Here is a 56157-nt window from a genome sequence, read left to right as displayed (position 1 = left end):
ACCTCCAAGCCGCCGAACTTCGCTTTCCATTTGTAGATGCTGGCATCGCTGACGCCGTGTGGCGGCACAGTTCCGAGTCCGGTGTGCCCGCCTCGTGCTCCTTCAGATTGCCGATGATCTGCTCGTCTGTGAAACGGTTGCGCTTCATTCCCTGGTCAATGGGCCAGAGCTTACTTCAAGATGGATTATTTCGACGGAGCAAGGTCAAGGCTTCCGAAAATCGGGTACGATTTGCGGGTCGATGCTAGGGCGCGGAGCCGAAGAAGGCGAGGCGGGTGAAGAGGATGTAGTTCGATTCCGATACCATCAGCGCCACGAAGACAAGCACCAGCAGTGGCGGCAGCAGCACCGCGTAGATCAGAGCGAGGCGCTCCCAGGCCATATGCATGAACACGGCGATGATGAGACCGGCCTTCAGCATCATGAATATCAGGATCAGCGACCAGCGCAGAAATCCCTCCAGGCCGAAATAATCGACCAGGTATGATAAGGCGCTGAGGACGAACAGCAGGCCCCAGACCAGGAGATAGAGCTTGATCGGGTGCTGTTGTTGTTCCGCATGTGCCTCCGCGTGGGCCATGATATCTCTCCTCACCACAGATAGAAGAACGCGAAGATGAAGACCCAGACCAGATCGACGAAGTGCCAGTAGAGTCCGGTGATTTCGACGATCTCGTAGCGGCCCTTGCGGCTGGTGAAGAAACCGCGCCGCTCGGTTTCGAAGTCGCCACGCCAGACCTTGCGGGCGACGATCAGCAGGAAGATCACGCCGAAGGTGACGTGGGTTCCGTGAAAGCCGGTGATCATGAAGAAGGACGAGCCGAACTGCGCGGCGCCCCAAGGGTTGCCCCATGGCCGCACGCCTTCGGAGATCAGCTTCGACCACTCGAAGGCCTGCATGCCGACGAAGGTGGCGCCGAAGAAGGCGGTAACCAGCATCAGCGCGGCAGTTTTGCGCCGATCGCGGCGATAGCCATAATTGACCGCCATCGCCATGGTGCCGCTCGAGGAGATCAGCACGAACGTCATGATGGCGATCAGGATCAGCGGCATGTGCGTCCCGGCAATCTCGAGCGCGAAAACCTCGCTCGGGTTCGGCCAGGGAACGGTGGTCGACATCCGCGCTGCCATGTAGGCGAGCAGGAAACAGCCGAAGACGAAGGTGTCGCTCAGAAGAAAGATCCACATCATGGCCTTTCCCCAGGAGACGTTCTTGAAAGTTCGCTGATCCGAAGCCCAATCCGCCGCGAGTCCCGCCAGACCGGACGGGTGGTGGAAGGTTTCTGCTGCGGGGGGCTTCAACGGGGCGGACATTTTCGCGGCTCCTAGGTCAGCAATTGGCGGCAGAAGGCGACGACTTCGTTCGCCCAGCCGGAGAGCAGGGCAAAGAGAACCAGCCAGACCGCCAGCATGAAATGCCAGTAGATGGCGCAGAGCTCGATCGAGAGCCGCGTCCGGCGGTCGAAGCCCGTATCCCAGGCACGCATGGTGACGCGTCCGAGCGCAGCGAGCCCGCCGAGGATATGCAAGCCGTGCAGGCCAGTCAGCATGTAGAAGAAACTATTGGCGGGGTTGCTGGCAAGGAGATAGCCGGCATCGATCAGTGCCCGCCAGGCGAAGAGCTGTCCGACGAGAAAGGCAAGTCCCGCGGCCAGTGCGGCGAGGAGGCCGGTTCGCGCCGCCTCACGATGCTGCCACTCCGCCTCGAGCTTCGTCCAATGCAGGGCGGCGCTGGCGAGCGCCAGGATTGCGGTATTGACCCAGAGGAAGCCCGGCAAGGGCAGCGCGCCCCAGTCGGACGAGGCCATGCGCATGAAATAGGCGCTGAACGAGAGCGCGAACAAGGAACCGACGACGGCGAGGAAGACGCCTAGTCCGACCTTAGCCGCGGGCAGGGGAGCCGCGCGGCGGTGGTCGTGCGCGTGTCCGACTTCGAGCCAGGGTTTCGACGCCAGTCGCTGTTGAGCGAGCCACCAGACGATGACGGCGGCGATTGCCGCCATGAATATCAGCACGACGCTCATGGGCCGGCCTCATGGCTGGTGTGGCCCGGGGTCTGCTGGTTCTGCGGGATGAAATCCTCCGGCGCACCGGGGACGCTGTAATCATAGGCCCAGCGGTAGACGACCGGCAGTTCCTTGCCCCAGTTGCCGTGGGGTGGCGGTGTCACGGGCGTCTGCCATTCGAGCGTCGTCGCCCGCCAGGGATTGCCGCCCGCCTCCCGGCCGTAGCGCAGGCTCCAGACGAGGTTGAAGAGGAAGACGATCTGTGCGGCGCCGACGATCAGAGCCATGATGCTGATAAAGGCGTTGAGGTCGTGGATGGAAGGGGAAACGAAAGCCGCGTCGCCAAGTTCGTGGTAACGCCGCGGGACGCCGACGAGCCCGAGATAATGCATCGGGAAGAAAATCGCATAGGCGCCGACGAAGGTGATCCAGAAATGGATGTGGCCCAGCGTATCGTTGAGCATGCGTCCGGTGATCTTCGGGTACCAATGGTAGATCGCGCCGAAGATGACGAGGATCGGCGCTACGCCCATGACCATGTGAAAATGCGCGACGACGAACATCGTGTCCGAGAGCGGGACGTCGACAACGACGTTGCCGAGGAAGAGGCCGGTCAGTCCACCATTGACGAAGGTGACGATGAAAGCCAGCGCAAACAGCATCGGCAGGGTCAGGTGAATGTTGCCGCGCCAGAGCGTCAGCACCCAATTATAGACCTTGATGGCGGTCGGGACAGCAATGATCAGCGTCGTCGTGGCGAAGAAGAAGCCGAAGTAGGGGTTCATCCCGCTGACATACATGTGATGCGCCCAGACGATGAAGGAAAGGCCGCCAATGATGACGATCGCAAAGACCATCATGCGGTAACCGAAGATGTTCTTGCGCGCATGCGTGCTGATGAGATCGGAGACGATGCCGAAGGCGGGCAGTGCCACGATATAGACCTCGGGATGGCCGAAAAACCAGAAGAGGTGCTGGAACAGGATCGGACTGCCGCCGCCATACTGCAATTGTTCGCCCATTTCGACAATCGCCGGCATGAAGAAGCTGGTGCCGAGCAGCCGATCGAAGAGCATCATGACACAGGCGACGAATAGGGCAGGGAAGGCCAGCAGCGCCATCACCGTCGCCGTGAAGATGCCCCAGACGGTGAGCGGCATCCGCATCAGCGTCATGCCGCGGGTGCGGCCCTGAAGCACGGTGACCGCATAGTTGAGGCCGCCCATGGTGAAGCCGATGATGAAGATGATCAGCGAGGAGAGCATCAGGATGATGCCCCAGTCCCTGCCGCCCGGCGTGCCGGAAAGGACCGCCTGCGGCGGGTAGAGGGTCCAGCCGGCGCCGGTCGGCCCGCCGGGCACGAAGAAGCTCGCGACGAGAACGAGCACGGCGAGCAGGTAGATCCAGTAGCTCAGCATGTTGGCGTAGGGGAACACCATGTCGCGCGCGCCGACCATCAGCGGAATGAGATAGTTGCCGAAGCCGCCGAGAAAGAGCGCGGTCAGCAGGTAGATCACCATGATCATGCCGTGCATGGTGATGTACTGGTAATAGCTCTCGGCATCCACCAGTTCGAACGTGTCCGGAAAGCCGAGTTGCAGACGCATCAGCCAGGAGAGCACCAGCGCCACCAATCCGATGGCGATCGCGGTGGTCGCATATTGGATGGCGATGACCTTCGCATCCTGGCTGAAGACGTAACGCGTCCACCAGCTGTGCGGATGGTAAAGCTCAACATCCTCGACTTCGGGGGGCGGCAGCGCCTCGCCAATACCGGACCGGACGTCGACCATCTTATGTCCTCCCAGTTGCTACCTCACGGCGTCTCCGATTGCGCCGCTGCCGCGGCAACAGCCGTTGCCGCCGGCCCCGCATCGGGCGATGCCGTCAATTGCGAAAACGTCTGCTGCTCGGCAAGCCAGGCCTGATAGTCTTCCTCCGTGTCGACGACGACGGTGCCGCGCATCTGCGCATGACCGACGCCGCAAAGCTCGGCGCAGAGGATCTCGAAGGTGCCGGTCCGCGTGGGGGTAAACCAGAAATAGGTGATCATGCCCGGGACCATGTCCATCTTGGCGCGGAACTCCGGAACATAGAAGTCGTGCAGCACGTCGACGGAGCGGAGCAGCATCTTGACGGGCTTGCCGACGGGCAGATGCAACTCGCCGGTTTCGACGATAACGTCATCGAGGCTCGCGGCGTCGTTCCGATTGACCCCGAGCGGGTTTTCCGGCGTCACGTCGCGTGCGTCCGTTGTGCCCAGCTTCCCATCGGCCCCGGGCAGGCGGAAATTCCAGAGCCATTGCTGCCCCACCACTTCCACTTCGGCCGCCCCTTCCGGCACGGTGACGAACTGGTTCCAGACGAATAGCCCCGGCGCCAGCATTGCCGCGACGCCGAGCGTGGTGCCTGTCGCGAGCCAGCTCTCCAGCCTCCGGTTTTCCGGCTCGTAGTCCGCAGTACTGCCCGGTCGGTGGCGAAAGCGCAGAACGCAGTAGGCCATGAACAGCACAATGGCAACGAAGGCGATGCCGGTGATCCAGAAGGTGATGATGATGGTATTGTCGATGTAATTCCAGTTGGAGGCGATCGGAGTCCACCACCAAGGACTGAGCACATGGAACAAGACCGACCCGAGGGCCAAGAGTACCAGAATCACTACCACGGCCATTTCCTGTCCCTCCCCGCCACGATCGGCCGTGAGACGAATACTTAATCCGCAGCGTTCCGATCAGAATTATTGCACGAACGGAAAATACTGGCAAATCGCCCGTTAGAAGTGCGGTCCCTCCACCCGAGGGGTTGCGCTACTGCGAATGTTGCTTCAGGAAGGCGATCACGTTGGTAAGATCTTCCTCTTCCTTGAGGCCGGGGAACACCATCTTGGTTCCCTTGATCATGGCCCTGGGATCGCGAAGATAGTCCCGCAATGCCGCCTCATCCCAAACGAGGCCTTCTTCCCCCGCCTTCACCATGGCCGGAGAATAGCGGAACTTCGGATGCGTGCCCGCGGTCCTGCCGATGATGTTCTGCAGCGAAGGCCCGACCCTGTTCTGGTCCTTGTCCACGACGTGGCAAGCGGTGCATTTCTTGAAGACGGTGGCGCCAGCCTCGGCATCGCCCTCTTGCGCAAGGGCGGCGACCGGACAGAGCAGGAGTGCCGAAACAGACAGGGCAGCAATCGGATTTCGCATCGTACATCCTCATTTCGCCGGGCGCCGCGCCGAGGAAGAGTGTCGTCAATTCATGGCTTTGGCAGTATCTATTTCTCTCGGAGATTCAGCGCCGGGCATTCGATACTGGCGACACAAGAAAGCTAGTCTTCCTCGCGGAGAAGTCAATCGTCACTGCGAGCCGTCGCATGCCTCGTCGGGTCGTATTCGGCTCAGGGAAAGCGACGGGCCGCGACAGTGACCTTCTCGGCGCTGTTGAGGTCAGTGGCGGCGCGGATCAGACACGCCGTCCGTCGCGATCGAAGAAGTGCAGGCCGCGCGCCGGAAGCAGACCGGATAGTTCCGGACGCGGAGCGATGGCTGGTAAAGGCCTTGAAGCTCGAGCGGCCGAGCGAAAATGCAGGATGCGCTTGAGCTGTTGCCGCTACGGCGACCTTGAATTGCTGCATGTCTCCTTGCATCACGGTCGATTTAGGAGAGGTGCTTAGCCCGCGAGTGCCAAAAGCTTGCCGATCGCCTGACGATCGAGGCCGCCGATCCCTTCGCGGATATCGGCGTCGATCGCCTCGGCCACGGCGTTCTCGTCGCGTCGCCGCAGGGCTTCAATCGCCTCGCGATGGCGGTCGACGATGTAGAGTTCGGTGACGTGTTCCATGGCGATGCCGAGGATCGGTCCAAGTTGCAGCCAGAGGCTTTCAATCAGCGGCATGGCGACCTGGTCGGGGTTGGCCAAGTAAATTTGTCGGTGGAATTTTTGGTTGGCGATCAATGCCTCGGCCTTCGCGCCCGCCGATATCGCCGCCGCGATCGCCTCGTCCATCGCGACGATCCGATCGATCTGTCGATCGGAAAGATGGGCGACCGCCCGGCGCGCCGCATGGCATTCAATTGCGATGCGGAGCGAGACCAGTTCCTCGAAACGGGAGGGGGTGATTTTCGGCACGACGATGCGGCGGTTCTCCAGCAGTTGCAGGGCGCCGATCGAGGTCAGTCGACGCAGCGCCTCGCGTACCGGCGTCGGGCTGCTCTCCAATGCTTCGGCAAGCCCCCGAATTGTGATCGAGGTTCCCGGCCGGAAGGCGCCGACCATGATCGCCTGTCTGAGCCGCTCGAAGGCATAGTCGTGCGTGGTCATGCCTGCGGGCCGCGGGAGGTCTGGCAAGACGAGTGTTGTCAAGAGCTTCGATTTCCTTCGACGATCTGCGCGTGCGGCTGACGTCCGCGGCAAGCTTGACTCTAGATTCAAAATTATGTCAACTTTCTGAGAATGTGATCACAAAAGAAGATTTGCGATATGTCCTTCGATGATCCGAGCGCGTTCAAGGGCTGGCTGGAACAAAACGGACCGATCGAGAGCATCGAAGCGGCGATCTGCGATCGGAACGGCATCATGCGCGGCAAGCGCGTGCCAGTGGAACAGGCGTCGAAGGTGCTCGGCGGCGGCATCCGTATGCCGTTGTCGATCGTCGGCGTCGATGTCTGGGCGAGGACATCATCGGCAGCGAACTGGTATTCGCGACCGGCGATCGCGACGGCATTTGCGGCGTCACTGGGCGAGGGGCCCTGCCGGTCGAGGTCGGTCCGATCGTTGCCGAGATTTTCGATCCCGTGCTCCGCTCGCTGATCGCCTGCAAGCGCCAGGAGATCGCGGGTTTCGCCGAGCAGGTCACGGATTACGAGTTCAGCGCCTATCTGGAAATCGCGTAATGGCACCGAAACGGAAGTCCTACGCCGGCGACGGCTTCTATCCGACGAGCTATTACGCCGCCTCGCGCAACACCGTTCGTACGCCTGTTAAGCTCGAGGGGCGGATCGAAACCGACATCTGCGTGGTCGGCGCCGGCTATACCGGCCTGTCCACGGCCATTCATCTGGCCGAAAAGGGCTACAAGGTGACGGTGGTCGAGGGGGCGCAAGTCGGCTGGGGCGCGTCGGGGCGCAATGGCGGCCAGATCGTCAACGGCCTTAATGCCGGCCTTTCAACGATCGAGCGCCGCTATGGCGAGGATGCCGCCCGCTTCATCGGCGGTCTCGTGCAGGAGGGCGGACGGATCATCCGCCGCCTCGTCAAAACGTATCAGATCGACTGCGACCTGAAGTCCGGCAACATTTATGCCGCCTATACCGGCGCGCATATGAGGGAACTCGAGGCCAAGCAGGCGCTCTGGCGCAAATACGCTATGAACGATCATGAACTGCTCGACCGCGAGGCGCTCGCTCAGCTTGTCAATTCCGAGGCTTATTGCGGCGGCATGCTGGATACGACCGGCGGTCACATGCACCCGCTCAATCTGGTGCTCGGCGAGGCCCGCGCTCTCGAGAGCCTTGGCGGCACGATCTACGAGATGTCGCCGGTGACCCGTGTCGACCACGCGGCGGCACGGCCGATGGTCCATACGAAGGCAGGGGAAGTCTCCGCCCGCACCGTCGTTCTTTGCGGCAATGCCTACCTCGGCGACGTGGTGCCGGAGCTCGTCTCCCGCGTCATGCCGGTTTCGACGCAGATGCTGGCTACCGCGCCACTCGGGGAAGAACTGGCCCATTCGCTGATCCCGAGCGACATGTGCGTGGAGGATGTGCGTTACATCCTTGATTATTTTCGGCTTTCCGCCGACAAGCGCATGATTTTCGGCGGCGGCACCGTCTATGGAGGCACCGATCCGGCCGATGTGGTGGCGAAACTGAAGCCAAATCTCGAAAAGGTTTTCCCGCGCTTGAAGGGTGTTAAGATCGACTTTGCCTGGAGCGGCAACTTCGCGCTCTCCTTCACGCGCGTGCCGCAGATGGGGCGGATCGGCGCCAACACCTATTTCGCCCATGGCTATAGCGGGCACGGCGTCACCGGCTCCCATCTTTTCGGCCGCACTCTTGCGGAGGCGATCGATGGCGACACCGCCCGTTTCGATGTCTTCGAGAAGCTTCCCTGGTATCCTTTCCCGGGCGGGCGGGTGTTCCGGGCGCAATATTCCACGATCGGCTCCTGGTGGTATTCCTTCCGGGATGCCATCGGCTGGTAGTGCCGCCGTCGCGGACTAACCCGTCGCCCGTCTTTGCGCATGGAAACGGATTTTTTACGTCCTCCGTAATCGACAGAAAATATTCTCTATAAATTTAATCGAGAATATTGAAGAACTCCGATATCGGCTAATGCCCCGAAACAGCGGAGACGACGAAATGAACCCGATGAAGGCGATGATCCGATCCCGCTACCCGGCCCATGCCGCGCCGGCCTGGCGCCGGCCGGTCCATGTCATACCCCAGTCCCTTGCCGTCCTGGCAGCTTTCGCCTTCGTTTGCGCTGTCGTCATCGGCTTGATCTGACCACCTGCGGGCAGCTCTTTTTTCAAGTCGCCACGGGCTCAATGACCTTGAGTCCCGTCTGCGGTTTCCTCCTCGATCGTTCCTCTTGCGGCGCGGGTCGCTTGGGGCGTAGCCTGCAAGTGCGTCTTCTTGGATCGGATCCAGGAGAGGCGCTCTTCGTGCGTCCCGCAGACACGCCCGCACTGAAGCGGCTGCGCTCGCCGTAGGCAAGAATGGTTCGACGGGATGGAGGAGCGAATGCTCGACAAACGAAAGTTCTACATCAACGGCGAATGGATCGACCCGATCACGCAAAACGATCTCTACGTGCTCAATCCGGCGACCGAAAAGCCGCTTGCGGTGATTTCTCTCGGCACCGCGGAGGATATCGACCGTGCCGTTGCAGCCGCGAAGAACGCTTTTACAACCTACAGCCGAACGAGTGTGAAGGAGCGGCTGGCGCTGCTCGAAGCGCTGCTCGCCATCTACCAACGCCGCTACGACGAGATGGCCGAAACGATTACCGCCGAGCTCGGCGCCCCGAAGACGATGAGCCGTGAGCAGCAGGTCGACGTCGGCGTGGGCCATCTGCAGGGCTATATCGACGCGCTCAGGTCCCTTAACATGCGGGAGAAGCTGCCGAATGGCGACACGCTCATGCGCGAGCCGATCGGCGTCTGCGGGCTTATCACGCCCTGGAACTGGCCGATCAACCAGATCGCACTCAAGGTGGTGCCGGCGTTGGCAACCGGTTGCACCTGCGTCCTGAAGCCGAGCGAATTCACTCCGCTCAACGCCATGCTCTATGCGGAGATGATCGACGAGGCGGGATTTCCGCCGGGTGTCTTCAACCTCGTAAACGGCGATGGCATTCATGCCGGCGCGGCGCTTTCGAGGCACAAGGACGTCGATATGGTGTCCTTCACCGGTTCGACGCGGGCCGGCATCGCCGTCAGCAAGGATGCCGCCGATACGGTGAAGCGGGTCACGCTGGAACTCGGCGGCAAATCGCCGAACATCGTCTTCGCCGATGCCGATATCGAGGAACGGGTGAGGGCGAGCATTCTCGAATGCTTCAACAATTCCGGCCAGTCCTGCGATGCGCCGACCCGCATGCTCGTCGAGCGCAGCGTCTATGACAGGGTCGTCGACATCGCCCGGCGCGTCGGGGGGGAAGCAAAGGTTGGGGATCCGACCAGGGAAGGATCGCATATCGGCCCGCTTGTCAGCCATATCCAGTACGAGCGGGTGCAGGCGCTGATCGAGGCGGGCGTTGCCGAGGGCGCGATCCTGCTCGTCGGCGGGCCGGGCAAGCCAGAGGGCTTCGGGGCCGGCTACTTCGTCAAGCCGACCATTTTCATCGACGTCGACAATTCCATGCGGATTGCACGCGAGGAGGTGTTCGGGCCCGTGCTTTCGATCATCCCCTTCGATACGGAAGAAGAAGCGATCGCGATTGCCAACGACACCACCTACGGGCTCGCGGCCTATATCCAGACGGACGATCCGGACCGGGCTCAGCGGGTGGCTGCCCGTCTTCGCGCGGGAATGGTGCATATCAATGGCGGCCCGCACCGCTATGGCAGCCCCTTCGGCGGATACAAGCAATCCGGCAACGGCCGTGAAGGTGGCATTTTCGGCCTCGAGGACTTCCTTGAGGTGAAGACGGTGCATCTGCCGGACGCCGCTTGAGCCGGCTTACCGGGGGCAGGGTCGCCGCGCGTGAGCCACACGGTGACTCGATCCTGTTCCGGGGTTCCCTGCGCTCTCAGATACCCGGCAGGGCGAAGCCGGAGAGCCGTTCTTCGAGCTTCTGGATCGTCGGCACATCCGCATTGGCGAAGGCGAAGCGCAGGTAGCTTTCCTGGCCCTCGCCGAAAGAGTCGCCCGACAGGCAGAGGATGCCGGCAAGCTTGGCCAGTTTCTCGGCGACGAATTGCGAGTCGATGTCCGGGAAAGGATGACGGATATAGGCGAAATACGCGCCGATCGCCTTCAGGTTCCACTGCGGCAGACGGCCCATAACCGTTTCGAGCGCTCTTGCGCGGGCGGCGATCTCCGCGCGATTGCCAAGCCGCCAGTCGGTGAGAGCCGGAAGGGCCCTGGCGACGGCAGCCTGTGCCGCGCGCGGGGGGCAGATCTGCAAGTTGTCCATGACCTTCGTGACCTGGGCGATCAGCGCGGGCCCGGCCGTGATCGCGCCGAGTCTGTGGCCCGGAATGCAGAAGGACTTCGAGAAGCTGTAGAGGCCGATGAAACCCTCCTCCCAACCCTTCGCCTGGAGGAGGCTGTGCGGTGCCGCGGCGGCGTCGGGCAGGAAGTCGCGATAGGTCTCGTCGAGGATGAGCCAGGTGCCGGCCCCGCGGCATATTTCGTAGATGCGCCGGATCAGGTCCGGCGGATAGACGGCGCCGGTCGGATTATTGGGCGAGACGAGCGCCAGCGCGCGGACGCCCGGGCGAACAGCCGAGGCAATGGTCTCGATCTCCGGCAGGAAGCCGGCGCCCGCATCGCATGGCACTAGCTCGACATTGATGCCGAGCATCGCCAGGGTCGTCTCCTGGTTGAAATAATAGGGGTTGGTCATCACCACCGTATCGCCGGCGCCGGCAATCGCCATCGCGGCCGCGGTGAAGGCCTGATTGCAGCCGGAGGTGATGTGGATACTGGCGGCCGTGACCGGAGCGCCATAGAGCGTCGAAACGTGCTCGGCGTAGGCTTGGCGCAGCTCCGCCTCGCCTTCGATCGCGCCATAGCCCGCATAGGCCGGCGAGGCGGCGGCCTCGCCAAGCCATTTCAGCATCTCCGGATGGGCGGGATAGCCGGGCACCGCCTGGGAGAGGTCGATCAGGGGACCCTTTGCCCCGTCATAGGCTTTCGCCCAGGCGAGCACCGACGGGACCGGCGGAGGCGTGAGCCTTTCGACAAGCGGATTGAAATGCGGCATGGAACGTTTCCTGTTGCTGGCAGACCGGCGGTCTTCGCCGCTCTGTCTCTATTGTTGGACCTCGCGCTTTCGCGGGCGCGTTGCGCGCCGTGAAGGCGCAGGCTGAACTGCACCCGCCTCCGGCTCTTGGGACTCGCCCGGTTTCTGGATGCGCGAACGAATTATAGTTCGGGCGGACATCTGGAGTTCCGGCATGGGATCGCTCTCAAGCGCCGCGAACAGCCAGTCGATGAAGACCCGCACGATCGGGGCTGCCCGGACCTCGTTGCGACAGGCGACGAAGAAGGCATCATTGGCCGGAACGGTGAGGTCAAATGGCGCTATCAGCTCGCCGCGTGCAATCAGGCTGCCTGCAGTGATCGTATCGCCGAGCGCCACGCCCTGGCTGTGCAGGGCGCCTTCTGTCGAGAGCCGTGCGTCGCTCATGAAGTGCTGACGGCCGCGTTGAAGGTCGGCCGCGTCGGCGGCGGCGAGCCATGTGTTCCATTCGCGACCATCGTCGCCATGCAGCATCACATGATCGCGAAGATCGCGGATCGAGCGCAGCGGCCGCATGTTGAGGAGTGTCGGGCTCGCCACGGGGAAAAGCTCCAGCCGGCTCCAGAGCCGGGCCCAGCAGTCGCCCCAGTTGCCGTCGCCGTAAAGCAGGCAGACATCCACGTCGCGGGAGTGGAGGTTCGCCGCGTCGTTCGAAGCGATCAACGTCAGTTCCACATCGGGAAATTGCTCGGTGAAACGATGCAGCCGCGGGATCATCCAGAAGGAGAGGAGCGCCGGCACGCAGGTGATGCGGAGCTCACCACTGGTCGCCGGGCGCGTCATCGCCGCCGTGGCGGCGGCGATCTCGGCAAAGGCATGGGTGACGGCGGGGAGCAGGAGCGCGCCTTGCGGCGTAAGTCTCAGCCGCTTGCCGCCGCGTTCGAAGAGCGGCGTGTTGAAGGAGAGTTCGAGCGCACGGATCTGGTGACTGATCGCGCCGTGGGTGACGTTGAGCTCGCGCGCCGCGGCAGAAACCGAGCCGCGCCGCGCCGTCGCCTCGAAGGCGCGCAGCGGGTTCAGCGGGGGCAGGCGGCTCGACAAGAAGGAGGGCTCCGAACGGGAAATATGTGAGATTTTCTCACAGGAAATGCTATAACAATGTCAATTGATTTTCCAGCAGGTTTGTCACGTAATAGTCGGAACAACGGCAAAAGCCTGGGGAACATGACCGCGCCTCTTTCGAACGGCGAATCCGCGGAAATGCGTCGTGCCGCGCGCTCCGTCACGCCCCCGGCCGAAAGATACGGAGATGGCCACATGGTCTGGGATGAAAACAAGCTCGGCGAACTGAAGGCGAAGTATGGCGAGAGCCATGGCGGCGAGCTCTTCGATCCGACCTTCCGCAAGGTCGCCGACAAGATCTTCACCAAGAGCGGCACGCGGCTTGCGCCCTATTCCGGCATACCGACCTTTCTCAGTGCACCCTATATGCCGGTCGATGCCGAGCAACCCGATTTCGGCAACCTTCAGGTTGCGATCCTCGGGATTCCCATGGATCTCGGCGTCACCAACCGTCCGGGCTCCCGCTTCGGACCGCGGGCGCTGCGGGCGATCGAGCGGATCGGCCCCTACAACCATGTGCTCGGCTGCGCCCCGGTGCACGACCTCCGGGTGGCCGATATCGGCGACGTGCCCTTCCGCAGCCGCTATAGGCTGGAACTCAGCCATGAAGACATCGAAACGCGCCTCCACCAGATCGTCGATGCCGGTGTCGCGCCGCTCGCGATCGGCGGCGACCATTCGATCACCCATCCGATCCTGAAGGCCGTCGGCAGGCGACAGCCGGTCGGCATGATCCATGTCGACGCCCATTGCGATACCGGCGGCGCCTTTGACCTTACCAAATTCCACCACGGTGGCCCCTTCCGCAACGCGGTGCTCGACGGCGTGCTCGACCCGACCCGCGTTATCCAAATCGGCATCCGCGGCTCGGCCGAATATCTATGGGAGTTTTCCTACCAATCCGGCATGACGGTGATCCATGCCGAGGAAGTCAGCGGACTTGGTATTCCGGCGATCATCGAAAAGGCGAAAGACATCGTCGGCGACGGTCCGACCTATCTTTCCTTCGACATAGACAGCCTCGACCCGGCCTTCGCGCCGGGAACGGGGACGCCAGAGGTGGGCGGCCTCACGACCCGCGAGGTGCTGCAACTGATCCGCGGCCTCAAAGGCGTCGATATCGTCGGCGGCGACGTGGTCGAGGTGGCGCCGCAATATGACGCGACGACGAATACCGCCCAGGCCGGGGCCCAGGTACTCTTTGAAATCCTGAGCCTGATGGTGTTCAGCCCGTCGATTGTCGGCAGAGGCTGACTCTGACGCGGCGCGCCCGGCATTGCCGGGCGCATGATGTCGCCTCGGCGGCATCAGAAGAAGATAACAACGACAACAGGGAACGCGGCGACAGCCGCAGAAGCGAAGGAGACAGGCGATGAAGATCAATTCCATCAAGCGCCGCACGCTGCTGGGGGTGGGACTTGCCGGTGCAGCCGCACTGGCCATGCCGGCGGTGCTGAGAGCCCAGGACCGGTCGCTGAAGGTCGGCGTCTATGGCGGCTATTTCAAGGACTCGTTCGACAAGAACATCTTCCCGGATTTCACCAAGGCGACGGGCATTGCCATCGAGTCCGTCGCCGAGCCGACGGGGGAGGCCTGGCTGGTGCAACTCGAACAGGCCGCCCGCGCTGGACAGGCGCCGGCGGACGTTTCGATGATGTCGCAGGTCGCGATGCTGAAGGGGCAGGCGACCGAGCTTTGGACGCCGATCGACATGGCGAAGATCAAGAACGCGTCCAATCTGCTCGATCGCTTCATCAACAAATATCCGGACGGCCGCGTTGCCGGCGTCGGAGCGGTCTCGTGGTACATCACGCTCGTCACCAACACCAACGTCTACAAGGAGCCGCCGACCTCCTGGGAGGCCCTCTGGGATCCGGCCAATGCAGACAAATTGGGGCTCCTTGCGCTGGTCTCCAACTCCTTCCTGCTCGAGGTCACCGCCAAGACCTTCATGGGCGGCACCGATGCGCTCGACACGGAAGAGGGCATTCTGAAGGCCTTCGACAAGCTTGCCGAGGTGAAGCCGAATGTCAGGCTCTGGTACCGGGACGAGGCGCAATTTGAGCAGGCGCTCAAATCGGGCGAAATTCCGATGGGGCAATATTACCACGACGTCACCGGGCTGGCGGCCGCCGATGGCCATCCCGTCCGTTCCACCTTCCCCAAGGAGGGCGGCATCCAGGACTCCGGTTGTTGGGCGCTGTCGCGCGCGTCACAGAAGGTGGAGGAGGCGCATATCTTCATCGATTATATGTGCCAGCCCTCGATCCAGGCGACGCTGTCGCGGAAGGTCGGCACCGCGCCGACGATCAAGCGCGAGTCGACGGACCTGACGGACCAGGAATTCGCGGCCGTCTCGTCGGACATCGAGCCGATCGTCCCGCGCTACGACCTCTATCAGACGAAGTCGGATTGGCTGAACCAGAAGTGGACGGAGCTCATCGTCGGCTGACGCGCGACGTCCTTGCTACCCTCCCGCTCCGACTGCAGGAGCGGGAGCCGACGTCCCTTAAGTCGCCAGCGGTTTAGGGATAAGCTTGTGCAGCAGAACCTGAAAGAACAGCCGCAGCAATCACGGGTCCGAAAGGGCGCAGGGCTTACAGCGCCGCCGATGCGCTAGCGGAACGGGGAACATATGTCGGGACTTGTGCTTCAGAAAGTCGTCAAAGAATTCGGTACCTTTCGGGCCGTCAACGACGTCGACCTGACGGTGCCCCATGGCACCTTCGTCTGCATGCTGGGCCCGTCGGGCTGCGGCAAGACCACGCTGCTGCGGATGATCGCGGGCCTCGACCTGCCGACCTCGGGCGCCATCAGGCTCGACGGCGACGACATCACCCACGTGCCGACGCACAAGCGCAATCTCGGCATGGTATTTCAGTCGCTGGCGCTGTTCCCGCATCTGACCGTCGGCGAAAATATCGGCTATCCGCTGCGTATCCGCAAGGCTCCGAAGGAGGAGCAGACGCGGCGCGTCGACGAACTTCTGTCGATGATCCATCTTCCGGGCTATGCCGACCGGCCGGTTTCCAAGCTCTCTGGCGGCCAGCGCCAGCGCGTGGCGATTGCCCGGGCGCTGGCGATCTCGCCCAAGCTGTTCCTCCTCGACGAGCCGCTTTCCGCGCTAGACGCCAAGCTGCGCGAGGCGATGCAGGTGGAGCTTCGGCAATTGCAGCAGAAACTCGGCATCACCACGATCGTCGTCACTCACGACCAGCGCGAGGCGATGACCATGGCCGATACGGTCGTCGTCATGAATTGCGGTGAAATTCGCCAGGTGGCTTCGCCGATCGAGATCTATCGCCGCCCGGCCGACAGTTTCGTTGCCGATTTCATCGGCCAGACGAATCTCATCGAAGCGGAAGCGGACAGCCAGGGCCGCGCGACGGTGTTCGGCCAAACGATCGCGGGTCTGCAATTGCCTCCCGGTGCCCGCAAGGCGACGATTTCCATCCGCCCGGAAGACGTGCACCTGACCGCCCCCGGTGCCGGCGCGCTTTCCGGCACTGTCACCTTCGTTCGCGACCTCGGCGGCACCATCGAGACCTTCGTCGATGTTAGTGGCCGGCAGATCGTCGCGGTATCGACGCCGAGGGGCCGGCCGGAGGTCGCCATCGGTCAGCCGGTCGGCGTCGCGCTGACCCCGGATGTCTGCGTGGTGCTCGGCAAATGAGACGCGAACCGCCCAAGACCCTTGGCGACTACGCGCCGCTTCTCTTCCCGGCAGGGATGCTCACCATCTTCTTCGTCGTGCCCTTCGGCACGATGATCGCCGTCAGCTTCTTCCAGCGCCAGCAGGGCGGCTTTTACACGCCGGCCTTCGTGTTCGACAATTACGCCCGTTTCCTCTCGGCCTTTTTCGGCGGCGTGCTCGGCTTTTCCCTGATGCTGGCGATCACCGTGGCCGTCTGTTGCGTCGTGCTGGCGCTGCCCTTTACCTATCTCCTGACGCGGATGGCGCGCAGCGTGCAGGTCCTCTGGCTCGTCGCGCTTCTCTCGGTACTGTCGCTCTCCGAGGTCATCATCGGCTTTGCCTGGTCGACGCTCTTCTCGCGAACGGCTGGCATCACCAATGTCCTTGTCGCGCTCGGCATCATGAGCGAGGCCAGGGCATTGACGCCGAGCTTCGCCGCGGTGCTGACCGGGATGGTCTACCAGGCCTTTCCCTATACGGTGCTCGTGCTCTTCCCGGCGCTGATCCGCCTCGACCCAACCTTGGCGGAAGCTGCCCGCACGCTCGGTGCATCGCCGCTCAAGGCTTTCTTTACCGTCGTCGTGCCGGCACTTCGAAACACCATCACCGCGACGCTGATCATGGTCTTCATCTTTGCGCTCGGCTCCTACCTGCTTCCGCAGCTTCTCGGCCGTCCTCAGCACTGGACGCTCTCGGTGCTTATCACCGACCAGGCGATCTACCAGTCCAACATGCCGTTTGCCGCGGCTATGGCCGTGTTCCTGGTGCTGGTGACGCTCGGGCTCGTGGCGTTGACCGTTATCGCCGGCCGGAAGGGAGAGGCGGCATGACGGCCTTCTTCCGCAAATTCTACTTCTTCCTCACGGCGCTCTTCCTCGCGCTGCCCTTGATCGTCGTCGCCGGCGTATCGATCAATCAGAAGCAGACGCTCGCCTTTCCTCCGGAGGGCTTTTCGACCTCCTGGTACGGGGAAATTTTTCTGAACCCCGAGTGGCGCAATGCACTCGTCGCCTCGGTCACGCTCGCTCTGCTTTCGGCGGCGCTCGCCGTCGCGATCGCACTGCCGCTTGCCTGGTTCCTGTGGCGGCGGGTGGCACCATGGGCAAACATCTTTCAGTTGCTGGGCGTTGCGCCGTTCACCCTGCCGCCGGTGATCACGGCGCTCGGCATGCTCACATTCTGGGCGACCGCGGGTTTTTACGGCCAGCCCTGGACGGCGATCGTCAGCCACGCGATCTTTTTCGTCACTTTGCCCCTGGTGACGCTCTCGCTCGGCTTCACTTCCATCGATCGCTCATTGGTCGAGGCCGCGGCCACTATGGGGGCGGACGAGCGCACCGTTTTCCGCACGGTGGTGCTGCCGCTGGTCCTGCCCTATATCGTGTCGGGCTATGCTTTTGCCTTCGTGCTCTCGCTTAACGAATATATCGTTGCCTATATGACCGTCGGTTTTACGATGGAGACGCTGCCGATCAAGATCTTCAACGCGCTGCGCTACGGCTATACGCCGACGATGGCATCGGTGACCGTCCTATTCGTCGCGACGGCGGCGGTGATCTTCGGTCTCGTGGCCCGTTTCGGCGACCTGCCGAAGCTGCTCGGCGCCATGGCATCGGACGGAAAGTGATGAAGCTTGCGGGTCTTCAGATGAAGAGTGTCGGCGGCGACATTGCCGCCAATCTTGCGCGCATCGAGGGCGCGGCGGTAGAGGCCGCAGCCAAGGGTGCGACCTTGCTGGTGACGCCCGAACTCGGCATCACCGGTTATGGCGCCGGCGCGCTCATCGCAGAGCTTGCGCAGCCGGCGGACGGGCCGATCGTTCACCAATTGCAAAGGATTTCCCGCTCCGCCGGCATCGCGATCATCGCCGGTTTCGCGGAGCGGGACGGCGCCGCCGTCTACAACAGCGCCGTCTGCGTCGACGGCGACGTGGAGCCGACAGTCTATCGGAAGTCGCATCTCTATGGCGACTATGAACGCACGCTCTTCACGCCGGCGGAGCCTTCGACCCAACTCTTCGAGCATGAGGCCGTCACCTGCGGCATGCTGATCTGCTACGATGTCGAGTTTCCGGAAAACGTCCGGCGGCTGGCGCTTGCGGGCGCCGAGGCCGTGCTCGTTCCGACGGCGCTGCCGGCGGGCTGGTCGGGCACCTTCATCACCGACCATATGATCCGGACCCGCGCTTTCGAGAACCAGGCCTTCGTCGCCTATGTCAACCATTGTGGCGCCGATGCGATGTTCTCCTTTGCCGGTCTGTCGTGCATCGCCTCGCCGGATGGGCAGATTCTCACGAAAGCCAATTCCGTTGATGAATGCCTGATCTACTCCGAGATCGATCCGCAGGCCTTTGCCATTTCACGGGCGGAGAATACCTATCTCCGGGACCTGAAACGCGCCTGATATGCTCCTCTTCTCTGTTCGAGATTGCGGCCGCATGGAACCAGGAAGGCCGGGAAGAGTTGCGGCTTTCCTTTTGCTCGTGCCCCTCTAGTTCTAACGGAAGTGCGGCACGCCGCCACCTTACAGCGCTGTGCGTTCTTCAGGGCGCCCATAGGCGCTGTAAACCTTTGAATCTACGCATCGTGCTTGCGAAAATCGGTCCGATTTTCGGGGCCGATGCGCTAGCCAGATGCGGAGGTGGAGAGAGCCATGACGAAGATTCTCGGCATATCGGGCAGCCTGCGGAAGGCGTCGTTCAACACGGCGCTCCTGAACGCCGCCCAGAGCCTTGCGCCCGAGGAGGTCGAATTCGAGGCTGCGACCTTGCACGGGATCCCGCTCTATGACGGCGACGTCGAGAGCGAAAGCGGCGTTCCGGCGGCGGCTGAGGACCTGAAACGAAAGATCATGTCTGCGGACGGGGTGATCCTCTTCACGCCGGAATACAACAATTCGATCCCCGGCGTGTTCAAGAACGCCATCGACTGGCTGAGCCGCCCTCCCGCCGACATTCGCAAAGTGTTCGGCGGACGACGGTTCGCGCTTGCCGGCGCTTCTCCGGGCAGTTTCGGCACGATCCTCAGTCAGAACGCTTGGCTCCCGGTTATGCGAACGCTCGGTGCCGATCTCTGGTCGGGCAAGCGCTTCATGCTGGCGAAGGCAGACACGCTCTTCGAGCAGGGCCGGTTGACCGACGACCAGACAAGCGAGCGTCTGCGGGGCTTCGTCCAGGCCTTTGCCGACTACGCCGTAGCGGCAAAGGCGAAGTGACCGGCAACGGCACCCCCGTCTTTGGCAGTGCCTGAAGGATTCAGACGACCAGAAAGTCGTTGAAGGCCAGGTTCCCGGGTGCGCCGGTCAGAGTGGCGAAATGGATCGCGCCGCCCGAGCCGCTGCCGTCGGCGTCGTAGAGGAGCCGGCCATTGGCAGTGTTGTAGACGATGTGATCATTGGCATCTTGCGCAGTCCCGGTCGCATTGGCGCGGAAGAAGGCGGAAGAAAGCGCGCCGGTGGTGGTCAGCGCCGAGAAGACGGCATTCTCCAGCCGGATCGTGTCGTCCGCATGCGAGAAATCGCCGATCACATCGACGTTGGAGGTATTAAACGCCGTGTTGAATAGGAAGGAATCAGAGCCTGCGCCTCCGAACAGCCTGTCATTACCTGTGCCGCCATAGAGCGTGTCGTTGCCAGCTCCACCGATGAGCGTGTCGTTGCCGGCTCCGCCATTCAGCACGTTGTTGCCGCCGTTTCCCGTCAGCCGATCCGCATGGTTCGAGCCGATAAGGTTCTCGATGGACACGAGCGTGTCGGACCCGCGCCCGCCGCCGACATTCTGTGCGGTGGTAAGCGCGAGATTGACCGTTACGCCGCTCGTTGCATCCCAATAACCGGCGGTGTCCGCGCCGGTGCCGCCGTCGAGCCTGTCGTTGCCGACGCCACCCAGCAGCGTGTCGTTGCCGCTGCCACCGGCGAGCGTGTCGTTGCCGTTCCGGCCCTCGAGCCGGTTGGCGGCGCCGTTGCCGGTGAGCCGGTCGGCATGGTTCGAACCGATGAGGTTTTCGATGGAGACGAGCGTGTCGGAACCGCGCCCGCCGCCGACGCTCTGTGCCGTCGTAAGGCCGAGGTTGACGGTTACGCCGCTCGTTGCGTCCCAGTAGCCGGCGGTATCCGCGCCCGTGCTGCCGTCGAGCCTGTCATTGCCGACGCCGCCGAGCAGCGTGTCGTTGCCGGCGCCACCGAAAAGTGCGTCGTTGCCGTTCCGCCCCTCGATCCGGTTGGCAGCGCTGTTGCCGGTGAGCCGGTCGGCATAGCTCGAACCAATGAGGTTCTCGATAGAGACGAGCGTATCGGAACCGCGTCCGCCGCCGACGCTCTGTGCCGTCGTGAGGCCGAGATTGACGGTTACGCCGCTCGCCGCGTCCCAGTAACCGGCCGTGTCCACGCCGGTGCCGCCATCGAGCCTGTCATTGCCCGCACCGCCAAGCAGCGTATCATTGCCGCTGCCGCCAGCAAGCGTGTCGCTTCCGTTCCGCCCCTCGATCCGGTTGGCGGCGCCGTTGCCCGTGATCCGGTCATTGCCCGAGCCGCCAATCGCATGTTCGATCGTCGTCGTCGTATAGATGGCGATGTTGTTGCGTAGACCGCCGACGTCCGACCAGGTGCCCGGCCGCAGGTCGATCCGCTGAGCGACGCTGAAGCCCGACAGGTTCAAGCTGTCGGTGCCACCCGAGTCATAGATCGTCAGGGCTACGTCGCTGTTGGTGAAGTTCGCGAGGTTATAAAGGGAGGCCGTTCTGCCCGTGACATTGGAGCCGAAGCCATAGACGGTGTTGCCGGTTCGTGTGCTTGCCGCTCCATACAGGGTCTGAATGGCCAGTATGTCAGCCATTTGGGGCGTCAGAACCCAGGCGAAACTGCCCGTGCCGGCCTCGTCCTGGCTCATGTAGGACATGATGCTGGTCCTCCAGGAGTCATTCACGTAGTGATTGTCCGCCCCGTAGGTCGCGTTGCCATTGTAATTGCCACCGTGGCCGAGGCCGAGCGCGTGGCCGATCTCGTGGATGAAGGTCTGAAGGGTGTAGCCGGCAATGGCGCTGCTGCCCCCGAACCAGCCGGATTCCACATTGATGCTGCTGGACTGGATGAGGCCGCCCGAGACGCTGGAGACGGCATAGGCGCCGTCATCCCAATCATCCAATTTTATCTCCGCGCTTCCCGTCGTCTCGGTGAAGGTCAGCCCGGATACTTCGGCCCAGGTGGCAAAGGCGATCCGAGCCAAGGCGGCTCGATCGGCGGACAGCCCCTGGACGTTGAAGGTGATGTTGGTGTTGGCGGAGGCCCATTGGCGCGCCCCGCCGCCTGACCACTCCCAATAGCCGTCGGTCAGTTGGTCGGCGATCTGCGCCACGCTATAAGTGGGCAGGGCGGCGGCCTTGACGGCCGACAGGGTGTAGCTGCCGGTTGATGTCGAATAGCCACCCGCCGCCAGGTAATAGGTGCCGCTTATGCTTGCTGTGAACGTGAGGAGCGAATCGTAGTTTCCTGCGCCATCGTCGTTACCACCGAGTCGGCCGCCGTTAGCGGCATAGAGCGTCAGGTACGCATCGAGCCCGTTCGAACCATCCAGCGTAAACCGATAGGTCTGCCCCGCGGTCAGAGTGATCTTGTACCAGTCCTGGTCGCCACCGGTATTGACGTAGCCGGAAAGGCTGCCGCCTACCGATAGGGTCTGGGTGGTCCCCGTACCTCCGGCCACTGTGTCGCCGCCGCTTTGCTGTCCGTCGCTTCCCGCAGCCGTGCTCGGTTCAACGGCATCAAGGCACGCAAACGTTTTTGGCAATTGGTTCGAGGCGCAGAATTCACACATGCGGCTATGCTCGTTTCTCTTTCAACAGCTTCTTCTTCGTGGTCAATGCCCGGCGGTTATGGTGACGCTGCCCAACAGGAGCGGCTCGCCCTCACCCTCACCGGTGAGGCGGGCGCAATAGATCCCTGCCTGCGAGTAGGTGTGGGTGGCGGAAGTCTTGCGGCAGCCAGATCCCGGGCGACAGACCATGGCTTTCTCGCCATCACCGAAATCCAACCAGGCGCCGCCGAAATAGACTGCCCCGCCACCATGGGCGAAAAAGGTAACCTCGAGTGGCACCGGTCCGGACCGTGTCGAGGCGGTCAGCCTGCCGTCAGGCGCCTTCCGATCATCCGTCGCCATTGTCTCCGCTCCACACGCACCCTGCGCAGCCACTCCGAACGCCGGAATCACAAGGCTTCCGAGCCCGGCCAGAACGGTCAGCATGCATGCAGCCCCACTTCTCACCACAGTCACCTTTCAAGAAGCATCCTAAGTAATAACGGAAGGGTTAAGCATCCTCGCCCGTGTCTGTCGTATGTTGAACACGGCGTTAACAGGGCCAAGCCGCTTGATCAACCTTGCGTTCCATTCGGCACACTTTGGCACACGCATTACACGCAAATCCATTGGGTGACCAGCCGGCCGGGTGGTCTAAGACAACTGTTCAGGTCCGGTCGTGAGGGCGCGGGTCAGGCACTAGCCCGTCCGGCAAGGATCGTCCTGTAGTGAGGCAGGCGGTATGTGATCGTTGTGAGGAGCCCACAGGCTAGCCGCCATTTTCCGCAAGCCAGCGGCGGATGGCCTCGATATCGTCGTCGCCGATCCCGTGATGCGTGTCTATATCCAGCGCTTTGAGGTTTGCGCCGGACTCGGCGAAGGTACGCTTCAAGGCAGGCGCATGCTTGCCGTAGGGGTCGTCCTTGCCGGTGAGCATCAGGATATTCGTCCCGGAGAGATCGGGTATCGGCGGCACTTCGAGCGCGGCCATCGCCCGCATAAGCACCGCGTTGCGGATCACGCCAGGATGAAGAAGCATCACTGCCGCCAGCAGGTTGGCCCCATTGGAATAGCCGATGAAGACCATTTTGCCGAGGTCGAGCCCGTAGCCGTCGCGCGCCCCTTCGAGAAAGGCGACGAAGGCCTCGGCTTCCGAGCGGATATCCTGCTGGTCGAAGGTCGTCATCGAGAGGCGCCGGAACCAGCGGGGAAAGCCTTCCTCGGTGCTGCGGCCGCGCACGCCGAGAAGTGTGGCCTGCGGATCGATCTGGTGGCCGAAGGGAAGCATGTCCGTCTCGTTGCCGCCACTGCCGTGGAGCAGCACGAAGGTGCGGTCGTTCGTCTCCTGCGGATGATAAAAGCGATGGACGAAGGGCAGGTCGCGTCGCGTCAGGCGCGGTTCACCCGGCAGCGCGAATTGCGGCAGCCGTACGAGCGTTGCGGCGGGATCGCTGCCGAGATGCGGCGGCAGGAAGAGCTCGGTACCGAGCGCATCCGGCGGCTCGTCGATGGCAAAGCCGGGTCCGTCGGTCGCAAGCTCGTAGAGGGAGCCTCCCGGTTCGCGCACATAAAGGGAAAAGAAATACTTCCGGTCATGCGCGTTGGTCGCGCCGGCATGTTCCTGTTCGAGATCGGCCCTGACGGCAAGCACCGTCGTCTCGTCCGGCGCGCGGAAGGCGATATGGTCGATCGTGCCTGTGCCGGGCGCGGCGGCCCAGAATCCTGTTGCGTCGCGCACATCGATGACGTCGCTCGAGGGCGAGGTAAGGCGGCGGATCGTATCCGTCGAGGATAGCTCGCGGTAGCCGAAATGGCTCTGCAGGAAGTGCGCGGTTTCTTTCGGCTTTTCGGTGAGGACGGTCGCGCCGCGCAGACGCCTGATCGAATCCGTTTCGGGAATGTCGCGGCTCGCCCAGGGCGCAGGCTCAACCAGCGCTTCCGTTCCAACCAGTTTCACGATGATGCCGTCCGGATCCTTGAGCCGCAGCACGGGTTCGCCGAATTCCTGCGCCGGCCCGGCTGTCTCGATGTTGAACTCTAGGGCACGGGTCAGCCAGAAGCCGATGCTTGCCGGCGGAACGGCGAAGGCGATCTCGCTCGGCTGCCCATGGCCGACACGCCCCGGCGAGCCGTCCTCCCAAATCAGGAAAGTGACGAGCGATCCGGGTGAGCCCGAGGCGTCACCATAGAAGAGGTGCAATTGGTTGGGATCCTCGAAGCCGCCGGTTCGCTTGACGAGACGGAGGCCGAGAAAGCCCAGGTAGAAATCGACATTCGCCTGAACACGGCGACTGATGAGGGTAATATGATGAATGCCGCTGGTCACGATCTCTGCCCCCTCTGGCGAATGCCATATGATGGACGAATTCCGCTTTAATCCCGCTTCCCGGCAAGGAATGCCTGGAACGCCTCCTGGTACTTCGGGTGCCAACGCGAAAGGGGAGGGCGGTTTTCGACGATGTCGCCGGCGGCCCAGAGGATACGTTGCTCGTCAGTCGGCCGCGGGACCTCGTTGTCGGGGCAGAGAATGTAGAAATCGCCGCGGGCCAGGCCCTCGAGCATGAAATCGACCGTCTGCTCCGGCGTCCAGGCGCCCGCCGGCTTCTCCGTGCGGCCATGGGCGGTTAGCGCTGTATAGACGAAGCCGGGGATCAGGAGATGCGCATTGACTTTGCAGCCCTCCGTGTTGCGGAGCTCGTGCTGAAGGGCTTCGGTAAAGACCTTTACCCCCGCCTTCGCGACATTATAGGCGGGATCGCCGGGCGGCGTGGTGATACCCTGTTTCGAGCCGGTATTGATGATCAGGGCCGGTTCTCCGTGGGCGATCATGGCGGGCGCGAAAATACGCGAGCCGTTGATCACGCCCCAGAGATTGACGGACATCACAGCTTCCCAGTTCTCCAGCGGGCCGAACATCGAACTGCCGGGCTGGATCCCAGCATTGTTCATCAGGACATGGACATGGCCGAAGCGCTCCCGCGTGGCGCGCGCCAAGGCGACGATCTCGTCCGGCCGTGACACATCGGTGGCGATGGCCGCCACATCCCCGGCGCCGCCCGGGGCAAGCTTCGCTACGGATGCCTCAGCCGCCTGCAGACGATCGCCGGCGAGATCGGCCATGACAACCTTCATGCCAATGCTTGCGAAGTGCTTGGCAGCAGCAAGCCCAATGCCGGAGGCGGCGCCGGTGACGACAGCAACGTTGTTTTTGGCGATGGCGGAATAGGACAACATGGTTCACAATCCTGCTTGCGACGGGCGATCGACGAGAGATAGGGCCTGGCGACGCACGAGTCCATGATGCGGCACCGTGCGCTTCACGCCAATCCTGTCGTGCGAGCCATTTTTCGCAAGGTGCCAAGCCGCCGTGAGCATCCGATGGCAACTGAAGACAAGTTCAGCAAGGGAACGCCATGCGAGATCTGTCCCCTGCGCCCGCTCGAGATCTTTCGTCCGTTCAAGCACGAGGAGCTTGCCTTCGTAGCGAACTTCAAGATCGGCGAACGATCGGTCGAAAGCGGGGGAACCATCCTGTCGGAGGGAGAGCGGAGCGAGCATCTCTTCACGGTGCTATCCGGCTGGGGATTTCGCTACAAGGTGCTCAAAGACGGGCGGCGACAGATCCTGAACTACGTCATGCCCGGAGACATGGTCGGATTGCAGGGCACCCTCATGGGTGAGATGCAGCACTCGATCGAGGCGCTTTCGCCCGTCACCCTCTGCGTGTTCAAGAGGACTGGACTGGAGCAGCTCTACAGGCAGCACCCCGATCTTGCCTATGACATCACCTGGATCGCCGCACGCGAGGAACGCATCCTGGACGAAAACCTGTTGAGCATCGGTCGGCGCTCCGCACTCGAGAGGGCCGCCTATCTTCTCGCCTTTCTCTATCAGCGCGCGGCCACGCTGCAGGTCTTTAGAGGCGGCCGCAACGCCATTCCGATTTCGCAACAGCATGTCGCCGATACGCTCGGCCTTTCGATCGTACATACCAACAAGACCCTGCGGAAGCTCGCCGGACGCGATTTCATCCGTTGGGCGGACAGGGGCTGCGAAGTCCGGGATATCCGGGGCCTACTTCGCCTGGCCGGTTGGGAAGGGTTCAGCGAACCGAAACGGCCGCTCATCTGAAGGCGCGGTATGTCTTTTTTAAATGCCAAGTGCCGGTACTATATCCTATAGGTACTGGTTGGCTTCCAGAACGGCATGGGAACGTATATGACGGGCGATGAAAATGCGGCGACGATCCAGTCGGTTCTTGTCCTGGAGGACAATTTTCTAATTGTCATGGACATGGAGGAAATGCTCGCTGCATTGGGCGTCACCGAGGTCTACACCGCCACCACAGCGGATAGAGCGATGGAAATCGCAACCGAGCACCCGATTGATTTCGCCATCCTCGATATCAGGCTCGGTGACGAGACGAGTTTCACCGTTGCGGAAGCGCTCATAGCGCGGGGCATCAAAGTCGGCTTTACCAGCGGCTGCGGCGAGATATTGCCCTTGCCCAACCATCTGCGCGATGTACCCCGGATCGAAAAGCCCTTCACCGAGGGGTCGCTCAGCAGCCTCATTGCTGCTGCTCTCCGATCGCGCTCGCCCTGACCGCCGATTGCCCTAGAGCGCGTCGCGATCAAATGTATTCGGGCGGCGCGTTTTAGGTCCTTGTTTTGTGCATGTCGTTGGCCCAAACCGCTGCACACTTCTGGGCGACATGCATTAGCGCGGCTTCGCGCGCGAAATGAACCAGGGGTTGGCGAAGTCGCTGTCGTTCGGCTGGTTGCGTTTGCCATAGGCCAGTGGCTGGCCTGCCACGGTCAGCGTTTCACCGCCCGCGGCTCTCAGGATAGCGTCGCCTGCGGCGGTGTCCCACTCCATGGTGCGGCTGAAGCGCGGATAGAGGTCGGCGTGCCCCTCGGCCAGCAGGCAGAATTTCAGCGACGAGCCGATCGCCTCGCACTCGGTGATGCCCTGCTCGGCGAGATAGGCAACAGTTTCGGCACTGCCGTGCCGTCGGCTCGCAACGGCGACCGCCCGGTCCGGTATGTGCCGGCAGCCGATCCGGCCCCAGCCGCCGGCGATTCGGCCGTCCTCGACCATCGCCTTTCTCGCCTGTCCGTCGCTTGCCGCATAGATGACACCAAGCGCCGGCGCATAGACGACGCCGGCGACCGGCTCAGCGTTTTCGATGAGGCCGATATTCACCGTGAAATGGATATCGCGATCGACGAATTCCTTCGTGCCGTCCAGTGGGTCGACGAGAAAGAAGCGCCGCCCGGCTATGTCGGGGACATTTCCCGCAGCGACGGATTCTTCGGCAATCACCGGGATGTCGGGGAAGGCGGCGGCGAGGTCGGCAAGGATGATGCGCTCGGCGCGATGGTCGGCGTCGGTCACGGGTGAGGTATCTGCCTTGTAGGTCACGGCAGGGCCGGCATCGTAGACTTCCAGGATCGCCTGTCCGGCGGCGATCGCCGATCTTTCCAATATCTCGAGCATTCTCTTACCGTTCCTGCTTGCCCTGCCGTCTCGCGTTAGAAAGACGGCGGCTGTCCTTCAGCGCCGCGCGCCTTGCCAGACGCGCGAAGGTCGCCATAACACTTTGAACTGCTGCATGTCTTTGTCCTTAAGCGAGGTCGATCTAAGGAGACATGCAGTGAATGAGCAAAGCGGCTTCTTCACGGTGACCGGCCACGCATCCGGCGCGGCATTTTTCCGCGCTTCTATCTTTCAGACGCGTGAAGTTCGTGTAAAGATCGGCAATAGAGGACCATCGCTTGCCCGCGTCCTCGGAGGCTCACGCCATTTTCGCGGGCAAGATGATGAATTCGCAAGCGAATGCTGCATCTTTTTTGATTTTTGGCTGGCTAAGAGGGCGCCGAATTGATTTTTCGCGGAAGAATCCGCAATTCGCGCAATTTTTAGCTTTCATTTTTGATCGAAAGAGGTATGAAATCGCCGCAGAGCATGCTCATGAGTGATAACTAATAACAAGAGGCCGGACCTATGGGATCTGGTCCAGGGGAAGATTGATGGAGTACTTCGTCCAGCAGCTCGTCAATGGGCTGACGCTTGGGTCTATTTATGGTATGATCGCCATCGGTTATACCATGGTCTACGGCATCATCGGCATGATTAACTTCGCCCATGGCGATATATTCATGCTTGGCGGCTTCGCTGCGCTGATTATTTTCCTGCTGCTTACCTCTTTCTTCGCAGGTATTCCGGTTGTGCTTGCGCTTCTGCTGATGATGATCGTCGGTATGCTTACGGCGGCGCTTTGGAACTGGACCATTGAGCGGGTTGCCTATCGCCCGTTGCGCGGGTCCTTCCGGCTGGCGCCGCTGATCACGGCGATCGGCATGTCGATCGTCCTGTCGAATTTCATCCAGGTGACGCAGGGCCCGCGCAACAAGCCGATTCCGCCGCTCGTCTCCTCGGTTTACGAGGTGTTCGGCATCACGGTATCGCTGAAGCAGATCATTATCGTCGTCATCACTGCGGTTCTTCTGTCGGTATTCTGGTACATCGTCAACCGCACGCCGCTCGGTCGCGCGCAGCGCGCCACGGAGCAGGACCGGAAGATGGCGGCGCTGCTTGGCGTCGACGTCGACCGAACCATTTCCGTGACGTTCATCATGGGTGCGGCGCTCGCCGCGGTCGCCGGTACGATGTACCTCATGTATTACGGCGTCGTCGTCTTCACGGATGGCTTTGTGCCGGGCGTCAAGGCCTTCACGGCCGCCGTTCTCGGTGGCATCGGTTCGCTGCCGGGCGCCGTTCTGGGCGGGCTGCTGATCGGCCTGATCGAGGCGCTGTGGTCGGCCTATTTCACCATCGACTACAAGGATGTCGCGACCTTCTCGATCCTCGCGATCGTCCTGATTTTCAAGCCGTCCGGCATTCTCGGACGACCGGAAGTCGAGAAGGTATAATTCAATGGCAAATATTGCTTCTACGACTGCAAGCGCCGGCACTGAGGTGACGGCGCGGGCCCTGCGCGAGGCCGTTTTCGCGGGGCTTATCACGCTCGGACTGTTCTTCCTCTTCGTCGGTCTCGAAACCGACCAGAACATCCGTAACGAGCTCGTTCTCAGGCAGCGCTGGGGACTGCTGGCCGCGTTCGTCGCCGTCGCCACGGTCGGCCGCTTCCTGATCGTTGCCTATGTCCAGCCCTGGTTTGCTCAGCGGAAGGCCGCGAAGGTGGCGGCACCTGCGATTGCGAAGGGCGAAAGCTTCTTCAGTCGCAATTTCACCAATATCGCGATCGTCGCTCTGGTGCTTTATCCGCCGGTCATCGTCGCTCTCGTCGGCGTCCAGGGTTCGCTGAAGTGGGTGGATAACTTCGGCATCCAGATCCTGATCTATGTGATGCTCGCCTGGGGCCTCAACATCGTCGTCGGCCTCGCCGGCCTTCTCGACCTCGGCTATGTCGCCTTCTATGCAGTCGGCGCCTATTCCTATGCGCTGCTCTCCAGTTATTTCGGCCTGTCCTTCTGGGTGCTGCTGCCGGTCGCCGGCATTCTCGCGGCCCTGTGGGGCGTGATCCTCGGATTCCCGGTTCTGCGCCTCAGGGGCGACTACCTGGCGATCGTGACGCTGGCTTTCGGTGAAATCATCCGTCTCGTGCTGATCAACTGGACCGAGGTCACCAAGGGCACGTTCGGCGTTTCCGGCATTGCCAAGGCAACGCTGTTCGGCATCAAGTTCGATGCGTCCAAGGATGGCTTTGCGGCCCTGTTCGACCTGCCGATGTCTTCGGCCTACTACAAGATCTTCCTGTTCTATCTGATCCTCGCGCTGGCGCTGCTGACCGCGTACGTCACCATTCGACTGCGCCGGATGCCGATCGGCCGGGCCTGGGAAGCGCTTCGCGAGGATGAGATCGCCTGTCGGTCGCTCGGCATCAATACGGTCACGACGAAGCTGACGGCTTTTGCGACGGGTGCCATGTTCGGCGGCTTTGCGGGGTCCTTCTTCGCTGTCCGCCAGGGCTTCGTCTCGCCCGAATCCTTCGTGTTCCTGGAATCGGCGGTTATCCTTGCCATCGTCGTTCTCGGTGGCATGGGCTCGCTGACCGGTATCGCGATCGCGGCCGTCGCGATGATCGGCGGCACGGAAATCCTGCGCGAACTCACTTTCCTCAAAGAAGTCTTCGGGCCGACCTTCACGCCTGAACTCTACCGCATGCTGATCTTTGGCCTGGCCATGGTCGTCGTCATGGTCTGGAAGCCGCGCGGCTTCGTCGGATCGCGCGAACCGACCGCATTCCTCCATGAGCGAAAGGCCGTCTCCGGCAGCTTCACCAAGGAAGGGCACGGCTGATGGCCCTCGAGACAACGACAATGACAACAGACCCCATTCTCAAGGTCGAGCACCTGTCGATGCGTTTCGGCGGTCTCATGGCTATCAACGACTTCTCTTTCGAGGCCGCGCGGGGCGAGATCACCGCCCTGATCGGCCCGAACGGGGCAGGCAAGACGACGGTGTTCAACTGCATCACCGGCTTCTACAAGCCGACCATGGGCATGATCACCATGAGGCAGAGGTCCGGCAGCGAGTTCCTGCTGGAGCGCCTGCCGGATTTCGAAATCGCCAAGCGCGCCAAGGTGGCACGTACCTTCCAGAACATCCGGATGTTCTCGGGCCTGACGGTTCTCGAGAATCTGCTGGTGGCGCAGCACAACAAGCTGATGCAGGCTTCCGGTTTCACCATCCTTGGCCTCTTGGGCTTCCCGGCCTATCGGCAAGCCTCCAAGGAGTCGATCGAGTTTGCCAAGCATTGGCTCGAGATGGCATCGCTCATCGACCGCGCCGACGATCCGGCGGGCGATCTGCCTTATGGTGCGCAGCGGCGGCTCGAAATCGCCCGCGCCATGTGCACAGGGCCGGAATTGCTGTGCCTCGACGAACCGGCCGCCGGTCTTAACCCGCGCGAGTCGCTCGCCCTCAACGGCCTGCTGCAGACCATTCGCGGCGAAACAGGGACGTCCATCCTGCTGATCGAGCACGACATGTCGGTGGTGATGGAGATTTCTGACCACGTGGTGGTGCTGGAATACGGGCAGAAGATTTCCGACGGCAATCCGGATTACGTGAAGAACGATCCGAAGGTCATCGCAGCCTATCTGGGCGTCGAGGACGAAGAGGTTGAAGAGGTGATCGAAGAAATCGAAGCCGAGCAGGGAGGCATGACGCAATGACTGCTCCGCTCTTGAATGTAAGAGGTGTCGAAACCTATTACGGCAACATCCGGGCGCTCTCCGGCGTCGACGTTGAGGTCCACCGCGGGGAAATCGTCTCGCTGATCGGTGCCAACGGCGCCGGAAAGTCGACGCTGATGATGACGATCTGCGGCAGCCCGCAGGCGCGCACCGGCTCCGTCGTCTTCGAGGGACAGGACATCACGCGCATGCCGACGCACGAGATCGCCCGTCTTCGGATCTCCCAGTCTCCGGAAGGGCGTCGGATCTTTCCGCGCATGACAGTTCTGGAAAACCTCCAGATGGGCGCGAGCCTCGACAATCTGAAGCACTTCAAGGAAGACGTGGAGAAGGTCTTCGCGCTCTTCCCGCGCCTCAAGGAGCGGCAAGTGCAGCGCGGCGGGACGCTATCCGGCGGCGAGCAACAGATGCTGTCGATCGGCCGGGCGCTGATGGCGCGGCCGAAGCTGCTGCTGCTCGACGAGCCGTCGCTCGGCCTTGCGCCGCTGATCGTCAAGGGCATTTTCGACGCGATCAAAAAGCTCAACAAGCAGGAGGGGCTGACCGTCTTCCTGGTGGAGCAGAATGCATTCGGTGCCCTCAAGCTTTCCGATCGCGCCTATGTGCTGGTCAACGGCAGGGTGACGATGAGCGGGTCGGGCAAGGAACTGCTCGCCAACCCGGAAGTTCGCGCCGCCTATCTCGAAGGCGGCCGCCATTGATGCGCCGCGCCTGGAGTTAACAAGATGCAGGGAATTCTCTACGAAGAAGCGTCGGTCTGGCAGTTTCTGTTCATCACCTGTGCCATCGGCGGCTGGACAGCCTGGAGGACGGGCAAGAGCGTCGCCGAGAACTGGCAGTCCTTTCAGCGGCTGCTGACCTATGTGGCGCTGCTCGGTTTCGCAATCCGCTTCGTGCATCACGCACTTTTCGGAGGAACGATGTTCAGCTTGCAATACTATATCGTAGACACGGTCGTGCTTTTGTTGTTTGCTACCGCTGGTTTCCGGTATTACCTGACCAAGCAAATGGCAAACAACTATTATTGGCTTTACGAAAAAGCCTCGCCTTTCTCCTGGAAGGCCAAATAAGGGAACAGCATGTGCCGGTCCAAACGGCCGGTGCGAAGGATCACCGGCGCAAGAATAGTGGGCATTGCGCTGGCTTTGAAATGAGACCCGCTCGACAATTTGGGAGTAACAAGATGAAAAAGTCTCTTCTGTCGGCTGTGGCGCTGACCGCGATGGTCGCCTTCAGCGGCACCGCGTGGGCCGATATTCTTGTCGGCGTCGCTGGTCCGCTGACCGGCCCGAATGCGGCCTTCGGCGCCCAGCTCCAGAAAGGTGCGGAGCAGGCTGCTGCCGACATCAATGCGGCAGGCGGCATCAACGGGGAACAGGTCAAGATCGTGCTCGGCGACGATGTTTCCGACGCCAAGCAGGGTGTTTCGGTTGCCAACAAGTTCGTCGCCGACGGCGTGCAGTTCGTGATCGGCCACTTCAACTCGGGTGTTTCCATCCCGGCGTCGGACATCTACGCTGAAAACGGCATTCTGCAGATCACCCCGGCTTCGACCAACCCGCAGTTCACCGAGCGGGGTCTTTGGAACACGTTCCGCACCTGCGGCCGTGATGACCAGCAGGGCGCGGTTGCCGGCGCTTATATCGCCTCCAACTTCAAGGACGCAAAGATTGCCGTCGTTCACGACAAGACGCCTTATGGGCAGGGTCTTGCCGACGAAACCAGGAAGGCAATGAGCGAAGCCGGCGTCAACGAGACGCTCTATGAGGGCATCAACACCGGCGACAAGGACTTCTCTGCACTGATCGCAAAGATGAAGGAAGCTGGTGTATCGGTCGTCTATTACGGCGGCCTGCACACGGAAGCGGGCCTAATCATGCGCCAGATGAAGGATCAGGGCCTGCAGGCAACCTTCATGTCGGGTGACGGCATCGTGTCCAACGAACTGGCCTCGATCGCCGGCGATGCGGTTGACGGCACGCTGATGACCTTCGCTCCGGATCCGCGCAAGAACCCGGCCGCACAGGAACTCGTCGAGAAGTTCCGCGCTGCCGGCTTCGAGCCCGAAGCCTACACGCTCTACTCCTATGCGGCGCTTCAGGTGATCGCAGAGGGTGCCAAGGCGGCCGGCGGCAACGACCCGCAGGCCGTTGCCGAAGCCATCAAGGCCAACGGCCCGTTCCAGACCGCGATCGGCGAACTCAGCTTCGACGAGAAGGGCGACATCACGCGCCCGGACTACGTCATGTACACCTGGAAAAAGGGTGACGACGGCAAGTACAGCTACTTCCAGAACGAGTAGTCCTCGTCTGGAATAGTCAAGTGAAGGGCCCGGCAACAAAGCCGGGCCTTTCTGTTTTGGTACGCCCTCCGGGCCTTGCGGCAATATTGAGGTGCTTACCGCAAAATTTGCCGCGTCCGAGAAGGGCTGCGACGGGTATTCTCCGGCGCACGGCGGTTTCCTCAACGCTGATGAGATCACCGTGGATGGCGGGTCCGGACGGCTCGACATCCCAGAGCGTCAGTTCAGACCCGCTGCGGTCGCTGTAACTCTCTAATCCGCGCATCGGCTTTTCGAGAATCGGTTCGGATTTCTAGGGCTAACGCAACAACGATGTGCGGAGCGCCGCGATTTCCCGCTTGAGCCGGGTCATCTCGGCCGGCTCCATTCCTGTCGCCTCGACAATTCCGTTTGGAACGGCGCTTGCTTTTTCCCTGAGAGCGGAGCCGGTGTCGGTGAGGCGGACACGGACTTGCCGCTCGTCGGTCCTGTCGCGAACCCTGGAAATATAGCCCACTGCTTCCAGCCGCTTCAGCATGGGCGTGAGCGTGCTCGATTCAAGGAAAAGCTTTTCGCCAAGGCTGCCGACGGTCTGGTCGTCCTTTTCCCAAAGCACGACCATGACCAGGTACTGCGGATAGGTGAGCCCTAGCTCGTCAAGCAGCGGCTTGTAGACACGCGTGAAGGCGTGATTCGCGGAATAGATGGCGAAGCACAGAAAATCGTCGAGCTTCATCACTTCATCGGACGAGGGGGTATCTGCCTTTGCCATGGCTTTCTTCCAAATGTTGAGGCACCTAAAGTAAGTCGTCCGCGATATAATCGCAAGGTATTGACAACGCGATTCCCGTTGGAATAAATATCGTGCACGATCTAATAGAAAACGATTTGTCTGGGTGAGGGGATGGTGCGCGGCCTGAGTTCATTTATATCGCGCACGATTAAATCGCCTACATCAAGGAGCAGTTACATGACCTACGTTCAAACACGGACGATTACTGATGGCGTTTCCAGGCGTATTATCCTGGCCAGGGCGCTGGGTGCCGCGAGCGCGGCCGCAGCTCTCTCCGTGACCAATCCAGCAACGGCGGCGCACGCCGTAACTTCACCAGAAGGCCAAGGAGCAAAGACCATGGGCAGTCGCATTCTCACCCGTGACGGCGTCGAAATCTATTACAAGGACTGGGGCCCGCAGGACGGTCCAGTGGTGATCCTCAGCCACGGCTGGCCATTGTCGTCCGATAGTTGGGAGGCGCAGGCCTTCCACCTTGCCAGCAACGGCTTTCGCGTCGTCACCCATGATCGTCGCGGCCATGGCCGGTCCAGCCAGCCCTGGGACGGCAACGACATGGACCACTATGCCGACGATCTTGCCGAACTGATCAAGCAATTGGACCTGAATAATATATTCCTCGCCGGCTTTTCGACCGGTGGCGGCGAAATCGCCCGCTATATCGGCCGGCACGGCACGGGGCGTGTCGCCAAGGCGGGGCTGATCGCGGCCGTTCCGCCGCTGATGGTGAAGACCGAGAGCAATCCGGGTGGTCTGCCCAAGGAAGTGTTCGATGGCCTGCAGGCCGCCAGCCTTGCCGACCGTTCGCAGCTCTACAAGGACATTGCGTCGGGTCCGTTCTTCGGCTTCAACCGGGCCGGCGCAAAGCCCTCCCAGGGCATGATCGACAGTTTCTGGCTGCAGGGCATGACGGCCGGCCACAAGAACACCTATGATTCGATCGTCGCCTTCTCACAGACGGATTTCACCGAGGACCTGAAGAAGTTCGACGTGCCGACGCTCATCATCCATGGCGACGACGACCAGATCGTGCCGATCGACGCCGCAGGCCGCGCCTCAAAGAAGCTCATCCCGCATGCGGTGCTGAAGGTCTACTCGGGCGCTCCGCATGGCATCACCGACACGCATAAGGACGAACTCAACAAGGATCTTCTGGAATTCGCACGGTCTTGATCGTCGCCATGCACGGGGTCGAAGGAGGGCCCTGACGAGGGGCCCTCCTTTCGGCGAAAGCGGCGGCCGAACCGAGGCCGTATTGTGCTCTGCTTGAACTTGGTCGAGGCGCCGTTGTCGTGGATGGAGATTTTGCTTGGGAAACAGTCGCTTGACTTTGGTCACGCGGTTTCCGACGATGGCGGATCAAGGGATTGCGCGCGGGTCGCGCGCCGACAGGAGAACATCCGAGACATTGACCGAGGCGGCAAACATCGCTCCGCAAAGGGCGTGGGGAAAGGGACGGCTGGTCGCCAAATCACAAGGGGGACGCACGCGCATAGCCGAGCTCTACCAGGAAGGCTGCGCCAAGATCCGCCTGCCGAAGACCTTCGACGGCTCCATGGAAGCGGTGCTCATCAACTCGTCAGGTGGCGTCACGGGCGGCGACCGTCTGAACTGGGCCTTCGAGGCGGGCGAGGGGACGAGGCTCACTTTGACGACGCAGGCCTGCGAGAAGATCTACAAGGCAAGCGCCGGCACCGCAGCGATCGAGACGCGCCTATCGGCCGCGGCCGGCGCTCGTGTCGACTGGCTGCCGCAGGAAACGATCCTCTTCGATCGGGCCTCGCTGTCGCGCGCGCTCGAGATCGACCTGGCGAGCGATGCCGTGCTTCTCGCCGTCGAGGCGGTGCTGCTTGGGCGCAAGGCAATGGGCGAGGCGGTGCATGCCGGCCTCTTTCGCGATCGCTGGCGCGTAACGAGCGGCGGCAAGCTGATCCACGCGGAAGATCTGACGCTCGCCGATGAGATTGCCCGACTTGCCGCACGCCCCGCCGTTCTCTGCAGCGCGCCCGCGTTCGCGACGCTCCTCTATGTGGCGCCGGATTGCGAAGCGGTGCTTTCGACGCTGCGCGCAGCACTCGCAAGGGTGGCGGGAGCGGGCGTAAGCCACTACAGGGTCGGCGAGCGCGACAAGCTGGTTGCTCGCGTGGTTGCCGCCGATGGCTTCGAACTCAGAAAAATCCTTGTTCCGCTCATTTCGCACTTGCGTAAGGACGCATCTGTGCCGAAAGTCTGGACTCTCTGATCCTGCAATAAACCCGGATGGCGACGCATGAATCTCACTCCGCGCGAAAAAGACAAGCTGTTGATTTCAATGGCGGCAATGGTCGCACGCCGGCGTCTGGAGCGGGGCGTCAAGCTCAATCATCCGGAGGCGATCGCCCTCATTACCGACTTCGTCGTCGAGGGCGCGCGCGACGGCCGCTCCGTTGCCGAACTGATGGAAGCGGGTGCGCATGTGCTTACCCGTGACCAGGTGATGGAGGGCATTGCCGAGATGATCCACGACATCCAGATCGAAGCGACGTTCCCGGATGGGACGAAACTGGTCACGGTCCACGAACCTATCCGTTAATGCATGTCGCCCAAAAGTGTGCAGCGGTTTTGGGACAACGACATGCATAAAGACAAAGATCCAAAGCGCGTTGCACGAATACGATAAACGCGGTGCTTTAGCGGCGTTTGAGGGGAGAACGGCATGATACCAGGGGAAATCATCGCAGCCGCCGGCGATATCGAGCTCAATGCCGGTCTTGAGACCGTCACCCTCGAGGTCTCCAATTCCGGCGACCGGCCGGTGCAGGTCGGCAGTCACTATCATTTCGCGGAAACCAATCCGGGCCTGCTCTTCGACCGCAGGGCCGCGCATGGCATGCGCCTTGACATTCCGGCCGGTACGGCGGTGCGCTTCGAGCCGGGCCAGACCCGGCAGGTCACGCTGATCCCACTGTCCGGAAAGCGCGAAGTATTCGGCTTCCGTCAGCAGGTGATGGGCAAGCTTTGAAACGCGGCTGCGTTTTGCCGGGAGATAGATGTCGATGAGCGGCCGCGTCATCATGATCGTGGGCAATGGCGAGGTGCCGGAAGGCGCCGCTGCCGCGATCGATGCCGCCGACCTGGTGATCCGGTTCAACGATTGCCGCTCTACCGGCAAAGGTGGCAGCAAAACGGACATTGTCGCCGTCTGCAACACAGGTCGGCCGGCGCTCGCAATGCTCGGCGGCGGCCGCTGGAAGACGAGCGAACCGGTGCGGCAGGCGCGCGAGATCTGGAGCGTGCGCTCCGGCGCGAGGTTTGCCGCCATGCGGGCTCGTCTTGCCACGACGCACCCAGATCTCGACGACTTCTGCGATGACTATACGGCCGGCTTCGAGAGCTTCGCGCGTGCGACCGGGCGTAAACACCGCGTCATTCCCGCAGAGACGCAGGATCGGCTGGAGCGCGATCTTTCGCGCTTCGAACCCTCTCGTTACGTCGTTCCGTCGAGCGGCCTCGTTGCCATCGCCGACATTCTCTTGAACGGCGCCTCGAGCAGCGACCACTTCGTGCTTGCCGGCTTCGGCCATAGCGGCTGGGTGTGGCACCCCTTCGCGGCCGAGCGTCGCTATGTCGATGCGCTCGCTGCCGATGGCCGCCTTCACCGCCTCGATCAACCCATTTCGTCAGACCTGCCCCAAGGAGCCTGAACCATGTCCTACAAAATGTCGCGTGCGGCCTATGCCAACATGTTCGGTCCGACCGTGGGGGACAAGGTGCGGCTTGCCGATACGGAGCTCTTCATCGAGGTCGAGAAGGACTTCACCACCTATGGCGAAGAAGTGAAATTCGGCGGCGGCAAGGTCATTCGCGACGGTATGGGCCAAAGCCAGGTGACGCGCGCCGCCGGCGCCGTCGACACGGTCATCACCAACGCGCTCATCGTCGACCACTGGGGCATCGTGAAGGCCGATATCGGCCTCAAGGACGGGCGCATCGCCGCCATCGGCAAGGCCGGTAATCCGGATACCCAACCGGGCGTGAACATCATCGTCGGCCCGGGCACCGAGGCGATCGCCGGCGAGGGCAAGATCGTCACGGCAGGCGGTATGGACGCCCATATTCACTTCATCTGCCCGCAGCAGATCGAAGAGGCGTTGACGAGCGGGCTGACCTGCATGCTTGGCGGGGGCACGGGGCCGGCGCATGGAACGCTCGCCACCACCTGCACGCCGGGACCCTGGCACATCGCCCGGATGATCGAAGCGGCGGAGGCCTTTCCGATGAATCTCGCCTTTGCCGGCAAGGGCAATGCCTCGCAGCCGGGCGCGCTCGTGGAAATGGTGATGGGCGGCGCCTCGGCGCTCAAGCTGCACGAGGATTGGGGCACGACACCGGCGGCGATCGACTGCTGCCTCTCGGTCGCCGACGAATACGACGTGCAGGTGATGATTCACACCGACACGCTGAACGAGAGCGGCTTCGTCGAGGATTCGCTCGCGGCAATCAAGGGGCGGACGATCCACGCCTTCCACACGGAAGGGGCGGGCGGCGGCCATGCGCCGGACATCATCAAGATCTGCGGCCAACCGAATGTCATTCCCTCCTCGACCAACCCGACGCGGCCCTACACGCTCAACACGGTGGCGGAGCATCTGGACATGCTGATGGTCTGTCATCACCTGTCGCCCTCGATCCCCGAAGACATCGCCTTTGCCGAGAGCCGTATCCGCAAGGAGACGATCGCGGCGGAGGACATCCTTCACGATATCGGTGCCTTCTCCATCATCTCCTCCGACAGTCAGGCCATGGGGCGCGTCGGCGAGGTGGCGATCCGAACCTGGCAGACCGCCGACAAGATGAAGCGGCAGCGCGGGCGGTCGAAGGAAGAGACGGGCGACAACGACAATTTCCGCGTCAAGCGCTACATCGCCAAATACACGATTAACCCGGCGATCGCCCATGGGTTGAGCCACGAGATCGGTTCGCTCGAGGCCGGCAAGCGCGCCGATCTCGTTCTCTGGAATCCGGCCTTCTTCGGCGTGAAGCCGGATATGGTGCTGATTGGCGGCACGATCGCCGCGGCTCCGATGGGCGATCCGAACGCCTCCATCCCGACTCCGCAGCCGGTGCATTATCGACCGATGTTCGGCGCCTATGGCAAGAGCCTCACCAATTCCTCCGTCACCTTCGTCTCGCAGGCCTCGCTCGATGCCGGCCTTGCGGGCAAGCTCGGCGTCGCCAAGGAGCTCGTCGCGGTCCAGAACACCCGCGGGGGCATCGGCAAGGCGGCGATGATCCACAACAGCCTGACGCCCCATGTCGAGGTCGATCCCGAGACCTACGAGGTCCGTGCCGATGGGGAGTTGTTGACCTGCGAACCGGCAACGGTGCTGCCGATGGCGCAGCGCTATTTCCTGTTCTGAGTGCTGTGGGTTCCATCGATGCGACTGAAGCGTGCGGCCCAACCTTCAAAACGGTCTGTGAAACCCGCTGCCGATTACGCGCGAGCTTTCCCTCAGCTATTAAAACTGAGCGTTTCCCGGCGTGAGCCATGCGTCCTTCGCAAGGCTGCCATGCAGCCTTGAATCGGCGCTTTGATGCTGCACTGCAGCGCAAACTCCTGTAGGAAGGGCGCTCGCTTTCCGCCGGCCAGCGTTTCTCCTCCAAGACCTGACGCAGCCGGCAGCAATTCGAAGGAGATCATGATGCTCGGCAGAAAAGTTCCTGCAGTAACCTTCCGCACCCGCGTTCGCGACGAATCCGTCGGCGGCTCCAATCCATTCCGTTGGCAGGAGGTCGCCTCAGATGACTACTTCGCCGGAAAGCGTGTCGTCCTCTTCTCGCTGCCGGGCGCCTTCACGCCGACCTGCTCGACCTACCAGCTTCCGGATTTCGAGAAGCTCGCACCGGAGTTCCGTGCGCTCGGCATCGATGAGATCTATTGCATCTCGGTGAATGATGCCTTCGTAATGAATGCCTGGGGCAAGTCGCAGGGCCTCGAAAGCGTCAAGCTCATTCCGGACGGCTCGGGTGAATTCACGCGCAAGATGGGCATGCTGGTCGCCAAGGACAATCTCGGCTTCGGCATGCGCTCCTGGCGCTATGCCTCCGTCATCAACAATGGCATCGTCGAGCAATGGTTCGAGGAAGAAGGCTATTCCGACAATTGCGATAGCGATCCCTACGGCATCTCCTCGCCGCAAAATATCCTTGCGGCACTGAAGTCGCAGAAGATCGCCGCCTGATCGATTAACCCGGTCCGGAACAAGGCCCCGGCTGCCGCAAGCAGGTTCTTGAAAGTCCTTTGGATTTTCGCCTCCTCGCTGGCGCCGGGCCTTTTATTGTGAATTCTAAGAAATCAGCGCAGAATGCAGGCGGAAAACCGCGCACATTCTTCCGCATCCCGCGCTAGCGCGGGATGCGCTCACATGCATTCTTACAACCGCTCTGTCTGTTGTTTTTTGCCGCATGTGTGCGACGCCAGCTGTTTCCAGCTGACTGCAAAATGCTTAGAGTGCCAAGCCAAAACGGTGAGGGGCTCAATGGTTTACGTTATCGCACATCTGAAGGCGCATGCGGGAAAGGGCGATGAGGTCGCAGCCCTTGCAGCGCCATTGATCGAGGCCACGCGCCAGGAGGCGGGCTGCATCAGCTATGACCTCTATCGAAAGGCAGACAAAGCGGACACGCTCGTGTTCGTCGAAACCTGGGCGAGCCGCGCGGCGTTCGACGCGCATTTCGCCGAGCCGCATCTGAAGGCATTTCAGGCGGGGATGGCGGATCGTCTTGCCGAGGCTCGCATCGAGGTCGTTCATCCGGAAAAGGTCGAGGAAATCTGACGTGCCCTATCGCTCGACCGAAGTCCTTTCGTCCAGCGCCGTCGATCGGGCGCCGCTTCACCGCGTGACCCTGACGCATGACCAGAGGCACCTGCGTCGCAAGCTTCTGCACCTCGAAAACGACGACGTGGTGATGCTCGATCTGAAGGAGCCGGTGATGCTAGCGGACGGCGATCTCCTGGTGCTGGAAGGCGGCGGTTATATCGAGGTGAAGGCGGCGGAAGAAGACCTTTACGAAATACGGCCGCGCGACAGGCTGCACCTGATCGAGCTTGCCTGGCATCTCGGCAACCGGCACCTGCCGGCGGCGGTGGAGGAGGGGCGGATCCTGATTGCCCGCGATGCCGTCATCCGCGCGATGCTCGAGGGCCTCGGCGCGGCGGTGAGCGACGTGGTCGAGCCGTTCCAGCCCTTGCGGGGCGCCTACCATGGAACGGGCGGCCACCATCATCATGGGCACCACGGCGATCACCACCATTATGGCTGAACGCGCCGATACACAGGCGCTGATCCGCCTCGTCACCTGGCTTTCTCCTGCCTTTCCGGTCGGCTCCTTTTCCTATTCCGGAGGCTTGGAGCAGGCGGTTCATGACGGCCTGGTGACAGGCGCCGAAGACCTTGAGCTTTGGCTGGAGACGCTCATGCACCGGGGAGCAGCCTGGAACGACGCGCTGCTGCTGGCTGAGAGCTACAGGAGCCATGGGGATGCGAAGCGCTTGCGGGCGGTCGCCGAGCTGGCGGAGGCGCTCGCCGGTTCGCGCGAACGGCATCTGGAGACGATGCTTCTCGGTGGCGCTTTTCTCGCGGCTTCCGGCCATTGGCCGCATCCGGTACTCGAAACGCTGGGCCCCGAGGCCGCCTATCCAGTGGCCGTGGGTGCGGTTGCCGGGGCACACGGGACAGGCCTTGAACCGGCAATCGCCGCCTATCTTCACGCAAACGCCTCCAACGCCGTCTCGGTCGCCATACGCTGCGGCGTCACAGGCCAACGCGGCGGCGTCGGCGTACTGGCGGGACTGGAGCAGGCGATCGCGACTGTTTCGGCGCGCGCCGCACGCGGCTCGCTCGACGATCTGGGGTCGGCGACAATCATGGCCGATATCGTGTCCTTAAGACACGAAACCTTGCATTCGCGTCTGTTTCGTTCTTGATGCCTGTGCCACATGCACGGACACAAAGCCTTATGCGTGCCTCCTTTAAGATCGACCTCGATTTAAGGACAAAGATATGCAGCAACGCGAAGTGCTAGAGCGACGCTTGCGCGTCTGATGAGACGCGCGGCGCTGTGGGTGTTGGGAAAGGATATAAGACATGCCATCGAAGAACGGTCCTCTTCGCGTCGGGATCGGCGGTCCGGTCGGATCCGGCAAGACGGCGCTGACGGAAAAGCTCTGCAAAGCGATGCGCGAGAAATATTCCGTCGCCGTCGTCACCAATGACATCTACACCAGGGAAGACGCCGAGGCGCTGGTGCGCATGCAGGCGCTCTCCTCGGAGCGGATTGTCGGCGTCGAAACCGGCGGCTGCCCGCACACGGCAATCCGCGAGGACGCCTCGATCAATCTGCAGGCGATCGCCGAGCTCAACCGCCGCATTCCCGACCTCGACATTGTCTTCATCGAATCGGGCGGCGACAACCTCGCGGCCACCTTTTCGCCCGATCTGGCGGATTTGACGATCTACGTGATTTCCGTCTGCCAAGGCGAGGAAATCCCGCGAAAGGGCGGGCCGGGCATCACAAAGTCCGATCTGCTTGTGATCAACAAGAAGGACCTTGCCCCTTATGTCGGCGCAGATATCGACGTGATGGAGCGCGATGCGGCGCGGATGCGCGCGCAAAAGCCCTTCGTATTCTCAGATATGAGGCGCGGGGACGGCATCGAAAGGATCGTCGAATTCCTGACGGTGCACGGCGGCCTCTGAGCCGGCTGCGCGTCAGAACTCCTCGAGGGCCTGGCGGTCGCGAATTTCGATCACCCGTCCTTTCACGATCACGCCGGACTGGCGCAGCATCGAGAAGGCGCGCGAAAGCGCCTCCGGCGCTAGACCGAGCTTGCCGGCGAGCACGGTCTTCTGGAACGGCAGCCGGAAGGAGAAGGTCTCAGAGCCGTTCGGGCAATGGCTGAGGATATAGTTGGCAACCCGTTGCGGCGCCGTCAGCAGCCGATCATCCGCGAGGCAGTCCTCCGTCATCTTGCCATGATGGCAGACGATTTCGAGGAGCGCCTGGGCGACGTCCGTTTCTTCGGCGGCAAGCTGTCTGAGCCGGCGGCTCTCGAAGCGCGCTACGATCGATGGCTCCGCGGCCTGCGCATTTGCGGTCGCGCGATGGTTCAGGAACATAGCATTGACCCCGAACATATCGCCGCGCTGGAAGACGGCGACATCGGCCTCGCGGCCGTCCTTGCCGAGGCGGTAGAGCCGCACGAGACCGGAGAGGACGAAGTACACCTCGTCGATCCGCTCCTGTTCCCTAAACAGCACGTCGTGCTCCTCATATGTGGAGACTGTCGTGTCTTCGAGAATTGCCTCCCCCGTCGCCCGTGGCAGCCGCGAGAAAAAGCGAGAGTTGAGGAGAATGGCCCTGTCGTTTGAGGTCAACCGCAATGTCTTCATACAGCTCGTCCCGAAAAAGTCAGGGATGAGCCTAGCGGTCCGGGCGGCGCCGGAAATTGACCTTGATCAAACAAAATCGCGAAAGTGTCCGCACCTTCGCCCCTGCGCGTCTGAAAAGACGCGCGGCGCTGCAGCGGGACTATTCGGCCGCGAGCGCCGGATGGTTGATGACCCTGCGGTCGGACCTGCCCCGCCGTTCCGCCTCCAGCGCGTTGAGGCGCTCCTCCAGGCTTTCGATCGTGCTGCCCTGCTCGGCGGCGAGCTTGCTCAGGGCCTCGCGGTCAAGCGGCAGGACTTCCTCGTCCTTTTTGCCGACGAAGTGGCCGAAGATCCAAGCGAGCAGCCGCGACAGGTCGTCCATGATCAGGAAAAAGGAGGGGACGACGACGAGGCTCAAGACCGTCGACACGATGATGCCGCCGATCACCGCGATCGCCATCGGCGCACGGAAGGAACCGCCTTCGCCGACACCGAGCGCCGAAGGCAGCATGCCCGCGGACATGGCGATCGAGGTCATGACGATCGGGCGGGCTCGCTTGCGGCCGGCCTCGACCATCGACAGCGTCCGGTCCATGCCGTGGTGCATCATCTCGATGGCGAAATCGACGAGCAGGATCGCATTCTTGGTGACGATGCCCATCAGCATCAATATGCCGATGAGAACGGGCATTGACAGCGCGTTCTGCGTCAGGATCAGGCTCGCCGCCACGCCTCCAATTGCGAGCGGTAGCGAGAACAGGATCGTGAAGGGCTGGATCACGTCCTTGAACAAAAGGATGAGCACGACCAGCACCATCATCAGGCCAAGCAGCATGGCATTGCCGAAGCTTTGCTGCATCTCCGCCTGGACCTCCGCGTCGCCGCTTTCCAGGAACTGGACGGTGGAGGGGAGCTCTGCCTCGGCGGCGATCTGCTTGAAGCGGGCCGATGCCGTGTCGAGAGCGACGCCGATCGGCAGGTCCGCTCCGAGCGCAACCACCCGATAGCGGTCGTACCGCTTGATCGAGCTCGGGCCCTCCGAATAGTCGATATCCGCGACGCTCGACAGCGGAACCATGGCCCCGGAGGCGGTCTTAACCTTGAGATTTCGGATTGCCGCCAGGTCGCTGCGGAAATCGCGATCAAGCTGCACCCGGATCGGGATCAGACGCCCATCGAGCGCAATTTTCGTGAGCTGCGCGTCGACGTCGCCGATCGTGGCGACGCGGATCACCTCCGAAATCTGCGCCGTGGTGATGCCGAGACGGGACATCTGCTCGTCGCGCGGGCGGATTTGAAGTTCCGGTCTTGGCAGGGCGCCGTCGGGGCTCACATTGGCAAGGAGTGGATCGCTGCGGAGCTTCGCTTCGAGCACCGCGACCGCCTTGTCCAGATCCGCCTCGTTGTTGGATAGCAGGTTGAACGAGAGATCACGCTCGCCGCGGTCGTTCAGCTTGATGACACGGACATCCGGGATGGACTGCAGCCGCGCGAAGATTTCTTTCTCGATCTGCGACTGCGGTTTGGTGCGGCCTGCGGGCGGCAGCTTCGGCAGATATTCGCCGATCAGCGGCATGCCGCCGATCACGTCATTGACGATCCTGTTGACGAGCGAGTGGTCGAGCTTCTCAAGGAGCACGGTCACCGCCGCGCGCCGGAGCTCGAGATCGCCCTTCGGCGACGCGCCGCCGAGCACGAAGACGTTCTCGACGCCGTCGATATCCTTGATCCGGTTGTAGATCTCGGTGGTGGTCCGATCCGTATCCTCGAGCATCGCATCCGGCGGCAGCTCGATCGACAGGCTGACGCGCGAATTGTCCTCCGGCGGCAGGAAGCTGCCCGGCACGAAGAGGATGAGGGCGATCACCGAGCCGACCGAGAGGACAATTGCGGCAAGCAGCGTGGAATAGCGCGTGTACCATGCCTTCGTGGTGAATTGCACGAGACGCGTGTACTGGCGCATCATGAAGCCTTCGTCGCCGTGATGGCCGCCCACGTCCGTCGGCTGCATCAGATAGGCCGCCATCACCGGCGTGATCAGGCGCGCCACCATAAGCGAAAAGAAGACGGCCACGGCTACCGTCAGGCCGAACTGGATGAAGTATTGCCCAGGAATTCCCGGCATGAAGGAGACGGGCACGAAGACGGCGATGATCGTGAAAGTCGTGGCGATGACCGCAAGGCCGATCTCATCCGCGGCTTCGATCGCAGCGCGATAGGGCGACTTGCCCATCTTGATGTGCCGCTCGATGTTCTCGATCTCGACGATCGCATCATCGACCAGGATGCCGGTCGCGAGCGTCATGGCGAGGAAGCTCACGAGGTTCAGCGAGAAGCCCAGGAGTTCCATCACCCAGAAGGTAGGAATGGCCGAAAGCGGCAGCGCGACGGCGGCGATCAGCGTTGCCCGCCAATTGCGCAGGAACAGCATGACGACTATGACGGCGAGCAGCGCGCCTTCCATCAGCGTGTGGATGGCGGCCTCATAATTGCCGTAGGTGAAATAGACCGAATCATCGACCATTTCGATGGTGACGTCCGGATGTTTTGCCCGGATCCCGTCCAGCGTCTCGGCGACCGTCTCGGCCACTGTCACTTCGCTCGCGCCCTTAGCACGGAAGACGGCGAAGGTCACGCCGGGATGGCCATTGAAGCGCGAGAAGGATTTCGGCTCCTCGTAGGTGTCGGTCACGGTACCGAGTTCCGAGAGGCGCACGAAGCGGCCATTCGACAGGGAGATCATCGTGTCGGCGAGGCTTGCCACGTCGCGCGTGTCGCCGAGCGTGCGGATCGCTTGTTCGCTGCCGCCGACCTGGCCGCGGCCGGAGCCGAGATCGAGATTCATGCGGCGGAGCTGTTCGTTGACCTCGGCGGCGGAGATGCCGAAGGAATTCAGCCGGTCCTCGTCGAGTTCGACGCGGACTTCGCGGTCGGAGCCGCCATAGCGGTCGACGCGGCCGATGCCGCTCTTGCCCTGTATCTCGCGCTTGATCGTGTCGTCGACGAACCAGGAGAGCTCTTCGAGCGTCATGCCCGGTGAGGAAACGGAAAAGGTCTGGATCGCCTGGCCTTCGACGTCGACCTTCGACACGATCGGCTCGTCGATCGTCGTCGGAAGATCGCCGCGAATGCGGTCGATCGCGTCCTTGACGTCCTGAACCGCCTGGGTCGTCGGCACTTCCATGCGGAAGATCACGGCGATGGTGGACGTGCCGTCGGTGATGGTCGATTGAATATGGTCGACGCCCGAGATGCCGGCGACCGCGTCCTCGATCTCCTTGGTGACCTGGGTTTCGAGCTCGGCGGGCGCCGCGCCGCTCTGGGTCACCGCGACCGAGACGATCGGCACGTCTATATTCGGGAAACGGGTGATCGGCAGCGAATTGAAGGACTGCCAGCCGAGCACGACGAGCACGACAAAGGCCAGGATCGGCGCGACCGGATTACGGATGGACCAGGCGGAGAAGTTCATGGTCTCGATTCCCGTCAATTGGTTGTCGGTTGCGCCGGTTCGACCGGATTGATGCGATCGCCGTCGCGAACATAGGCGCCAGCCTTCGCCACCGCCTGTTCGCCCGCCTCAACGCCGGAAAGGATTTCGACGAACTGTCCGTCCTGGATGCCGGTCGTCACCGGAACCAGGTGCACGACGCCATCCTCGACCTTGCGGACGATCGATTTGCCATCCTCGGAGGTAATTGCCGTTTGCGGCAAGACCACCGCCTGTTTCTGCTCGACGGTGATGACAGCGCTCGCATACATGCCTGCACGCGCCTCAGTCATATCGGCGAGCGTGATGTGGACGGTGCCGAGACGCGTTTGAGGATCCACCGTCGGCGCGATCAGGCGGATCTTGCCGTCAACCGTCGTGCTGCTGCCGGCAAGCTTCACCGCTGCGGGCTGGCCGACGGCAAGCTTGAGGATGTCGGCCTCGGTAACATCGGCCTTCATCTCGATGGCGCCGTCGCGGATGATTGCGAAAAGCGGCTCGCCACTGCCGCTGGCAATCGCACCGATCTTGGCATTCTTGGCCGAGATCACACCGCTTACCGGTGCCTTCACTTCCGTGCGGGCAAGTCGCAGGTTCACATCCTCGACCTGCGCCTGAACGACCTTGATGTCGGCGGCCGCAACGCTCACCGACTGCTCGGCCGAGCGGACGCGGGCGCGCGCGGCTGCGGCGAGAGCCTTCAGCCGGTCGGCCTCCGCCGTCGATACGGTGCCGTTTGTCGAAAGCTGCTCGGCGCGTTCGGCGACGCGCGTCGCCTCTTCGGCATTGGCCGTCGTTTCGGCGAGTTGAGCACGATATTGCGCAACCGCGGCCTCCGCCTTGGCAAGATTGGCTTCGAGTTCGCTCTTCTGCAGGAGCAGAGCATCGTCGTTGAGCACGACGAGCGTGCTGCCTTTCTCGACCCGGTCGCCGACATCGACATTCAGCGAGCGGATGGAAAGCCCGTCCACCAACGGGGAAACATAGGTCTCCTCGACCGCCTCGATCGAACCGGTTGCGAGGACGCGATCACTGATCGCCCGCTCCGCGGCCTCGGTGACGACGATCGACGGCAATATTTGTTCCTGCTGCGGTTTTGCGGCTTCCTCGGCCGAGGCTGCAGAGAATGGGCTGAGTGCAATCGCTGCGAAGGCGCCGAGAAGAGGAAGAAATGTCTGAGTCATCGGCCTATTGTCCCAACCCGAAAAGAAATCATCCTCGCTCGTCAATCGCAGGGCAAAGCGCTTATCTGTTCCTCGCGCCTTTGCCGGCCATGCCGTCGGATGCCCGTGCGGCCGCGATATCGAATTCCTTCCGACCGATCAGCATCACGGCCGGTCATTCTGCCCGCGGTCTTTCAGACCACACAGGACACGGTGACACTCTGAACTGCCGCGTGGTTGTCCTCGGATCGGCTTCCACATCGACGAAGCATGTAATTGGGAGAAATTTCCCCCGGAGGGCAAGAAGAGAGAATAATCAGCTCCCCTGCGCCGGTCCTCCAACCAAACGTTGCGGTCTATGTAATCTTCGCAGCAAACGCTTACAAGGGCGGCGAAAAAGATGGTGCCTCAATATTTTCTAGCCGCAAGGCGCTCCAAACGCAATACCGGCACAACCTATGAGGCAAGTTTGACAGCCGAAGCGGGATAGCAGGTAAGCGCGGGGCGGCCGCCGCGCGCTTACCTCATTCGGTAGGAACGGTCACTTCAAGGCTTCGTCGGTGATCTCATGCGTCCAGGCGCCTTCCGGCTCCTTCGAGATGACCGGATCGGAGCCGCCTGCGAGCAGGGATTCGACCGTGCGCTTGTAGTCGGCCTCGTCAAGGGCGCCGTTCGAGCCCGCGGTCAACTTGGCAATTTCGCCCATCATGCGCTTCTGGTGCTCCTCCGTCTGGGCGCCGGTCGAGTCGTTCTCGAGCACGATTTCGGCCGCTTCATCCGGATTTTCCTCGGCATATTTCCACCCCTTCATCGAAGCGCGGACGAACTTCACCATTTTCTCCTTGAAAGCCGGATCCTTGAGCTTGTCCTCAAGCACGTAGAGGCCGTCTTCGAGCGTGGCGACACCCTGGTCCTCGTATTTGAAGGTAACGAGATCCTCCGGCTTGATGCCGGCGTCGATGACTTGCCAATACTCGTTATAAGTCATCGTCGAGATGCACGCCGCCTGTTTCTGAATGAGCGGATCGACGTTGAAACCCTGTTTGAGGACCGTCACGCCGTCCGGGCCGCCGTCGGTCGGTATGTTGAGATGCGCCATCCAGGAGAGGAAGGGATATTCATTGCCGAAGAACCAGACGCCGAGCGTCTTGCCCTTGAAGTCTTCCGGAGTTTCAACGCCGGACTCCTTGAGACAGGTCAGCATCATGCCGGACTTCTTGAAGGGCTGGGCGATATTGACGAGCGGCACGCCCTTTTCGCGCGTTGCGAGCGCGGAAGGCATCCAGTCTACGATGACGTCGGCGCCACCGCCGGCGATCACCTGCGCCGGTGCGATGTCCGGGCCACCCGGCTTGATCTCGACGTCGAGACCCTCTTCCTCGTAGAATCCCTTGTCCTTGGCGACGTAATAGCCCGCGAACTGGGCCTGAGTCACCCACTTCAGCTGCAGAGTGACCTCGTCGGCGGCATAGGCGTGGAAAGCGGCGAGCGAGACGACGCCGGCTGCCAGCAAAGATGCGAGTTTCTTCTTCATGTCAGTTCCCTGTTATCGTTGCTTCATTGTCAGAGCGGGATGCGTGTTTTCCGACCGCACCCCGCTCCAAACGTTAGAATGGATCACGTTTATGATTTTGGGTCGGCTTGACCCAAAATCATCGTGATCTAGCCCCGGCCACTGCGGATGGACGGATGCCAGAACGTGACGGCCCGCTCGACCAGCGCAACCGTCCCGTAAAAGGCGGAGCCAGCCACCGCCGCGACGGCGATTTCGGCCCAAACCATGTCGACGTTCATGCGGCCCACTTCCGTGGAGATCCGGAAGCCCATGCCGACAATGGGCGTCCCGAAGAACTCGGCCACGATGGCGCCGATCAGCGCCAGCGTGGAGTTGATCTTGAGCGCGTTGAAGATGAAGGGCCAGGCGGCCGGCAGCCGCAATTTGACCAGCGTCTGCCACCAGCTGGCCGCGTAGGTGCGCATCAGGTCGCGTTCCATATGGCTGGCGGCGGCAAGTCCCGAGACGGTGTTCACGAGCATCGGGAAGAAGGTCATGATCACGACGACCGCGACCTTCGACTGCCAGTCGAAGCCGAACCACATCACCATGATCGGTGCGACGCCGATGACGGGGAGGGCGGAAACGAAATTGCCGAGCGGCAGCAGGCCCTTCTGCAGGAAGGGCGAGCGGTCGATCAGGATTGCTACCAGAAAGCCGAGGCCGCAGCCGAGCGCATAACCAGTCAGCACGGACTTCAGGAAGGTCTGCCGGAAATCGGCCGCGAGCGTGGGAACGGAATTCACCAGCCTTTGCCAGATCATCGACGGGGCCGGCAGCAGTACCGACGGGATGCCGAAGCCACGGACAATGCCCTCCCAGAGGACGAGAATGGCGATGCCGAATAGCAACGGCACCGCAAAGCGCGCAAGGTTGCTGACCGTGCGGTTCTCGAAATGCTGGCGGACCAGCCATTCGTTTATTGCCCAGGCGATGAGCCAGAAGGCAATCGCGCCGGCGAGAGCGGTCACATTCATGGCTTGGCTCCCATGCGTTTCAGCACGGCCGTGTGCGCCAAGCCGACGATCATGACGAGGACGGCGGCAAGCGCTGCCGCCATGAACAGGGCCGCCCAGATCTGCACCGTCTGGCCATAATAGGAGCCGGCGAGCAGGCGGGCGCCCAGTCCGGCCACTGCTCCCGTCGGCAGCTCGCCGACGATGGCCCCGACGAGGGAGATGGCGACCGCGACCTTGAGCGAGGTGAAGAGGAAGGGCATCGAGGAGGGCCAGCGTAGCTTCCAGAAGGTCTGGGCCGGCGATGCATTATAGGTATGCATCAGGTCGAGCTGGATCGTTTCCGGGCTGCGTAACCCCTTGACCATGCCGACGACTACCGGGAAGAACGAGAGATAGGTGGAAATCAGCGCCTTCGGCAGTAAGCCGGCAATGCCGATCGCATTGAGGACGACGATGATCATCGGCGCGATCGCCAGGATCGGGATCGTCTGGCTGGCGATCACCCAGGGCATCAGCGAGCGATCCATTGCCCGGTTATGGACGATGCCGACTGCGAGAAGAATGCCGAGTGCCGCGCCGATCCCGAAGCCGAGAAGGGTCGCCGAGAGCGTGATCCAGGCGTGATATACGAGGCTGCGTTTCGACGTGATCGCCTTGTTGACGGTTGTGTCCCAGATCTCGGCGATCACCTGGTGCGGCGCCGGCAGAACCGGGCGCTCCTGTTCCATGGTGTTGTGGACGAGATCGGACAGGGCGATTTCCGTTCCGGCTCGCGCTGCCGTGTCGCGCTCGAAGGGCGCGTTGAGGAAGACGACGGCGACATACCAGACGGCGATCAAAAACAGGACGACGGTGGAGATGGGGAGGAGTTTGTCGCGGAAGAGGTTTTCTTGGCGCATCTCAGGCCTGCTCCTCTTTGATGAAGCGGGCGACGTGTTCGCGTAGACTGGAGTTTGAGCGAGCGGCATACGCGACGAAGCCCCTCTGCCTTGTGGGGAGGGGATGGGGAGGAGTCAAAACTCCTGGACAGCTATTCCTCATAGCTGTGCCCCGCCCTCAGGCCCTCGCGAACGCGATGGGCGATCTCCAGGAATTCCGGCGTTTCGCGGATGCCAAGCGGCCGTTCCTTCGGCAGGGTCGACTCGATAACGTCGGTGACGCGGCCGGGACGGGGGCTCATGACGACGATCTTCGTCGAGAGATAGACGGCCTCGGGGATCGAATGCGTCACGAAACAGATCGTCTTGTCGGTACGCTCCCAGAGTTTGAGCAACTGCTCGTTCAAGTGATCGCGGACGATCTCGTCGAGCGCGCCGAAGGGCTCGTCCATCAGGAGAAGATCGGCGTCGAAGGCGAGCGCCCGGGCGATCGAAGCGCGCTGCTGCATGCCGCCGGAGAGCTGCCAGGGGTATTTCTTGCCGAAACCCGCGAGGTTGACGAGTTCCAAAGTCCGTTCGATCCGCGCCTTCTGCTCTTGCCGGGAGTAGCCCATGATTTCGAGCGGCAGTGCGATGTTCTTCTCGATCGTTCGCCAGGGATAGAGCGCGGCCGCCTGGAAGACGTAGCCATAGGCGCGATGGCGGCGGGCTTCCTCCGGCGTCATGCCGTTGACAGTGATCGAGCCGGTGGTCGGCTTCTCAAGGTCGGCGATGACGCGCAGGAAGGTCGTCTTGCCGCAGCCGGAGGGACCGATGAAGGAAACGAAGTCGCCCTTGACGACGTCGAGGTTCACGCCGGTAAGGGCGTTGACCGGCCCGTCGCTCGTCTCAAACGTCAGCCCAAGGTTTCGGGCCGAGACGACGGAGGCGGGATTGGATGTCATGGGTGGATTCTCATTCTCATTTGGCTGTGCCAGACTGCTATCTGGGCCCGCAACATGCAATCGCGGATTCGCTGCAGCTGGCCCATGAGGCGATTTTTTCAGCGAATTCTGGAGAAGGTTCATGTCTCGATCATCCAATTCTGGCTGTCGCGTGGTGCGCCCGGGCAGTAGCTATGCCGGCAAACAGGGGCTCAGCTACTTTGAAGGCATCGCCGCCGAGACCGTCGGCTCCACCGGCATCTGCATGCATCTCCTGACCGTGCCGCCCGGCGGTCGCGCCAAGGCGCATCTCCATGAGAGCCACGAGACGGCGATCTACGTGCTTTCCGGCGAGGCGCATACCTGGTTCGGCGACAGGCTCGAGGAGCATGTGATCGTCAGGGCCGGCGAGATGTTTTACATCCCCGCCGGCGTCCCGCATCTGCCGGCGAACCTTTCCGACAGCCCGTGCACGGCGGTGATCGCCCGGACAGATCCGAAGGAGCAGGAGAGCGTCGTTCTCCTGCCGGAACTGGACGGGCTGGTGCCGGCCGAACCTTTCGCAACTGACCGATGACGGATGCGGCATCGCGTCAGACACCGCTTGCCGGGATGCCGGTTCGCTGCACGGCGCGCGGTGCCGTCACTTCCTTCCAGGTGGTGAGCGCCGTGCTGACGGCCGGGAAAGGATCGCGGCGGACGAATTCGCCATGGCCTTCCTCCGTTTTCACCGTGCCCTCCTCGATGGCGACGGCGCCGCGCGTTAACGTGAAGCGCGGCAGGCCGGTGACCGTCTTGCCCTCGAAAACATTGTAATCGATCGCCGATTGCTGGGTGTCCGCCGAGATTGTCTTTGAGCGCTTCGGATCCCAGACGACGAGGTCGGCATCGGCACCGACGAGGATCGCGCCCTTCTTCGGATAGATGTTGAGGATCTTGGCGATGTTGGTGGAGGTGACCGCGACGAATTCGTTCATGGTGATCCGGCCGGGCGCGACGCCGTAGGTCCATAGCATCGGCATGCGGTCTTCCAACCCGCCGGTGCCGTTCGGGATCTGGGTGAAGTCGCCGATGCCGAAGCGCTTCTGGGCGGTCGTGAAGGCGCAATGGTCGGTCGCGACCACCTGCAGCGAGCCGGAGGCAAGCCCCGCCCAGAGACTGTCCTGGTGCGCCTTGTTGCGGAAGGGCGGTGACATCACCCGGCGGGCGGCGTGGTCCCAGTCCTTGTTGAGGTATTCGGTCTCGTCGAGCGTCAGGTGCTGGATCAAGGGTTCGCCGAAGACGCGCATGCCCTTGGCCCGGGCGCGGCGGATCGCCTCGTGTGCCTGCTCGCAGGAGGTGTGGACGATATAGACGGGACAGCCGGCCATATCGGCGATCATGATTGCGCGGTTCGTGGCCTCGCCCTCGACCTCGGCCGGCCGTGAATAGGCATGCGCCTCGGGGCCGTTATTGCCTTCGGCGAGCAGCTTCGCCTGGAGTTGTGCCACCACGTCGCCGTTTTCGGCGTGGACGAGCGGCAGGGCGCCGAGACCGGCGCAGCGCTGGAACGAGGAGAACATCTCGTCGTCGTCCACCATCAGCGCGCCCTTATAGGCCATGAAGTGCTTGAAGGTGTTGATGCCCTTATCCTTGACGATGGTCTCCATCTCATTGAAGACCTGCTCGCCCCACCAGGTGATCGCCATGTGGAAGGAATAGTCGCAATTGGCGCGGGTCGACTTGTTGTCCCACATGGTGAGGGCTTCGAGCAGCGACTGGCCGGGCGAGGGGAGGGCGAAATCGACGACCATGGTCGTGCCGCCGGCTAGCGCCGCGCGCGTGCCGCTCTCGAAATCGTCGGAGGAATAGGTGCCCATGAAGGGCATTTCGAGATGGGTGTGCGGATCGATGCCGCCCGGCATCACGTAGCAGCCGGTCGCGTCCAGCGTTTCGGTGCCGGAGAGAGCGGGGCCGATCTCGACAATCTTGCCACCTTCCACCTTGATATCGGCCTTATAGCTCAGGTCGGCGGTGACGATGGTTCCACCCTTGATGACGGTGCTCATTGTTCTTCCCTCGCGATAGTGCATTCGGCGGCGGATAACCGCCTCCTGCATGTTTCCGCAAATCCTAGCCGATTTGAGGATAAAAACATGCAGAAAATTCAAAGTCCTACAGCGACTGCGCGTCTGATAAGACGCGCGGCGCTGTAGAAAAATGGCGGAACTGTCGTCCCGCCCGCAATCTCATTCGACCACTTCTGCCGTTTCGAGGACTGCATGGAAGAGGACGTCGGCTCCGGCCGTGGCCCATTCCTTGGAAATGTCCTCCGCCTCGTTGTGGCTCAACCCACCGACACAGGGGCACATGATCATCGTGGTCGGGGCTACCTTCGCCGCCCAGCAAGCATCGTGCCCGGCGCCCGAGATAAGATCCATGTGGCTGTAGCCAAGCTTCTCGGCGGCGCTGCGGACGGTCGTGACCAGCTTGGGATCGAAGGTTACGGGGTCGAAATGACCGACCGCCTCGATCGAACAGCCAACGCCCAGCGGCTCGCAAATCTTCGGCGCCTCGGCCTCGATGCGTGCGCGCATGCCGTCGAGCTTGGCCTGGTCCGGCGAGCGGATGTCGACGGTGAAGACGACCTTGCCCGGCAGCACGTTTCGGGAGTTCGGCGAAAAGAACATCTGGCCGACACCGCCGACGGCGCCGGGTTGGTTTTCCATGGCGACTTTCTGCACCATTTCCAGGATGCGCGCCATGGCGAGCCCGGCATTGACGCGCAGATTCATCGGCGTGGAGCCGGTATGGGCCTCCCGACCGGTCAGCGTGAATTCGAGCCACCACAGTCCCTGACAGTGGGTGACGACGCCGATCTGTTTGTCTTCGGCCTCGAGGATCGGGCCCTGCTCGATATGGTATTCGAAATAGGCGTGCATCTTGCGCGCGCCGACTTCCTCGTCGCCGACCCAGCCGATGCGTTTCAGTTCCTCGCCGAAGCTCTTTCCCTCCGGATCCTTGCGGGCATAGGCATAGTCGAGCGTGTGGACGCCCGCGAAGACGCCGGAAGCGAGCATGGCGGGGGCGAAACGAGCGCCTTCCTCATTGGTCCAGTTGGTGACGACGATCGGATGCTTCGTCCTGATGCCGAGGTCGTTCATCGTGCGCACGACCTCAAGGCCGCTCAAGACACCGAGCACGCCGTCGAACTTGCCGCCGGTCGGCTGCGTGTCGAGATGGGAGCCTATATGGACGGGCAGGGCATCTGGATCCGTGCCGGGGCGGGTCATGAACATGGTGCCCATCTTGTCGACGCCCATGGCGAGCCCCGCCTTCTCGCACCAGGACTGGAAAAGGCGGCGACCCTCGCCGTCCGCATCCGTCAAGGTCTGGCGATTGTTGCCGCCGGCAACGCCGGGCCCGATCTTCGCCATTTCCATCAACGAGTCCCACAGGCGGTCGGCATTGACGCGCCTATTCTCGCCAGGTG

The 56157-nt window shown here is 62.2% G+C and carries 55 protein-coding genes and 2 pseudogenes (2 of these 57 cut by a window edge); 32 read left to right on the top strand and 25 right to left on the bottom strand.

What is annotated here, in order from left to right:
* The 8 genes and pseudogenes from SJ05684_RS31170 to SJ05684_RS12440 form a co-directional block, all read right to left on the bottom strand.
* Positions 1-148, bottom strand: a pseudogene (locus SJ05684_RS31170) (transposase); its annotated part reaches 91 nt to the left of the window's first position; the annotation flags it as partial.
* Between the two features lie 96 nt (positions 149-244).
* On the bottom strand, positions 245-580 hold the full coding sequence (locus tag SJ05684_RS12470; protein ID WP_034856433.1) for a cytochrome C oxidase subunit IV family protein: 336 nt from the start codon (positions 578-580) through the stop codon (positions 245-247).
* Positions 581-591: 11 nt separating this feature from the next.
* The gene (locus SJ05684_RS12465) at positions 592-1314 is read right to left on the bottom strand and encodes a heme-copper oxidase subunit III family protein (protein WP_034856434.1); all 723 of its coding nucleotides are present in this window, start codon (positions 1312-1314) and stop codon (positions 592-594) included.
* 11 nt (positions 1315-1325) lie between these two features.
* On the bottom strand, positions 1326-2024 hold the full coding sequence (locus tag SJ05684_RS12460; protein WP_095694260.1) for a cytochrome c oxidase subunit 3: 699 nt from the start codon (positions 2022-2024) through the stop codon (positions 1326-1328).
* The gene (gene ctaD / locus SJ05684_RS12455) at positions 2021-3799 is read right to left on the bottom strand and encodes a cytochrome c oxidase subunit I (RefSeq protein WP_095694259.1); all 1779 of its coding nucleotides are present in this window, start codon (positions 3797-3799) and stop codon (positions 2021-2023) included. The genes SJ05684_RS12460 and ctaD overlap by 4 nt, the downstream gene beginning before the upstream one ends.
* Before the next feature lie 23 nt (positions 3800-3822).
* Positions 3823-4677, bottom strand: coding sequence for a cytochrome c oxidase subunit II (locus SJ05684_RS12450; RefSeq protein WP_034856441.1), 855 nt, complete (start codon positions 4675-4677; stop codon positions 3823-3825).
* 136 nt (positions 4678-4813) lie between these two features.
* Positions 4814-5200 (bottom strand): c-type cytochrome, encoded by a 387-nt coding sequence (locus SJ05684_RS12445; RefSeq protein WP_034856444.1) that lies wholly within the window; start codon positions 5198-5200, stop codon positions 4814-4816.
* A 463-nt stretch (positions 5201-5663) separates the two neighbouring features.
* Positions 5664-6356, bottom strand: a complete 693-nt coding sequence (locus SJ05684_RS12440) for a GntR family transcriptional regulator (protein ID WP_034856446.1) — start codon at positions 6354-6356, stop codon at positions 5664-5666.
* A 117-nt stretch (positions 6357-6473) separates the two neighbouring features.
* On the opposite strand from SJ05684_RS12440, the pseudogene SJ05684_RS30395 reads away from it, so the two are divergent.
* The 4 genes and pseudogenes from SJ05684_RS30395 to SJ05684_RS12420 all read left to right on the top strand — a co-directional run.
* A pseudogene (locus SJ05684_RS30395) lies at positions 6474-6751 on the top strand (glutamine synthetase); the annotation flags it as partial.
* Positions 6752-6885: 134 nt separating this feature from the next.
* The gene (locus tag SJ05684_RS12430; RefSeq protein ID WP_034856448.1) at positions 6886-8196 is read left to right on the top strand and encodes an NAD(P)/FAD-dependent oxidoreductase; all 1311 of its coding nucleotides are present in this window, start codon (positions 6886-6888) and stop codon (positions 8194-8196) included.
* A 157-nt stretch (positions 8197-8353) separates the two neighbouring features.
* Positions 8354-8500, top strand: a complete 147-nt coding sequence (locus tag SJ05684_RS30015; protein WP_034856449.1) for a hypothetical protein — start codon at positions 8354-8356, stop codon at positions 8498-8500.
* Between the two features lie 237 nt (positions 8501-8737).
* Complete coding sequence (locus SJ05684_RS12420; RefSeq protein WP_034856451.1) at positions 8738-10171, top strand: aldehyde dehydrogenase family protein; 1434 nt, start codon at positions 8738-8740, stop codon at positions 10169-10171.
* Positions 10172-10247: 76 nt separating this feature from the next.
* On the opposite strand, the gene SJ05684_RS12415 is transcribed toward SJ05684_RS12420, so the two are convergent.
* Entirely contained in the window at positions 10248-11426 is a 1179-nt protein-coding gene (locus SJ05684_RS12415; protein WP_034856453.1) for an aminotransferase, read from the bottom strand.
* Positions 11427-11474: 48 nt separating this feature from the next.
* Positions 11475-12506, bottom strand: a complete 1032-nt coding sequence (locus SJ05684_RS12410; RefSeq protein ID WP_034856454.1) for a LysR substrate-binding domain-containing protein — start codon at positions 12504-12506, stop codon at positions 11475-11477.
* Positions 12507-12722: 216 nt separating this feature from the next.
* Here SJ05684_RS12410 and speB point away from each other — a divergent pair, with 216 nt between their 5' ends.
* The 7 genes from speB to SJ05684_RS12375 all read left to right on the top strand — a co-directional run bounded on the left by speB (position 12723) and on the right by SJ05684_RS12375 (position 19434).
* Entirely contained in the window at positions 12723-13781 is a 1059-nt protein-coding gene (gene speB, locus SJ05684_RS12405) for an agmatinase (protein WP_034856467.1), read from the top strand.
* Between the two features lie 118 nt (positions 13782-13899).
* The gene (locus SJ05684_RS12400; protein ID WP_034856457.1) at positions 13900-14979 is read left to right on the top strand and encodes an ABC transporter substrate-binding protein; all 1080 of its coding nucleotides are present in this window, start codon (positions 13900-13902) and stop codon (positions 14977-14979) included.
* Between the two features lie 183 nt (positions 14980-15162).
* Complete coding sequence (locus SJ05684_RS12395; RefSeq protein WP_034856458.1) at positions 15163-16200, top strand: ABC transporter ATP-binding protein; 1038 nt, start codon at positions 15163-15165, stop codon at positions 16198-16200.
* Positions 16197-17051 (top strand): ABC transporter permease, encoded by an 855-nt coding sequence (locus SJ05684_RS12390; protein WP_034856460.1) that lies wholly within the window; start codon positions 16197-16199, stop codon positions 17049-17051. The genes SJ05684_RS12395 and SJ05684_RS12390 overlap by 4 nt, the downstream gene beginning before the upstream one ends.
* Positions 17048-17848, top strand: a complete 801-nt coding sequence (locus SJ05684_RS12385) for an ABC transporter permease (protein ID WP_034856462.1) — start codon at positions 17048-17050, stop codon at positions 17846-17848. The genes SJ05684_RS12390 and SJ05684_RS12385 overlap by 4 nt, the downstream gene beginning before the upstream one ends.
* Positions 17845-18624: a carbon-nitrogen hydrolase family protein gene (locus SJ05684_RS12380; protein ID WP_034856463.1), complete on the top strand. Its 780-nt coding sequence runs from the start codon at positions 17845-17847 to the stop codon at positions 18622-18624. The genes SJ05684_RS12385 and SJ05684_RS12380 overlap by 4 nt, the downstream gene beginning before the upstream one ends.
* Positions 18625-18873: 249 nt before the next feature.
* Positions 18874-19434, top strand: coding sequence for an NADPH-dependent FMN reductase (locus SJ05684_RS12375; RefSeq protein WP_034856465.1), 561 nt, complete (start codon positions 18874-18876; stop codon positions 19432-19434).
* Positions 19435-19474: 40 nt separating this feature from the next.
* Here SJ05684_RS12375 and SJ05684_RS12370 read toward each other — a convergent pair whose 3' ends face one another.
* The 4 genes from SJ05684_RS12370 to SJ05684_RS12355 all read right to left on the bottom strand — a co-directional run bounded on the left by SJ05684_RS12370 (position 19475) and on the right by SJ05684_RS12355 (position 25243).
* Positions 19475-21919, bottom strand: a complete 2445-nt coding sequence (locus SJ05684_RS12370; protein ID WP_172901118.1) for a M10 family metallopeptidase C-terminal domain-containing protein — start codon at positions 21917-21919, stop codon at positions 19475-19477.
* A gap of 153 nt (positions 21920-22072) precedes the next feature.
* Positions 22073-22372, bottom strand: coding sequence for a PKD domain-containing protein (locus SJ05684_RS12365; RefSeq protein ID WP_157211988.1), 300 nt, complete (start codon positions 22370-22372; stop codon positions 22073-22075).
* A gap of 406 nt (positions 22373-22778) precedes the next feature.
* Positions 22779-24335, bottom strand: coding sequence for a VOC family protein (locus SJ05684_RS12360; RefSeq protein WP_034856472.1), 1557 nt, complete (start codon positions 24333-24335; stop codon positions 22779-22781).
* A 47-nt stretch (positions 24336-24382) separates the two neighbouring features.
* On the bottom strand, positions 24383-25243 hold the full coding sequence (locus SJ05684_RS12355) for an SDR family NAD(P)-dependent oxidoreductase (protein ID WP_034856473.1): 861 nt from the start codon (positions 25241-25243) through the stop codon (positions 24383-24385).
* 144 nt (positions 25244-25387) lie between these two features.
* On the opposite strand from SJ05684_RS12355, the gene SJ05684_RS12350 reads away from it, so the two are divergent.
* Both SJ05684_RS12350 and SJ05684_RS12345 read left to right on the top strand, forming a co-directional pair.
* Positions 25388-26140 (top strand): Crp/Fnr family transcriptional regulator, encoded by a 753-nt coding sequence (locus SJ05684_RS12350; RefSeq protein ID WP_034856578.1) that lies wholly within the window; start codon positions 25388-25390, stop codon positions 26138-26140.
* An 87-nt stretch (positions 26141-26227) separates the two neighbouring features.
* Positions 26228-26614 carry a response regulator gene (locus SJ05684_RS12345; RefSeq protein ID WP_034856475.1) on the top strand — a complete coding sequence of 129 codons (387 nt, stop codon included), beginning with the start codon at positions 26228-26230 and terminating at the stop codon, positions 26612-26614.
* Between the two features lie 114 nt (positions 26615-26728).
* On the opposite strand, the gene cysQ is transcribed toward SJ05684_RS12345, so the two are convergent.
* A complete protein-coding gene (gene cysQ, locus SJ05684_RS12340) occupies positions 26729-27508 on the bottom strand; it encodes a 3'(2'),5'-bisphosphate nucleotidase CysQ (protein WP_034856477.1) in 780 nt (259 codons plus the stop codon).
* A 157-nt stretch (positions 27509-27665) separates the two neighbouring features.
* On the opposite strand from cysQ, the gene SJ05684_RS12335 reads away from it, so the two are divergent.
* From SJ05684_RS12335 to SJ05684_RS12305, 7 genes are all read left to right on the top strand, one after another.
* Positions 27666-27896 (top strand): hypothetical protein, encoded by a 231-nt coding sequence (locus SJ05684_RS12335; RefSeq protein ID WP_034856478.1) that lies wholly within the window; start codon positions 27666-27668, stop codon positions 27894-27896.
* Between the two features lie 145 nt (positions 27897-28041).
* Positions 28042-28944 carry a branched-chain amino acid ABC transporter permease gene (locus SJ05684_RS12330; protein WP_034856479.1) on the top strand — a complete coding sequence of 301 codons (903 nt, stop codon included), beginning with the start codon at positions 28042-28044 and terminating at the stop codon, positions 28942-28944.
* A 4-nt stretch (positions 28945-28948) separates the two neighbouring features.
* On the top strand, positions 28949-30334 hold the full coding sequence (livM, locus tag SJ05684_RS12325; RefSeq protein ID WP_034856480.1) for a high-affinity branched-chain amino acid ABC transporter permease LivM: 1386 nt from the start codon (positions 28949-28951) through the stop codon (positions 30332-30334).
* Positions 30334-31212: an ABC transporter ATP-binding protein gene (locus SJ05684_RS12320; protein WP_034856481.1), complete on the top strand. Its 879-nt coding sequence runs from the start codon at positions 30334-30336 to the stop codon at positions 31210-31212. The genes livM and SJ05684_RS12320 overlap by 1 nt, the downstream gene beginning before the upstream one ends.
* The gene (locus SJ05684_RS12315) at positions 31209-31934 is read left to right on the top strand and encodes an ABC transporter ATP-binding protein (protein WP_034856482.1); all 726 of its coding nucleotides are present in this window, start codon (positions 31209-31211) and stop codon (positions 31932-31934) included. Before SJ05684_RS12320 ends, SJ05684_RS12315 begins: the two co-directional genes overlap by 4 nt.
* Before the next feature lie 24 nt (positions 31935-31958).
* Entirely contained in the window at positions 31959-32303 is a 345-nt protein-coding gene (locus tag SJ05684_RS12310) for a DUF6867 family protein (RefSeq protein ID WP_034856483.1), read from the top strand.
* Positions 32304-32416: 113 nt separating this feature from the next.
* Positions 32417-33535, top strand: coding sequence for a branched-chain amino acid ABC transporter substrate-binding protein (locus tag SJ05684_RS12305; RefSeq protein ID WP_034856484.1), 1119 nt, complete (start codon positions 32417-32419; stop codon positions 33533-33535).
* A gap of 298 nt (positions 33536-33833) precedes the next feature.
* On the opposite strand, the gene SJ05684_RS12300 is transcribed toward SJ05684_RS12305, so the two are convergent.
* The gene (locus tag SJ05684_RS12300; RefSeq protein WP_034856486.1) at positions 33834-34286 is read right to left on the bottom strand and encodes a MarR family winged helix-turn-helix transcriptional regulator; all 453 of its coding nucleotides are present in this window, start codon (positions 34284-34286) and stop codon (positions 33834-33836) included.
* A gap of 198 nt (positions 34287-34484) precedes the next feature.
* Here SJ05684_RS12300 and SJ05684_RS12295 point away from each other — a divergent pair, with 198 nt between their 5' ends.
* The 11 genes from SJ05684_RS12295 (at position 34485) to ureG (ending at position 43045) form a co-directional block, all read left to right on the top strand.
* The gene (locus SJ05684_RS12295; protein WP_034856487.1) at positions 34485-35480 is read left to right on the top strand and encodes an alpha/beta fold hydrolase; all 996 of its coding nucleotides are present in this window, start codon (positions 34485-34487) and stop codon (positions 35478-35480) included.
* Positions 35481-35715: 235 nt separating this feature from the next.
* Entirely contained in the window at positions 35716-36549 is an 834-nt protein-coding gene (locus tag SJ05684_RS12290) for an urease accessory protein UreD (RefSeq protein WP_034856488.1), read from the top strand.
* A 27-nt stretch (positions 36550-36576) separates the two neighbouring features.
* Complete coding sequence (locus SJ05684_RS12285) at positions 36577-36879, top strand: urease subunit gamma (RefSeq protein ID WP_012066611.1); 303 nt, start codon at positions 36577-36579, stop codon at positions 36877-36879.
* 123 nt (positions 36880-37002) lie between these two features.
* A complete protein-coding gene (locus tag SJ05684_RS12280) occupies positions 37003-37308 on the top strand; it encodes an urease subunit beta (RefSeq protein ID WP_034856490.1) in 306 nt (101 codons plus the stop codon).
* A gap of 34 nt (positions 37309-37342) precedes the next feature.
* Positions 37343-37990: a hypothetical protein gene (locus SJ05684_RS12275; RefSeq protein ID WP_034856580.1), complete on the top strand. Its 648-nt coding sequence runs from the start codon at positions 37343-37345 to the stop codon at positions 37988-37990.
* Positions 37991-37993: 3 nt separating this feature from the next.
* The gene (gene ureC / locus SJ05684_RS12270) at positions 37994-39706 is read left to right on the top strand and encodes an urease subunit alpha (RefSeq protein ID WP_034856492.1); all 1713 of its coding nucleotides are present in this window, start codon (positions 37994-37996) and stop codon (positions 39704-39706) included.
* 282 nt (positions 39707-39988) lie between these two features.
* Positions 39989-40528, top strand: a complete 540-nt coding sequence (locus tag SJ05684_RS12265; RefSeq protein WP_034856496.1) for a peroxiredoxin — start codon at positions 39989-39991, stop codon at positions 40526-40528.
* Positions 40529-40825: 297 nt separating this feature from the next.
* The gene (locus SJ05684_RS12260) at positions 40826-41122 is read left to right on the top strand and encodes a putative quinol monooxygenase (RefSeq protein ID WP_050980083.1); all 297 of its coding nucleotides are present in this window, start codon (positions 40826-40828) and stop codon (positions 41120-41122) included.
* 1 nt (position 41123) lies between these two features.
* Positions 41124-41609: an urease accessory protein UreE gene (gene ureE, locus SJ05684_RS12255; protein ID WP_034856498.1), complete on the top strand. Its 486-nt coding sequence runs from the start codon at positions 41124-41126 to the stop codon at positions 41607-41609.
* Complete coding sequence (locus SJ05684_RS12250) at positions 41602-42273, top strand: urease accessory protein UreF (protein ID WP_034856500.1); 672 nt, start codon at positions 41602-41604, stop codon at positions 42271-42273. The genes ureE and SJ05684_RS12250 overlap by 8 nt, the downstream gene beginning before the upstream one ends.
* A gap of 160 nt (positions 42274-42433) precedes the next feature.
* A complete protein-coding gene (ureG, locus tag SJ05684_RS12245; protein WP_034856502.1) occupies positions 42434-43045 on the top strand; it encodes an urease accessory protein UreG in 612 nt (203 codons plus the stop codon).
* Between the two features lie 12 nt (positions 43046-43057).
* Here the strand turns inward: ureG and SJ05684_RS12240 are convergent, their stop codons facing one another.
* The 7 genes from SJ05684_RS12240 to SJ05684_RS12210 form a co-directional block, all read right to left on the bottom strand.
* Positions 43058-43738 carry a Crp/Fnr family transcriptional regulator gene (locus tag SJ05684_RS12240; protein ID WP_034856504.1) on the bottom strand — a complete coding sequence of 227 codons (681 nt, stop codon included), beginning with the start codon at positions 43736-43738 and terminating at the stop codon, positions 43058-43060.
* Between the two features lie 139 nt (positions 43739-43877).
* Positions 43878-47189, bottom strand: coding sequence for an efflux RND transporter permease subunit (locus SJ05684_RS12235; protein WP_034856505.1), 3312 nt, complete (start codon positions 47187-47189; stop codon positions 43878-43880).
* 14 nt (positions 47190-47203) lie between these two features.
* Positions 47204-48391, bottom strand: a complete 1188-nt coding sequence (locus tag SJ05684_RS12230) for an efflux RND transporter periplasmic adaptor subunit (RefSeq protein WP_034856584.1) — start codon at positions 48389-48391, stop codon at positions 47204-47206.
* A 520-nt stretch (positions 48392-48911) separates the two neighbouring features.
* Positions 48912-49904, bottom strand: coding sequence for an ABC transporter substrate-binding protein (locus tag SJ05684_RS12225; RefSeq protein WP_034856506.1), 993 nt, complete (start codon positions 49902-49904; stop codon positions 48912-48914).
* A 128-nt stretch (positions 49905-50032) separates the two neighbouring features.
* Positions 50033-50902 (bottom strand): ABC transporter permease, encoded by an 870-nt coding sequence (locus SJ05684_RS12220; RefSeq protein ID WP_034856508.1) that lies wholly within the window; start codon positions 50900-50902, stop codon positions 50033-50035.
* Positions 50899-51783: an ABC transporter permease gene (locus SJ05684_RS12215; RefSeq protein WP_034856510.1), complete on the bottom strand. Its 885-nt coding sequence runs from the start codon at positions 51781-51783 to the stop codon at positions 50899-50901. The genes SJ05684_RS12220 and SJ05684_RS12215 overlap by 4 nt, the downstream gene beginning before the upstream one ends.
* Before the next feature lie 131 nt (positions 51784-51914).
* Entirely contained in the window at positions 51915-52706 is a 792-nt protein-coding gene (locus SJ05684_RS12210) for an ABC transporter ATP-binding protein (protein WP_034856512.1), read from the bottom strand.
* A gap of 121 nt (positions 52707-52827) precedes the next feature.
* Between SJ05684_RS12210 and SJ05684_RS12205 the strand changes: the two genes are divergently transcribed.
* Complete coding sequence (locus SJ05684_RS12205; protein ID WP_034856514.1) at positions 52828-53262, top strand: cupin domain-containing protein; 435 nt, start codon at positions 52828-52830, stop codon at positions 53260-53262.
* A gap of 16 nt (positions 53263-53278) precedes the next feature.
* Here SJ05684_RS12205 and hydA read toward each other — a convergent pair whose 3' ends face one another.
* Positions 53279-54733: a dihydropyrimidinase gene (hydA, locus tag SJ05684_RS12200; protein WP_034856516.1), complete on the bottom strand. Its 1455-nt coding sequence runs from the start codon at positions 54731-54733 to the stop codon at positions 53279-53281.
* A 180-nt stretch (positions 54734-54913) separates the two neighbouring features.
* A protein-coding gene (locus SJ05684_RS12195) for a Zn-dependent hydrolase (RefSeq protein WP_034856518.1) crosses the window boundary here: on the bottom strand, positions 54914-56157 show its 3' portion. It continues 7 nt past the right edge of the window; 1244 of the gene's 1251 nt are visible here — the last part of the coding sequence; the start codon falls outside the window, past its right edge; its stop codon occupies positions 54914-54916.

This window comes from Sinorhizobium sojae CCBAU 05684, assembly GCF_002288525.1.
Classification (GTDB): Bacteria; Pseudomonadota; Alphaproteobacteria; order Rhizobiales; family Rhizobiaceae; genus Sinorhizobium; species Sinorhizobium sojae.
This window is presented reverse-complemented; position numbering and strand designations above follow the sequence as displayed.

Excerpts from the sequence above, each read along its gene's own strand:
- SJ05684_RS12470 (WP_034856433.1), bottom strand. The coding sequence starts at position 580 with ATGGCCCACGCGGAGGCACATGCGGAACAACAACAGCACCCGATCAAG.
- SJ05684_RS12465 (WP_034856434.1), bottom strand. The coding sequence starts at position 1,314 with ATGTCCGCCCCGTTGAAGCCCCCCGCAGCAGAAACCTTCCACCACCCG.
- SJ05684_RS12460 (WP_095694260.1), bottom strand. The coding sequence starts at position 2,024 with ATGAGCGTCGTGCTGATATTCATGGCGGCAATCGCCGCCGTCATCGTC.
- ctaD (WP_095694259.1), bottom strand. The coding sequence starts at position 3,799 with ATGGTCGACGTCCGGTCCGGTATTGGCGAGGCGCTGCCGCCCCCCGAA.
- SJ05684_RS12450 (WP_034856441.1), bottom strand. The coding sequence starts at position 4,677 with ATGGCCGTGGTAGTGATTCTGGTACTCTTGGCCCTCGGGTCGGTCTTG.
- SJ05684_RS12445 (WP_034856444.1), bottom strand. The coding sequence starts at position 5,200 with ATGCGAAATCCGATTGCTGCCCTGTCTGTTTCGGCACTCCTGCTCTGT.
- SJ05684_RS12430 (WP_034856448.1), top strand. The coding sequence starts at position 6,886 with ATGGCACCGAAACGGAAGTCCTACGCCGGCGACGGCTTCTATCCGACG.
- SJ05684_RS30015 (WP_034856449.1), top strand. The coding sequence starts at position 8,354 with ATGAACCCGATGAAGGCGATGATCCGATCCCGCTACCCGGCCCATGCC.
- SJ05684_RS12420 (WP_034856451.1), top strand. The coding sequence starts at position 8,738 with ATGCTCGACAAACGAAAGTTCTACATCAACGGCGAATGGATCGACCCG.
- SJ05684_RS12415 (WP_034856453.1), bottom strand. The coding sequence starts at position 11,426 with ATGCCGCATTTCAATCCGCTTGTCGAAAGGCTCACGCCTCCGCCGGTC.
- speB (WP_034856467.1), top strand. The coding sequence starts at position 12,723 with ATGGTCTGGGATGAAAACAAGCTCGGCGAACTGAAGGCGAAGTATGGC.
- SJ05684_RS12400 (WP_034856457.1), top strand. The coding sequence starts at position 13,900 with ATGAAGATCAATTCCATCAAGCGCCGCACGCTGCTGGGGGTGGGACTT.
- SJ05684_RS12395 (WP_034856458.1), top strand. The coding sequence starts at position 15,163 with ATGTCGGGACTTGTGCTTCAGAAAGTCGTCAAAGAATTCGGTACCTTT.
- SJ05684_RS12390 (WP_034856460.1), top strand. The coding sequence starts at position 16,197 with ATGAGACGCGAACCGCCCAAGACCCTTGGCGACTACGCGCCGCTTCTC.
- SJ05684_RS12385 (WP_034856462.1), top strand. The coding sequence starts at position 17,048 with ATGACGGCCTTCTTCCGCAAATTCTACTTCTTCCTCACGGCGCTCTTC.
- SJ05684_RS12375 (WP_034856465.1), top strand. The coding sequence starts at position 18,874 with ATGACGAAGATTCTCGGCATATCGGGCAGCCTGCGGAAGGCGTCGTTC.
- SJ05684_RS12365 (WP_157211988.1), bottom strand. The coding sequence starts at position 22,372 with ATGGCGACGGATGATCGGAAGGCGCCTGACGGCAGGCTGACCGCCTCG.
- SJ05684_RS12355 (WP_034856473.1), bottom strand. The coding sequence starts at position 25,243 with ATGTTGTCCTATTCCGCCATCGCCAAAAACAACGTTGCTGTCGTCACC.
- SJ05684_RS12350 (WP_034856578.1), top strand. The coding sequence starts at position 25,388 with ATGGCAACTGAAGACAAGTTCAGCAAGGGAACGCCATGCGAGATCTGT.
- SJ05684_RS12345 (WP_034856475.1), top strand. The coding sequence starts at position 26,228 with ATGACGGGCGATGAAAATGCGGCGACGATCCAGTCGGTTCTTGTCCTG.
- cysQ (WP_034856477.1), bottom strand. The coding sequence starts at position 27,508 with ATGCTCGAGATATTGGAAAGATCGGCGATCGCCGCCGGACAGGCGATC.
- SJ05684_RS12330 (WP_034856479.1), top strand. The coding sequence starts at position 28,042 with ATGGAGTACTTCGTCCAGCAGCTCGTCAATGGGCTGACGCTTGGGTCT.
- livM (WP_034856480.1), top strand. The coding sequence starts at position 28,949 with ATGGCAAATATTGCTTCTACGACTGCAAGCGCCGGCACTGAGGTGACG.
- SJ05684_RS12320 (WP_034856481.1), top strand. The coding sequence starts at position 30,334 with ATGGCCCTCGAGACAACGACAATGACAACAGACCCCATTCTCAAGGTC.
- SJ05684_RS12315 (WP_034856482.1), top strand. The coding sequence starts at position 31,209 with ATGACTGCTCCGCTCTTGAATGTAAGAGGTGTCGAAACCTATTACGGC.
- SJ05684_RS12310 (WP_034856483.1), top strand. The coding sequence starts at position 31,959 with ATGCAGGGAATTCTCTACGAAGAAGCGTCGGTCTGGCAGTTTCTGTTC.
- SJ05684_RS12305 (WP_034856484.1), top strand. The coding sequence starts at position 32,417 with ATGAAAAAGTCTCTTCTGTCGGCTGTGGCGCTGACCGCGATGGTCGCC.
- SJ05684_RS12300 (WP_034856486.1), bottom strand. The coding sequence starts at position 34,286 with ATGGCAAAGGCAGATACCCCCTCGTCCGATGAAGTGATGAAGCTCGAC.
- SJ05684_RS12295 (WP_034856487.1), top strand. The coding sequence starts at position 34,485 with ATGACCTACGTTCAAACACGGACGATTACTGATGGCGTTTCCAGGCGT.
- SJ05684_RS12285 (WP_012066611.1), top strand. The coding sequence starts at position 36,577 with ATGAATCTCACTCCGCGCGAAAAAGACAAGCTGTTGATTTCAATGGCG.
- SJ05684_RS12280 (WP_034856490.1), top strand. The coding sequence starts at position 37,003 with ATGATACCAGGGGAAATCATCGCAGCCGCCGGCGATATCGAGCTCAAT.
- SJ05684_RS12275 (WP_034856580.1), top strand. The coding sequence starts at position 37,343 with ATGAGCGGCCGCGTCATCATGATCGTGGGCAATGGCGAGGTGCCGGAA.
- ureC (WP_034856492.1), top strand. The coding sequence starts at position 37,994 with ATGTCCTACAAAATGTCGCGTGCGGCCTATGCCAACATGTTCGGTCCG.
- SJ05684_RS12265 (WP_034856496.1), top strand. The coding sequence starts at position 39,989 with ATGCTCGGCAGAAAAGTTCCTGCAGTAACCTTCCGCACCCGCGTTCGC.
- SJ05684_RS12260 (WP_050980083.1), top strand. The coding sequence starts at position 40,826 with ATGGTTTACGTTATCGCACATCTGAAGGCGCATGCGGGAAAGGGCGAT.
- SJ05684_RS12250 (WP_034856500.1), top strand. The coding sequence starts at position 41,602 with ATGGCTGAACGCGCCGATACACAGGCGCTGATCCGCCTCGTCACCTGG.
- ureG (WP_034856502.1), top strand. The coding sequence starts at position 42,434 with ATGCCATCGAAGAACGGTCCTCTTCGCGTCGGGATCGGCGGTCCGGTC.
- SJ05684_RS12240 (WP_034856504.1), bottom strand. The coding sequence starts at position 43,738 with ATGAAGACATTGCGGTTGACCTCAAACGACAGGGCCATTCTCCTCAAC.
- SJ05684_RS12235 (WP_034856505.1), bottom strand. The coding sequence starts at position 47,189 with ATGAACTTCTCCGCCTGGTCCATCCGTAATCCGGTCGCGCCGATCCTG.
- SJ05684_RS12230 (WP_034856584.1), bottom strand. The coding sequence starts at position 48,391 with ATGACTCAGACATTTCTTCCTCTTCTCGGCGCCTTCGCAGCGATTGCA.
- SJ05684_RS12225 (WP_034856506.1), bottom strand. The coding sequence starts at position 49,904 with ATGAAGAAGAAACTCGCATCTTTGCTGGCAGCCGGCGTCGTCTCGCTC.
- SJ05684_RS12220 (WP_034856508.1), bottom strand. The coding sequence starts at position 50,902 with ATGAATGTGACCGCTCTCGCCGGCGCGATTGCCTTCTGGCTCATCGCC.
- SJ05684_RS12215 (WP_034856510.1), bottom strand. The coding sequence starts at position 51,783 with ATGCGCCAAGAAAACCTCTTCCGCGACAAACTCCTCCCCATCTCCACC.
- SJ05684_RS12210 (WP_034856512.1), bottom strand. The coding sequence starts at position 52,706 with ATGACATCCAATCCCGCCTCCGTCGTCTCGGCCCGAAACCTTGGGCTG.
- SJ05684_RS12205 (WP_034856514.1), top strand. The coding sequence starts at position 52,828 with ATGTCTCGATCATCCAATTCTGGCTGTCGCGTGGTGCGCCCGGGCAGT.
- hydA (WP_034856516.1), bottom strand. The coding sequence starts at position 54,733 with ATGAGCACCGTCATCAAGGGTGGAACCATCGTCACCGCCGACCTGAGC.